This window comes from Tropicimonas sp. (genome assembly GCF_047971885.1).
Classification (GTDB): Bacteria; Pseudomonadota; Alphaproteobacteria; order Rhodobacterales; family Rhodobacteraceae; genus Tropicimonas.
In genome coordinates, this window is record NZ_JBKEAE010000009.1 from 1 (window position 1) to 46,036 (window position 46,036).

Consider the following 46,036-nt stretch of genomic DNA (forward strand, 5'->3'; position numbering starts at 1 on the left):
GGCGGCGCCGGACGCGCCTCCAGTTCGGCAACGGTCCGCTCCAGGCGCGCCAGCTTCTCCTCGGCGACCTGCGCCCGTTCCTCGCAGGCGGCGGTACGGTCGGCCAGCATCAGCCCGGCCATCAGCAGCATCCGCTCGCCCGGCATGCGGCCGATCTGGCTGACCATGCCCTGCGCCTCGCGGTCCAGCATGGCGGCGGCAGAGCGCAGGTACTGCTCCTCGCCCTCCTGACAGGCGACGGCGAAGGTCTTGTTGCCGATCGTGATGCTCAGTTCAGGCATTGGACGCCTCCCTGACAAGCGGTTCGACAAGGGCAATCAGATCGTCAAGTTCGGTGCGGTCGGCCTTGCGTTGCGCCTCGCTGTCGCGAAGCTGCGCTTCAAGGTCGGCAATCCGCTGCTGCTGTTCGTCGCGGGCGGATTTCAGCCCGTCGAGGCGCTCGTGCAGCTTTTCGGACGCGGCCGCCTCGGCCTCCAGCGCCTGGGCGACCCTGGCAAGCTCGGCCTCGGCGCTTTCGGCCCGTGTCCGGGCGCCCACCGCGCGTTCCTCGGCCGCCTCGAAGGCGGCGCGGGCCTGTTCCAGATCCTCCGGCGAAACGCCGCCCGTCCCCTCGAACTGCTGAACGGATCGCCCGATCCGCTCCATCGCCGATATGATCCGGCCTTCCAGTTCGGTTATTTCTTCCATCCTGCTTTCCCCGTTTTGACCGCCCGATGTGCAGGGCGCGGCACGACCCGCCCGCGAATCAGCGCCGCCGTCACATGTATCCAGCATACCCAAGAGAAATGCGGAATGCGCCCCACTTTCGCCGCCGGACGGCGAAACCCCGCTTCGAACGCGCCTTTTCACCTCACCCGTGCATCCTTGACCGCCGCTGGCGCCCCACCTACACCGCCCTGAGCCGGATTCAACGCCGCACCATGCAGCGGCGACAGAAGGAAAGGACCCGACCTTGGAAATCGCTGCACTCCGAGAATTCCACACCGACCACTGGAACAAGGCCGCCGCCATCCGCGTGCTGACCCTCGATGCCGTGGCCGCCGCCAATTCCGGCCATTCCGGCATGCCGATGGGCATGGCCGACGTCGCGACGGTACTGTTCGAAAAGCACATGAAATTCGACGCCGCAAACCCCGAATGGCCGAACCGCGACCGGTTCATCCTGTCGGGCGGCCATGGCTCGATGCTGCTCTATTCGCTGCTCTATCTCACCGGCTCGCCCGACATGACGCTGGATCAGATCAGGAACTTCCGTCAGAAGGGCGCGATCACCGCCGGGCACCCCGAATACGGGCATGCGCGCGGTGTCGAGACCACAACCGGCCCGCTCGGGCAGGGTATCGCCACCTCGGTCGGTTTCGCCATGGCCGAGGAACATCTGCGCGCCGTCTGGGGCGCCGGGATCATCGACCATCACACCTACTGCTTCGCCGGTGACGGCGACCTGATGGAAGGCGTCAGCCAGGAAGCGATCGCGCTTGCCGGGCGGCAGAAACTGTCGCGGCTGATCGTCTTCTGGGACGACAACGGCATCACCATCGACGGCCCGGTCGGCATTTCCGACCGCACCGACCAGCAGGCGCGTTTCGCCGCGTCCGGCTGGCACGTCATCTCGATCGACGGGCACGACCCCGATGCCATCGACGCGGCAATCCATCAGGCCCGCGCCAGCGACCTGCCGACGATGATCGCCTGCAAGACCCATATCGCGCTCGGCTCGTCGGCGCAGGACACCTCCAAGGGACACGGCGCGCTGACCGATCCGAAGCTTATCGCCGACACCAAGGCCGCCTACGGCTGGTCCGGCGAGGCGTTCGAGGTGCCCGCCGACATCAAGTCGGCCTGGGAGGCCATCGGCGCGCGTGGTGCCGCCGACCGCGAAGCCTGGGACGGGCGGCTCAAGGCGCTGCCCAGGGACCGGCGCGCCGCGTTCAGCCGCGCCTGGAAAGGCGAGATTCCCGCGGCGCTTGCCAGGGCCATCGACACCCACAAGGCCGAAATCAGCGCCGGCAAGCCCAAGGTCGCGACCCGCAAGGCCAGCGAAATGGCGCTTGCGGTAATCAACCCGATCCTTACCGAAACGGTTGGTGGATCGGCGGATCTGACCGGCTCGAACAACACGCTCACCGCCGACATGGGGACCTTCAAGGTCGAGAACCGCGCCGGGCGCTACGTCTATTACGGCATCCGCGAACACGGCATGAGCGCGGCGATGAACGGGCTGTTCCTGCATGGCGGCGTGCGGCCCTATGGCGGCACCTTCATGTGCTTTACCGATTACGCACGGCCGGCAATGCGCCTGTCGGCGCTGATGAAGGTCCCGGTCATCTATGTCATGACCCACGATTCGATCGGCCTGGGCGAAGACGGCCCGACCCACCAGCCGGTCGAACATCTGGCCATGCTGCGCGCAACACCCAACACGCTGGTCTTCCGCCCCGCCGATGCGGTCGAGACCGCCGAGGCATGGGAACTGGCGCTCGCCCAGAAGTCAGGCCCGTCGGTGCTGGCGCTGTCGCGCCAGAACCTGCCGACGGTGCGCACCGAACATACCAGCGAGAACCTCGTTGCCCGGGGAGCCTATATCCTCGCCGAATCCGGCGCCAGGCGTCAGGCCATCCTGATCGCCACCGGCTCCGAGGTCGAGATCGCGCTTGCCGCGCGCGAATTGCTCGAGAAGGAAGGCATCGGAACGCGCGTCGTCTCGATGCCCTGCATGGAACTGTTCGCCGCCCAGCCCGAGGATTACCGCAAGAAGGTCCTGCCGGGCACCGGCGTGCGCGTCGCCATCGAGGCCGGCGTGCGCCAGTGCTGGGACCAGTGGCTGACCGGCGAACGCGGCCGTTCCGCCAAGGCGGATTTCGTCGGCATGGACGATTTCGGCGCCTCGGCGCCGGCCGAAACGCTCTACAAGCAGTTCGGCATCACGCCCAGGGCAACGGTCGCCAAGGTCAAGGCACTGCTCTGAAAGACGGATCGCACCGCGGGCATCAATGCCCGCGGTGCAGTCGCAATCTGGTATTGTCCTTACACACGGTCAGTGCGTCCAGGGGGCCTTGCGGTTGGTGGCGAAATTCTCGCCGTAGCCGCGCGGGCGGATGACCGGTTTGCGCTTGTTGGATTCCAGAAGCGTATAGGCGATGCCATGCTCCCTGGCATAATCCATCGCGGCTTCTCTGGTCTCGAAACGCATCCTGATCTGACTTGCGGTATCGGCGCTGCCGACCCAGCCGGTGAGCGGGTCGATCTCGCGCGGCTCGGACGGGGCGATCTCCAGCAACCAGAGCTTCGTTTTTCCCATGCCCGATTGCATGGCGTTTCTGGCGGGCTGGTAGATTCGCGCGCGCATGGTGCCTCACTCCTAAGACTTTGCCGGGTTTATCGCGGGAAAGGGCTCGCGCTGCAAGTAGCCAATCTGTCTCGGAAAGAGGCTGCCGGCCGGGTTCGAGGGAGCGGGTGGGTGAGGTACTGCCGGCCGGCAGCCGACTTGCTGCGTGGATTAACCTTAGGTCAACATTATCGGCTTGAAAATAGTATTGTTGCGCATTTAGCCAAAATAGTTCGGTGTTTAGCCGGAAAACCCAACCAGGTAGTCCGTAATTTCACACCCAGCCGGCGACAGGCGCCGGGCGGAACGCTCCCCGCGCCACCCGCTCAATACGCCGCGTAGATTTCGGCCACCCGCCCGACCGCCAGTTCAGGCGAAAGCTCCTCGCTCTCGCCGGTCCGGCGGCAGGTCAGTTCGACGACGCCGTTCTTCAGCCCGCGCGGCCCGACCGTGATCCGCCATGGCAGGCCGATCAGATCCATGGTGGCGAACTTGCCCCCGGCCCGTTCCTCGCGGTCGTCATAGAGCGGTTCCAGCCCGCGCGCCATCAGCGCCGAATAGAGGCGCTCGCAGGCCGAGTCGGCCTCGGCGTCACCCTGCTTGAGGTTGACGATCCCGACCGGGAACGGCGTCACGCCTTCGGGCCAGATGATACCGGCCTCGTCGTGGCTGGCCTCGATGATCGCGCCTGCCAGACGCGATACGCCGATGCCGTGCGACCCCATGTGAACCGGCACCCGATTGCCCTCGCCATCGGTGACGAACGCCCCCATCGGCTCGGAATATTTGGTGCCGAAATAGAAGATCTGGCCCACCTCGATACCACGGGCAACACGGCGGCGCTCCTCGGGTACGGTCCGGTGAAAGACCGTCTCGTCATGGGTCTCGTCGGTGCGGGCGTAGCGCGAGGTGAATTCCTCGAGCACGGCACGGCACTCTCCGTGGCTGTCGTAATCGATCACGCGCTCGCCAAAGCGCAGATCGGTGATCTCGCTGTCGTAGAACACCTCCGACTCGCCGGTCTCGGCCAGCACCAGGAATTCATGCGTGTCGTCGCCGCCGATCGGGCCGCTGTCGGCGCGCATCGGGATCGCCTGAAGCCCCATCCGCTCATAGGTGCGCAGATAGCTCACCAGATGGCGGTTGTAGGCATGCAGCGCGTCCTCTCTGGTCAGGTCGAAATTGTAGCCGTCCTTCATCAGGAACTCGCGCCCGCGCATGACGCCGAAACGGGGGCGGATCTCGTCCCGGAACTTCCACTGGATATGATAGAGCGTCAGCGGCAGGTCCTTGTAGCTGGTCACATGGGAGCGGAAGATGTCGGTGATCATCTCCTCGTTGGTGGGGCCATAGAGCATGTCGCGGTCGTGCCGGTCGCGGATGCGCAGCATCTCCGGGCCATAGGCGTCGTATCGTCCGCTTTCGCGCCACAATTCGGCCGATTGCAACGTCGGCATCAGCAGCGGGATATGGCCGGCGCGCTGCTGTTCCTCATGCACGATCTGCTCGATCCGGCGCAACACCCGGTAGCCGAGCGGCAGCCAGGAATAGATGCCGGCGGCCTGCTGACGGATCATGCCGGCGCGCAGCATCAGGCGATGGCTGACGATCTGTGCCTCCGAAGGGGTCTCCTTGAGGACGGGCAGGAAGTAACGGCTCAGGCGCATGTCTCGAATCTCTCCCGGATGCTCCGCATCCCGTTACGCAAAGGGCAGCCCTTTTTCCACCCCCCCCCGCGTGACCGGCCGAACCGCCGCCTGCTGGCCTGGCAGGCCGAAAACCGGCATCCGCTTCGCCCGCCGCGTTCGCTGCACTTGCAAATTGGCGACCGCTGGGCGACATCGGAAAGAAAGAGGAACATACATGGCCCTGTCTACCCGGTCGCAGATCAGGATCTGGACCATTGTCGCGGTGGCGATAATGGCCATGCTTTGGCTTCTGGGCAACGTCATCCTGCCCTTCGTTCTGGGGGCGGCGGTTGCCTATCTGCTCGACCCGATCGCCGACTGGCTGGAGGCGCGCGGCCTGTCGCGAACCTCCTCGGTCATCGTCATCACGCTGTTCAACCTGCTGATATTCGCCCTTGCGATCCTGCTGGTGATCCCGACGCTGTTGCAGGAGGCCGGGTCGCTTTTCGCCTCGATCCCGCAATTCGCGCAAAAGCTGCAGGGCCTGCTGACCGATCGCTTCCCCTCGCTGGTCGACGCCGAATCGACGATCCGCAAATCGCTTGCCTCGCTCGGGCAGTTCATTTCCTCGCGCGGGGGCGAACTGCTCAAGGGTGCGGTGCTGTCGGTCGGCAGCTTCGTCAACGTGATCGTGCTGCTGGTGATCGTGCCGGTCGTGGCCTTCTACCTGCTGCTCGACTGGGACAGGCTGGTCAGTCGTATCGACGACCTTCTGCCGCGCGACCATGCCCCGACGGTCCGCCGGCTGGCGCATGAAATCGACCTGTCGCTTTCCGGCTTCATCCGCGGGCAGGGAACCGTCTGCTTCCTGCTCGGTCTCTATTATTCGATCGCGCTGATGCTGGTCGGGCTCGATTTCGGGCTGGTGGTGGGCGCCATCGCCGGGCTGCTGACCTTCATTCCCTACATCGGCTCGCTGGTCGGCGGCACACTGGCCATCGGGCTGGCACTGTTCCAGTTCTGGGGCGACTGGACGATGGTCCTGATCGTCGCCGCGATCTTCGTGTCGGGGCAGATGGTCGAGGGCAACGTGTTGACACCGAAACTGGTCGGAAGCTCGGTCGGGCTGCACCCGGTGTGGCTGATGTTCGCGCTTTCGGTCTTTGGCTCGCTGTTCGGTTTCGTCGGCATGCTGGTCGCCGTTCCGGCCGCCGCGGCGCTTGGTGTGCTGGTCCGCTTCACCATCGGGGAATACCAGCAGAGCCCGCTCTATTGGGGAAGGTCGAAGAGCGCGCCGGGCGAGGAAAATTCCGTCTCCGACCGCTCTGGAGAGGCCTGATGCCCCGGCAACTGAAGCTGAACCTGCCGGTACGTTCCGCAACCGGCAGGGAGGATTTCTTTCTCTCCCCGTCGAACGCGCTGGCGGTGGCCGAGATCGACCGCTGGCGCGACTGGCCGGCGGAAAAGCTGGCGCTCATCGGCCCCGAGGGGGCGGGCAAGACCCATCTCGTCCATGTCTGGGCGGCCGGCGCCGGCGCCCGCATCCTTTCGGCCCGGGATCTGGCGGCGCACGATCCGCTGCCCGGAAACACCGCCATCGAGGACATCCCCGAAATCGCCGGCAACGCCGAGGCCGAGGAGGCGCTGTTTCACTGGCACAATCTGGTGCTCGCCGAAGGCGGGCGGCTGCTGGTGACGGGCACGACCCCGCCGGCGCTGTGGCCGATCGAATTGCCCGACCTCGCCAGCCGGATGCGCGGAACGCCGATCGCCCGGCTCGACCCGCCCGACGACATTCTGCTGCAGGCGGTGCTGCTGAAGCTGTTCGCCGACCGTCAGATCACCCCGCAGCCCAGCCTGCTGCCCTGGCTTCTCAGGCGCATGGAGCGGTCTTTTGCCGCTGCCGGGCGGATCGTCGAGGCGCTTGACGCGACGGCGCTCGGCACCGGGCGGCCCATCGGGCCAAAACTCGCCGCCGAGGTGCTTGACGCCGCCGCGCGCGACGACAACAGTAAGGCGCCCCCCGACCCTTCTGCGAAGACAGAACCATGACTCACGCCGACTTCCTGAAAACCGCCCTCCCCGCGCCGGTCGAAATTCCGGCCGCCCATGTGAGCGGCCCCAAGCGCTTCTTCAACCGCGAACTGAGCTGGCTCGCCTTCAACTGGCGCGTGCTCGAAGAGGCGACCAATCCGCGCGTGCCGCTGCTCGAACGGGTCCGCTTCGTCTCGATTTCGGCGACCAACCTGGACGAATTCTACACCGTCCGCGTCGCCGGCCTCAGGGAGCTTGCCCGCGAGGGCCATGTGACACCGGCCGCCGACGGGCTGACCCCGGCCGAGCAACTGGGGTACATCAAGGAGAATGCGCGCGAGCTTCTGCTGGAGGAACAGGCCACCTGGAACCGGCTCAAGACCGAGATGGAGGCCGAGGGCATCCATATCCTGACGCTGGACCGGCTGACGGACGCAGACAGGGTGCATCTGGAAGAGCATTTCCTGATGCAGGTCTTTCCGATCCTGTCGCCGCTGGCGATCGACCCCGCCCATCCGTTTCCGTTCATTCCCAACACCGGCTTCTGTCTGGCGCTGCAACTGACGCGCGAGGCCGACCGGGTGACACGCCAGGCACTGCTGCCGATCCCGGCCCAGATCGCCCGGTTCGTTCCCCTGCCCTCCGAACCGCACCAGCGGCGCTTCCTGCCGCTCGAAGACCTTCTCATCCTGCATCTCGGCTCGCTTTTCCCCGGCTACCGGCTCGACGGGCACTGCGCCTTCCGGGTGTTGCGCGACAGCGATCTCGAGGTCGAGGAGGAGGCCGAGGATCTGGTGCGCGAGTTCGAGGTCGCCCTCAAGCGCCGCCGGCGGGGCGAGGTGATCCGCATGAAGCTGACCGCCGGCGCCCCGGCGCGGTTGCGCCGGACAATCATGGAAGAGCTTGCCATCGGCGAGGACGAGGTTGTCGAGGTCGAGGGGCTGATCGGCATTTCCGACCTGAAGGAACTGGTGCTCGACGACCGGCCCGACCTGCTGTGGCCGCCCTTTACCTCCCGGGTGCCGGAACGGGTGCAGGACCACGACGGCAACATGTTCGAGGCGATCCGCCAGAAGGACATGCTGCTGCACCATCCCTACGAGAGCTTCGACATGGTGATCCGCTTCCTGCAGCAGGCGGCACGCGATCCGAACGTGCTTGCCATCAAGCAGACGCTCTACCGGACATCGAAGGATTCGCCCATCGTCAGCGCGCTCTGCGAGGCGGCCGAGGACGGCAAGTCCGTCACGGCGCTGGTCGAACTCAAGGCGCGGTTCGACGAGGCCGCCAACATCCGCCAGTCGCGCAAGCTCGAACGGGCCGGCGCCCATGTGGTCTATGGCTTCACCAACTACAAGACCCACGCCAAGATCAGCACCGTGGTCCGCCGCGAGGGCGGCAGGCTGGTGACCTATACCCACTACGGCACCGGCAACTACCACCCTATCACGGCGAGGATTTACACCGACCTCAGCTTCTTCACCTGCGACGACGCGCTTGGGCGCGATGCGACCAAGGTCTTCAACTATCTGTCGGGTTACGCCCAGCCCGAGAGCCTGGAAAACCTCGCAATCTCGCCGCACACGTTGAAACCCCGGCTGCTCGAGATGATCCTGCGCGAGGCGGAACTGGCGCGGGCCGGCAAGCCGGCGGTGATCTGGGCCAAGATGAACTCGCTGATCGACGCCGAGGTGATCGACGCGCTGTATCACGCCAGCCGCGAGGGGGTGAAGATCGACCTTGTGATTCGCGGCATCTGCGGGCTCAGGCCCGGCATCAGGGACCTGTCCGAGAACATCCGCGTCAAGTCCATCGTCGGCAGGTTCCTGGAGCATTCGCGCATCGTCTGCTTCGGCAACGGCGCGCCGCTGCCCTCGCGGCGGGCGCGGGTCTTCATCTCGTCGGCGGACTGGATGGGGCGCAACCTGAACCGCCGCGTCGAAACGCTGGTCGAAACCCGGAACCCCACCGTCAAGGCCCAGATCGTCAGCCAGATCATGGCCGCCAACATGGCCGACGAGGCGCAATCGTGGGTGCTCCGGCCCGACGGCAGCTACGAACGCTACCCGATCGGCGAAGGGGACAGCGGCTTCAGCTGCCATCGGTTCTTCATGGAATACCCATCGCTCTCGGGCCGGGGCTCGGCGGGGGCGGCGGATGTTCCCGAACTGACCCATTCGCAGGATTGACCTTCGGGCGCAGCCTGCGCACTCTCCGCTCGCGTGACTCGCGCGGGCAATGGGAGACCGAGATGGACGACGGTAGACCCGACACGCACGGCGAATGGGAATTGTTCGGGCGTCCGATCTTCGAGGACCCCGCCGCCCGGGCCCTGTCGCGCGTCGGGGTGATCGATGTCGGATCGAACTCGGTTCGTCTGGTCGTCTTCGACGGCGCGGCGCGCAGCCCGGCCTATTTCTTCAATGAAAAGGTGATGGCCGGGCTTGGCGCCGGCATGGACCGCACCGGAAAGCTCAACCCCGAGGGGCGCACGCGCGCCCTGGCCGCCATCAACCGTTTCGTGGCGCTCGCCCGCGGCATGGGTATCCTGCCGCTGACCGCGGTGGCGACCGCGGCGGTGCGCATGGCCGGGGACGGTCCGGAATTCTGCGCCGAGGTCGAAAGCGCGACCGGCCTGAAGCTGCATGTGATCGACGGCGACGAGGAGGCGCGGCTCTCGGCACAGGGGGTGCTGCTCGGCTGGCCACGGGGCGCGGGGCTCGTCTGCGATATCGGCGGCTCGTCGATGGAACTGGCGCGCATCGCCGACGGGCGGGTATGGGAACGCGCGACCACGCCGCTTGGCCCCCTCAGGCTGCAGACCATGCCGGGCGGCCGCAAGACCCGGCACCGCGAGATAAAGGCGCTTGTCGGCGATTTGCACACGAAAATCGAGCGCCACGACAGGCTTTACCTTGTCGGAGGATCGTGGCGGGCGATCGCGCGGCTCGACATGGTGCGCCGGGACTATCCGCTGTCGGTCCTGCATGCCTATCAGATGACACCGAAATCGGCGCGCGCGACGCTAGACTGGATCGAAAAGCAGGATCTGGAGGCGCTGCGGCCGCGCGCCGGATTGTCGGCGGCGCGGATCGGGCTGGTGCCGATCGCCGGCGAGGTCCTGCGGCGGCTCCTGTCGACCTTCGGCATCCGGGCGATCACGACCTCGGGTTTCGGCATCCGCGAGGGGCTGCTCTACGAGAAGATGCCGCACCGCATCCGGTCGCGCGATCCGCTGATCGAGGTCGCCCGCTATGCCGAGGTGACATCGGCCCGCCTGCCCGGTTCCGGGCGCCTGCTTTACGATTTCGTCGAACCGCTGTTCCGGCATCCCCATGCCGACAAGCGCTGGATCAAGGCGGCCTGCCTGATGCACGACGTGAACTGGCGCGCTCACCCCGAATACCGGGCGGATGTCTGTTTCGACAGTTCGACGCGCGGCAACCTCAGCGGCATCGACCATCCCGGACGGGTGTTCCTCGGGCTCGCGCTGGCCTATCGCTATCGCAACGCCGGGCCCGACCCGTATCTGGCACCCTTGCTGACACTGCTGGACGACCGGCTGATCCGCGAAGCCGAGGTGCTGGGCAAGGCGATGCGCTTCGGTGCCATGTTCTCGTTCGCCAACCCCGACGGCATGGGAAAACTGCGCTATCGCCCCAAGAAAAGGACGCTGGAGTTATGCCTGCCCGCCGATTCGGCGCCGCTCTACGGAGAGGTGGCCGCGGCACGGTTCGATTCGCTCGCCCGCGCACTGGGAGTATCGACAACCGTCACCACCGCCAGCAGACGACGAGCATCCGCTACGCTGGAATAGCCCCGGCTCCGGCAGGTCTCAAAGCTCGATTTCGCCCGTGCTTTCCGCCGGCGCCATGCCCGGTTCCGCCGGTCCTTCTTCAGGTGGCACCTCCGGGTCGACCGGTTTCTTGCGGCGCAGGATGATGTCGCCGTTGGGCAGCCTTTCGGGCGCTTCGTAATTGTCGAGATCCCCGACCAGTTCCGAGAAGTTCTGCATCAGCGGCATCAGTTGCTCGGCAAAGGCGCGCAACTGCGGCTCCATCTCGGTCGCCATTTCCTCCATCATCGGCTGCACCTGCTGCTGCAACCCGCGCAGCAGCAGCTTGGCCCCCTGATCTATCAGGCTGAAGCCATCCTGCATGTCGCTTGGCGCGCCCTCGTCCTGCGCGGTGGCGGAGAACGGTGCGATGGCCAGCGCAGCGGCGAGCGATAGGGGCACGATCCTGATCATGGGCGCATCATACGCCTTCTGCCGTCGCGCGCCTACCTCAAAGGTCGATATCAAGTGTCACAGGGAAATGGTCGGAGGCGGCAAGCAATGCCTCGCGCAGTTCCGGCACGCGATAGATCGCGGCATCCTCGAACGGGTGCCAGATCCGCCAGCGCGGATCGCGGCGGCAAAGATCGGGCGAGACCATCACATAATCGAGCAGTGCCGAGACATAGCGTTTTGTCCGGTCGTTGTAGAAGCGCGCCGAGGACGGGCGCGCCACGGTCGGCCCCGACAGCACGCTGCGCGCATTGGGGTCGAACAGTTGTTCGGGGCTGGACCGCCCTTCGCCCAGCACGATCTCCAGCCCCGAGCGGCCAAACAGCTTCTCGTATTCGTCCAGCCCCGGCCCGTCGTTGAAATCTCCCAGCACGATCAGCGGATCGTGCACCAGCAGATGTTCGTCGATCCGCTGGCGCAGCCATATGCATTGTGCCAGTTGCTTGCGGCGGTTGGCGATCGACTGGCGCATGATCTCGTCCGGGCTGCGCGCACCGTGCGGCGCCTTGGATTTCACATGCACCCCGATCATGCCGAGGGCCGCCCCCGCCGCCGTCTCGAGCGCCAGTTCGAGCGGCGGCTTGGAAAACTGCACCACAGCCAGCGTGGCGTCGATATCCAGCTCGATCTGGAACGAACCGTCGAAGCGGGGCGCATCGGCCGACCCCTTCTTGCCGGCGAAGGCGCCCAGCGGTCGGTGAACGGCAGAAAGCCGGTCCGGATCGTAGAGCAGCGCGATTTCCTGCTCGGTCTGGTTCGGAAAGCCGATCACCGCGCGCCGCTGGCGCAGCCCGAACAGGGCGGCGAAGCTCTCCAGCGCGCCGACCGTGCTGCGCCGCCGGCTCTCGGCCGGCGCCTCGACGATCATCACCGCGTCGGCATCGATAGCGGTAAAGACGATTCCCAGCGCTTCGAACTGCTGAGCCCGCGTCACCTTCCAGCGCGCCGACCACTGCCCGTCCTGCAATGGGCGGCCGTCGTCGTCGAAAAGCGCATTCATCCATTCCACGTTGTAGGTGGCGATTCGCATTCCCGTCCCTTCGGGCTTCTCCGGCATGGCCCCGATTGCTGACCGCTTTTCGGCCCCGGAGCAATCGGAAAGTGGCGGGGCCGGTTGCAGCAACATACTTGCTCGCCGATTCGCGAAACGGCGACCTCGGACGCTAACATGCACGCGGCATTGCGTCCGGCGCAGCACTTGCGCTGTTTTGGATCATTGTTCGCGCTGATCGCGCGAATTAGCCTGAACCATCATGATCGAGTATCGCATCCATGGTCGCGGTGGCCAGGGAAGTGTGGCGGCAGCCTATCTCCTAGCATCCGCGGCGTTCGAGGCCGGATACACCTGCCAGGCGTTCCCGTCCTTTGGCGCGGAGAGACGGGGGGCGCCTGTCACCTCGTTTGTCCGCATTGACAGTCAACCCATACATCTGAGGAGCCAGGTCCGTACGCCGGATTTCCTGATCGTCCAGGACGACACGCTTCTGATGGATCGCGGTATCACCAACGGGCTGAAACCCGGTGGCGCGATGATCGTCAATTCCAGGCGCTCCGACGAGGATGTCGCCGAAGCGTTCGGGTGCAAGGCAAAATGCATCCCGGCGACCGAACTGGCGCTGGAATATATCGGCAAGCCGATCCCGAACACCGCGCTGCTGGGCGCGTTCCTGGCGATGACCGGCCACCTGCCGGTCGAGGCGCTTGCCGCCGCGCTCAAGGGGCGTTTCAGCGGGCCGGTGCTGGAAAAAAACCTCAGGCTGATCGAGCACGTCGGCGGCCTCGTGCCGGCCGGCGCATGGAAGGAGGCCGAACATGCGTGAAGCGCTCGAAGGCAGCCAGGCGATTGCCCGCGCCGTCGCCCTGTGTGAACCCGATGTGGTTGCCGCCTACCCGATCACCCCGCAGACCCATATCGTCGAGAATCTGTCGGTGCTGGTCGCCGATGGCGATCTGAAGACCGAATTCGTCAGCGTGGAAAGCGAGTTCTCGGCCGCCTCGGTGGTGCTCGGCGCCGCCGCATCGGGCGCGCGCGCCTATACGGCCTCGTCGAGCCAGGGCGTGCTGCTGATGGGCGAGGTGCTGTTCAACATCGCCGGCATGCGCATCCCCATGGTGATGACGGTGGCCAACCGCGCCGTTTCCGCCCCGCTCAACATCTGGAACGACCACGCCGATTCGATGGCGGTGCGCGATTCGGGCTGGATCCAGCTTCACTGCGCCGACAACCAGGAGGCGGTGGACACCACCATCCAGGCCTTCAAGATCAGCCAGGAGACCGACCTTCCGGTCATGGTGTGCATGGACGGTTTCGTTCTGACCCACACGATGGAAGTGATCGACATCCCGACGCTGGCGCAGGTCCGCAAATGGCTGCCCCCGCTCAATTTCAAGCGGGCGCTCGATCCGTCCGATCCCAAGTCGCTCGGCGCGCTTGTCGGGCCGGATTTCTTCCCCGAAGTGCGCCATTCGCACCATTCGGCGGTGATGAAATCACTGCCGGTGATCGAGAAGGTCGACGCCTCCTTTGCCAGGGCGTTCAAGCGCAGTTGCGGCGGGCTTCTGACCGTCGAGGGGCCGGACGATGCCAGGATCGGTATCATCGCCATGGGCTCGACCGTGGGCACGTTGCGCGCCGGGCTGGCCAACAACGCCGGCGCCCCGGCCAGGCTGATCAAGCTGCGCGCCTTCCGCCCCTTCCCCGACGCGGCGATCCGCGAGGCGGTCCGGGGGCTCGACCATCTGATCGTCATCGACCGGGCGATCTCGCCGGGTCTTGGCGGCATCCTCGGCGCCGAGATCAAATCGGTGCTCTACGGCGTTCCCGACGCGCCGCGCATCTACAACTACGCGCTCGGCCTCGGTGGCCGTGACATTCCCGAAAGCATCGCAGCCGACCTGCTTGCGACGATCGCCGATCCGGACGCCCCGGCCTTCTCGGTCTTCGACGCCGATCTGTCGATGCTGCCGGCGGAGGACAGGTGATGACCCCAGCGGATATCGAAGAACGCAAGATCGCGCGCCTTGCGGAACTGCGCGAGAAGTTCGGCCGCAACCCGATCGAGCCGCCCGCGCCCTTCCATCAGGGCGCCAGCAAGCGCGACCGCCAGCCCCGCTTCTGCGGACTGGAAAGCGGGCACCGCGCCTGCCAGGGCTGTGGCGAGGCACTGGCCGCCCGTCTGGTGATGGAATGCGCCGGCCCCGACGTGATGGTCGCCAACGCCACCGGCTGCCTCGAGGTCTTCTCGACCCCGTGGCCGCAGACCGCCTGGCAGGTGCCGTGGATCCACTCGCTGTTCGAGAACTCGGCGGCGGTTGCCTCCGGCATGGAAGCGGCGATGCGCGCCAAGGGCAAGAACACCAAGATCCTCGCCTTCGGCGGTGACGGCGGCACCTATGACATCGGCTTTCAGGCCCTGTCGGGCATGCTGGAGCGGTATCACAACATCCTCTATGTCTGCTACGACAACGAGGCCTACATGAACACCGGCATCCAGCGGTCGTCCTCGACGCCGCACGCGGCATCGACCACAACCTCGCCGGCCGGCCCCGAACGCATGGGCAAACGGCACCTGAAGAAGGACCTGCTCGGCATCATCGCCGCGCATCACATACCCTATTCCGCCTCTGCCTCGGTCGCCTATCCGGCCGACCTGCAACGCAAGGTCCGCTATGCGATGGGGATCGAGGGGCCGACCTTCCTCGTCGTCCACTCTCCCTGCCCACTGGGCTGGAAGCACGACAGCCACGTGACGATCAAGGTCGCGCGCCGCGCGGTCGAATGCGGGCTCTACCCGGTGGTCGAGATGGAGCGTGGCGCGCTGTCGAACGTCATGCCGATCCGCAAGGTACGACCGGTCCGGGATTACCTCGAACTGCAGGGCCGTTTCGGCCATCTGATGAAGCCAAACGATCCGCGCGCGATCGAGGAACTCGCCCACCTGCAGGCGCTCGCCGATTACAACATTGCCCATTACAACCTGCGCGGTGAAGGCGACGATCCGGCGGATACCGCCGGTATCACCCTTGTCGCCCGCGACCGCGCAGCAGGGGAGGCCTGAGATGGTTGTCATCAACAGGGGGGCGCATGCCGAACCCGGCACGTCGCTGGAATTCAGGACCGGAAGCTGGCGGTCGAACGAATGCCCGACCCATATTCACGCCAAGGCACCGTGCCACGCCGCCTGCCCCGCCGGCGAAGACCAGCAGGCCTGGTTCGCCTGGCTTCAGGAGGGTCATGTCGAGGAGGCCTGGCGCGAACTGGTCAGGGCCAACCCGCTGCCCTCGGTCACCGGCCGGGTCTGCCCGCATCCGTGCGAGACCGCCTGCAACCGTGCGGCCGTCGACAGGCCGCTGGCAATCCATAATGTCGAACGCTGGCTGGGCGACGAGGCGGTCAAGCGCGGCTGGGCCTATCCGGTCGAGCCACCTGCCGCCGACGCACCGGTGGTGGCGATCGTTGGTGCCGGTCCCGGCGGTCTTTCGGCGGCCTATCACTGCGTGCGCCACGGCCTGCGCGCCGAGATTTTCGAGGCACTGCCCGAGGCCGGCGGGCTTCTGCGCTCGGCCATCCCGCCGACGCGCCTGCCGCGCCCGGCGCTCGACGCCGAACTTGAACGGTTGCTTGCCCTGCCCGGCATCACGCTCAACCTGCGCTGCAAGCTGGGCCGCGACGTGATGCTCGACGAGTTGCGCAACCGGTTCGACGCGGTTGTGCTTTCCCCCGGCTGCCAGGCCAGCAAGGAATGGCACGTGGACGGCGCCGTGCCCACCGACCTGCACGAGGGCCTGCACCTGCTGCGCGAATTCATGGACCACGGCGAGTTTCCCCAGGCCCGCCGCGTCGCGGTGCACGGTGGCGGCAATACCGCCATCGACCTGTGCCGGCTGATGAAGCGCTACGGGGTGGACCAGGTGACGCTGATCACCGCCTCGGCCCTGCCCGGCCCCGATACCGACCCGTCCGATCTGATCAACGTGGTTCCGCGCGAACTGGAAGAGGCGCTGGAAGAAGGGATCGAAATCGTCGAGCACGCCACGGTCAAGCGGCTCATCATGAAGGGCAGCCGGGTCACCGGGGTCGAGATCGTGTCGCTCAGGAAACTCGACGGCACCGACGGGCGCAAGCACCGGGTCCAGTTCGAGGGAACCGAACGCGTGGTGCCGGTGGACATGGTGATCCCCTGCATCGGCGAGCGGGTCGATTCGGACGGGCTGCACAGCCTGCTGAACCGCTGGAACTACCTCGACGCGCGCGACCGCTGGAGCCGTACCCCGCAGGAAGGCGTCTATGCGCTCGGCGATGCGCGCGGTGACCGTGGAACGGTAGCCGAGGCCATCGGCGACGGCCGGCTTGCCGTCGAGGCGATCGCCGCCCGGGTCAGGGGCCTGCCCGATCCCGAATGGGACGATCGGCCCGAAATGCCCGCCAGCGGGCTCAACCAGGTCTATTTCGGCCCGATCGAACGCACCCTTCCCCCCAAGCTCCCGGTGCCCGAACGCACCTTCGAGGCGGAGATCGAGGGTGACATCGGAAGGCTCGAAGCGCTGCGCGAGGCGACGCGATGCCTGTCCTGCGGCAACTGCCTGGCCTGCGACAACTGCTGGATCATGTGCCCCGATAACGCGGTGATCAAGACGGCGGAACTGGCGGAAGACGGGTCGCACTATCTGTTCGACCTCGAATACTGCAAGGGTTGCGGCATCTGCGCCGCCGAATGCCCGACCGGCTTTATCCAGATGGCCGACGACACCTGGGTCGCGGCATCCTGAACGGCTTGCCCGGGAGGAAGACAAAGGCGCCCGGCAATCCGGCCGGGCGCCTTTTTCCTGCCGCCTATTCGTTCCGGCGTCGCGCTTTTCAGCCTCGTCCGCTGTTGGCGGAGCCATCGCCTTTCACCGGCATACGCTCCAGAACCACCAGCCGGACAATCAGCATCGCCAGAAAGCTGATCGTCAGCGCAACGCCCTGTCCCGCATGCGATGCGAGCAGCACATAAAGCCCGCCGCCGGCGAGCGAGATCGTGGCATAGAGATCCTCTTTCAGCACCGCCGGTGTGACGTTGCTGAGCAGATCGCGGATCATCCCGCCGACCGTTCCGGTGATGCAGCCGATGATGACCGCGATCACGGCGGGGGTTTCGTATTGCAGCGCCACACGCACCCCGATCAGGGTGAAAAGCGCCAGCCCCAGCGCATCGAGCCTGAGCAGCCAGCGGAGCCGGACCCCGTTTCCGGCCTCCATCCGCGTCGCGAGGTAATAGAACAGCAACGCCACCGGAACCACGGTCGCCACATAGGTCAGATCCGATATCCAGAACACCGGCACCCGGCCGATGAGCAGATCGCGCACCGTACCGCCGCCCAGTGCGGTGGCAAAGGCAAGCACGGTCGCGCCGAACATGTCCATGTTGTGCCGCGCCGCCTGAATTGCGGCCGAGGCGGCCATGACCGCCGTGGCAAGGATCGTCAGACCCATGCCGAAGAACGAAAGCGTCATCTGGTTCCGGCCCTTCCAGCCCCGTCAGCGATGCGACGAGATTTCCTCCCACGCGCGGTTGATTGCAATCAGCCTCTGCTCCGACATGCGGATCGCCTCTTCGGGAACGCCGCGCGCGATCATCACATCGGGGTGGCTGTCGCGAACCGCGCGGCGCCAGGCGCGGCGAATCTGCGGCATCGGCGTTTCCGGCGTGACGCCCAGAACCTCGTAGGGGTCGGGCGGCGCACCGGGCACGCAGCGCGCCCGAAGCGCGCGGAACTCGCGCGCGCTGAGGCCGAAGATCGACGCGACCTCCTCCAGAAGCCGGTCCTCGCGCGCATGATATTCGCCATCCGCCATGGCGACGTGAAACAGCCCCTCCAGCAGGTCACGCAGAACGGCCTTGCCCCTGCCGCGAAACAGGGTGGCGATACGCCGCGCGTAGGCATCGAAACCGGCAACGTCCTGCCGCGCGAGGTTGAAGATGCGCGCGGCGTTATCCTCTTCGCCGGGCGCGATGACGAACACCTCGCGAAAAGCGCGCACCTCGTCGCGCGTTACCGCACCGTCGGCCTTGGCCAGCTTGGCGCCGAGCGCAATCACCGCGATGGTGAAGGCAACGCTGCGTTCGGGCGGGGTGCGCAGGCGATCGAAGACCTCGGACAAGGGTTGTCCCGAGGCAAGCGACGACAGCGCGGCGGATATGCGGGTCCAGATCGACATGGGCGCACCCTAGCCGCGAAGCCGCCGGTCCGACAGGAATTTCAGCATCGGCGCAATATCCTGGCAACCGCCGGTCATCCGAGAACCCGGAGCCCGGATGGCGTGGCGATGATCGCCTGCAGGCCGGGGGTGCCGGTCTCGAACGCGATACGGGGGTCGTCGAGCGCCAGCAGGCGCTTCATCCGTTCGGCCTCGGGGTGGCGGACAACCAGCGCCGAAAGCGCACATCCGCTCGACGGCAGCGCAGGCGCGGGATGCGGCCCGTCCCATTCGATCAGCGCCGGGTGCAGGTTGTCGAAGGGCAGGATTCCGGTCGGGGGAACCGCCATGCGCCAGCGGTAGGGTCCGCGCGCCAGCGCGACGGGCCTTCCGGCCGCCACACCGAGCCGCGCCAGCTCCGCATCGAGATTCCCGGTGCGCAATACCCAGTTGCCCGGGCGCGGCGGGCCGGCGAAACGATCCAGATCGAACCAGCGCGGGATATCCGGCGCGGGCGCTTCGGGGTCGATCGCAATCACCTCAAGGTATTCCGACCCGCCAAGCGACAGCAGCCTGTTGTGCGTGCCGAAATGCGGATGGTACCCGACCGGCCCGGGTGCGACGCCAAGCATATCCTCGACATATCGGGTGCCGGCATCGAGCGTTTCGCAGGCAATGGCGATGTGATCGAACTTCATATCCGAACGGGCCCCATCTGGCAGGCATTTGTGCAAAACGGCGGCAAAGAAATGGCGGCGGGCGCCCGGCCCGCCGCCAGTAGGTGTCTCTTGCGGTCAGGCGGCCTTGTCGTTCTTGCCTCCGATCAGATCCATGATCTTTGCGGCCGCCGCCGGGATATTGGTGCCGGGGCCAAAGATCGCCCTGACGCCGGAGTTGTACAGGAAATCGTAATCCTGATGCGGGATCACCCCGCCACAGATCACCACGATATCCTCGGCGCCCTGGTCCTTCAGCGCCTGTATCAGCCGGGGCGCAAGTGTCTTGTGGCCGGCCGCCTGCGACGAGATGCCGACGATATGCACATCGTTGTCGATGGCGTCCTGCGCTGCCTCCTCGGGGGTCTGGAACAGGGGCCCGACATCGACGTCGAAGCCGATATCGGCGAAAGCCGTGGCGATGACCTTGGCACCGCGGTCGTGGCCGTCCTGTCCCATCTTGACCACCAGCATCCGCGGCCGGCGGCCTTCGCGCTCGGCGAAATCCTCGACCGATTTCTGGATTCTGGCGAAATCGTCGTCCCCTTCGTAGGCGGCACCGTAGACACCGGCCAGTGTCTTCACCTCGGCCCGGTGACGGCCGAACACCTTTTCCATCGCCATGCTGATCTCTCCGACCGAAGCACGCGCCCGGGCGGCCTCGACCGCGGCTTCCAGCAGGGTGCCGCCTTCACCGGCGCGGCGGGTAACCTCGGCCAGCGCCGCCTGGCAGGCGGCCTCATCACGCTCGGCACGCAGCTTTTCGAGCCGTTTCACCTGCGACTCGCGCACGGCGATATTGTCGACATCGAGGATGTCGATCTCCTCTTCCTTCGGCAGCCGGTACTTGTTGGTGCCGACGATCACCTCCTCGCCGCGGTCGATCATCGCCTGACGTTTGGCCGCCGATTCCTCAATCCTGAGCTTGGGCATGCCGGAGTTCACCGCAGCGGTCATGCCGCCCAGTTCCTCGACCTCCTCCATCAGTTCCCAGGCCTTTTCGACCAGTTCCGCCGTCAGCGCCTCGACATAATAGGAGCCGGCCAGCGGGTCGACGACCCGGGTGATGCCCGTTTCCTCCTGCAGGATGAGCTGGGTGTTGCGCGCGATCCGGGCCGAGAAGTCGGTCGGCAGGGCGATCGCCTCGTCCAGCGCGTTGGTGTGCAGCGACTGGGTACCGCCGAGCGCGGCCGACATCGCCTCGTAGGCGGTACGCACGACATTGTTGTAGGGATCCTGCTCCTGCAGGCTGACGCCCGAGGTCTGGCAATGGGTGCGCAGCATTTTCGAACGCGGGTTTTTGGCACCGAATTCGGTCATCACCCGGTCCCACAGCGTCCGTGCCGCGCGCAGCTTGGCCACCTCCATGAAGAAGTTCATGCCGATGGCGAAAAAGAACGACAGGCGGCCGGCGAACTTGTCCACGTCCATCCCGGCCCTGATCGCGGTGCGCACGTATTCGCGCCCGTCGGCCAGGGTATAGGCAAGCTCCTGCACCAGATTGGCGCCGGCTTCCTGCATGTGGTAGCCCGAGATCGAGATCGAGTTGAACCTGGGCATCTCGTTGGCGGTGTATTCGATGATGTCGGCGATGATGCGGATCGAGGGCTCGGGCGGATAGATATAGGTGTTGCGAACCATGAACTCCTTGAGGATGTCGTTCTGGATCGTGCCCGAAAGCTGCTCGCGCGGAACGCCCTGCTCTTCGCCGGTGACGATGAAGTTCGCCATCACCGGGATCACCGCGCCGTTCATCGTCATCGACACCGAAACCTTGTCGAGCGGGATGCCGTTGAACAGTACCTTCATGTCCTCGACGCTGTCGATGGCCACGCCGGCCTTGCCGACATCGCCCTCGACGCGGGGATGATCGCTGTCATAGCCGCGGTGGGTGGCAAGATCGAAGGCGACCGAGACCCCCTGCTGGCCGGCGGCCAGCGCGCGGCGGTAGAAGGCGTTCGATTCCTCGGCGGTCGAAAAACCCGCATATTGCCGGATCGTCCACGGCCGGCCCGCATACATCGTCGCCTTCACCCCGCGGGTGAAGGGCTCGAAGCCGGGCAGGCTGCCGATGGTGGGCAGGCCCTCGGTATCGGCCGGAGTATAGAGCGGCTTGACGGTGATGCCTTCCAGCGTATGCCAGTCGAGGCTATCGAGCGGACGTCCTCGCAATTCCTTGGTCGCCAGCTCCGCCCAGTCCTGAGTTGTCTTCCTTTCGGTCATCGCGAAGCAGTCTCCTTGTTCTAGCCGCCACGGGCGGCACTGCAAAATCGTGAAACGTGTCGCGCGTCGTCACTTTCGCATACCACGGTTCCGCACGGGAACGGATGCGATTTGCCCTTAGCTTTCTTGGGACACTTGCCTATATCTTGCAAGAGACGAGGAGAGGTCATGAGTATCCCGAAAGCCCTGAGTCTGTTGATTTTGGCCCTGTTTTCGACAGTTTTGGCCGTGTCGCAGGCGCAAATGGCGGCTGCGCAGCAAACTGCCGAGGCAGGTGTGGCAGAACCGCGCGGACTGCAGATTTTCAACGCCGACGGCTTCGATATCGACCGGTATCTGTGGGTGAGCCGGGTTCTTGTCGTCTTTGCCGACACGCCTACCGATCCGCGTTTCGTCAAGCAGATGGAAATGATCGGCGAGCGGCCGACCGACCTGATCGAACGCGGGGTGATCGTGGTGACCGACAGCGACCCGGCGGCACGGTCGGCCATTCGCCAGAAGCTTCGTCCGCGCGGCTTCGCGCTGGTCCTCGTCGACAAGGACGGGGATGTGAAACTGCGCAAGCCGTCGCCCTGGCACACGCGCGAGATCGGCCGCTCGATCGACAAGACACCGCTGCGCCAGGAGGAAATCCGCGAGAGGAGCAGTTCGTCGGGATAACCCGCCAACAGCGGACAGGCGCGCGACCGACACCCCCCCGACAGGCCGGGCGCTGACAGGACGCGGCGGTTCGCGGCCCTGCCGGTCACTCGAACTCCATTATCACCTCGTCCACCGCAAGACCGTCGCCCGGAACTGCATTGATCTTGGTCACGGTCGCATGCCGCTCGGCACGCAGGATGTTCTCCATCTTCATCGCCTCGATGGTGCACAGGGCCTGCCCTTCCTCGACCACCTCTCCGACCCCGACAGCGAGCTTCACCAGAAGCCCCGGCATCGGGCACAGAAGCATCTTCGAGGTATCGGGCGGCAGCTTCTTCGGCATCAGGCGCGCCAGTTCCGCCTGTCGCGGCAGATAGATCCGCACCTTCAGATCGGCGCCCCGGTAGCGGATGCGATAGCCCGAGGTGATCTTGCCCACCTTGAACGACAGCATCTCGCCATCGACCTGTACGTGCGCCATGCTGTCGCCCGGCGTCCAGGTACTGGCCAGGTGCACCGATGCCGCACCGTCGCCGAACCTGACGATGGCGCCGGCACGGGTCGCCTCGACGATGACGGGAAACTCCCTTCCGTCGATCGAAACCACCCATTCCTTGCCGACCCGGCGCTTGTGGTTGTCCATGGTGCCCGAGATCCGCGTGCGCCGCACCTCGTAGACGCGGTACATCGCCGAAGCCACCGCCGCGACCACGTGCATATGGTGGTCTGACAGCGCAACGCCCTGAAACCCCTCGGGAAATTCCTCGGCAATGAAGGCGGTGGTGATTTTTCCGTCGATGAAGCGCCGGTGGTCCATCACCGCCGACAGGAAGGGGATGTTGTGCGCGATCCCCTCGACCTCGAAACTGTCGAGGGCGTTGCGCATGTTTTCCAGCGCCGTCGGACGGTCCGGGCCCCACGTGCAGAGCTTGGCGATCATCGGGTCGTAGTACATCGAGATCTCGCCGCCCTCGTAGACCCCGGTATCGTTGCGGACGATGTGCTCCGGCGTCCGGATCTCCGCCGGCGGGCGATAGGTCGAGAGCCGGCCGATCGATGGCAGGAAGTTGCGATAGGGATCCTCGGCATAGAGCCGGCTTTCGATCGCCCAGCCGTTGATGCGCACGTCCTGCTGCCTCAGGGCAAGCCGCTCGCCCGCCGCGACCCGGATCATCTGCTCGACAAGATCGACCCCGGTGATCAGTTCGGTCACCGGATGTTCGACCTGAAGGCGGGTGTTCATTTCAAGGAAATAGAAATTCCTGTCGCCATCGACGATGAACTCCACCGTCCCGGCCGAGGCATAGCCAACCGCATTGGCCAGCGCGACGGACTGCTCGCCCATCGCCTCGCGGGTCTCGGGGTCGAGAAACGGGCTCGGGGCCTCTTCGATGACCTTCTGGTTGCGGCGCTGGATCGAACACTCTCGTTCGTTCAGGTATATGCAGTTGCCGTGCGTGTCGGCCAGCACCTGAATCTCGATATGGCGCGGCTGGGTGACGAACTTCTCGATGAAAATCCGGTCGTCGCCGAACGAACTCGCCGCCTCGTTCTTCGAGGCCTGGAAACCCTCGCGCGCCTCCTGATCGTTCCAGGCGATGCGCATCCCCTTGCCCCCGCCGCCGGCCGAGGCCTTGATCATCACCGGATAGCCGATCTCGCGGCTGATCTTCACCGCTTCGTCCGCATCCGCGATCAGGCCCATGTAGCCCGGCACGGTCGAGACCCCGGCCTCCTGTGCCAGTCGTTTCGAGGTGATCTTGTCGCCCATCGCCACGATCGCCGAGGCCGGCGGGCCAACGAAGGCCACGCCCTCGGCTTCCAGCAGTTCGGCAAAGCGCGGGTTTTCGGACAGGAAGCCGTAGCCGGGGTGAACCGCGTCGGCGCCGGTCAGGCGGATCGCCTCCATCACCCTTTCCATGTCGATATAGGACTGCCCCGCCGGCGGCGGACCGATGCGGACGGCCTCGTCGGCCATCTGGACATGCAGCGCATTGCGGTCGGCATCCGAGTAGATGGCGACCGTCGCAATCCCCATCTTGCGCGCGGTCTTGATGATGCGGCAGGCGATCTCGCCCCGGTTGGCGATCAGCAGCTTCTTGAACATCGTCTGTTCCTTCTCGGATTTCGTCCGGGCCGGAGGCTGGCCGGTTGCGATTGGCTGACAACAAGAAAGGCCACCGGAGCGCCCGCCCCGGTGGCCAGAAACACATTCGCGCCGGACCAGCAGGTCCGGACAGGATCAGAAGGACGTGCCGGTAACGCGCGCAGCGTCGTCCGACAGCGCACCGGCCGCCGCGCCGACAAGCGCACCGGTCGCGAGGTCGTTGTCGGTCGCGCCGGCGACGACGGCACCTGCGGCCGCGCCCATGCCCGCGCGCTGAAGATCGCTGCCGCTTTCGCAGGCGGCAAGCAGACCAACGGCGGCGATGAGCGGAAGGATCTTGAGGGTACGCACCATGATGGTTCTCCGTTTCTTGGATGCTCGATGCTGCGCACTATGGCGCCGGAAGCGGGTGGTGTGAATTGCAAATACGCGATGTCGCGTTCAATTTTCCGCCCGCCATGGCAAAAAAAGAAAAACGGCAGCCGTGCCACGCAAGCACAAGACCGCCGCCAGTAGGAAAGAGTACCGCACGGGCACCCGGAAACGGCTTGAAAAGTGGGATGCGCCGCCTCCGCAGCGGTTCTGGGGCAAAACCGGCCCGACGCCAAGCGGCGGTTTCGTCCGCCGCCGCGATGGGCCGGAAATTGCCGCCGGGGCGGGCGGATCGGCGGGTTCATGCTCATCTGGCCGGCCCGATATCTTCGTCCCGATCATCCTCCGGCGCCCCGATCTCCTCGAAACCGTCAAGGACATCGGGAAAGGACCGCCGCGCCGCAGCTATATCCACCCGCAGCAGCGCATCGTAGGAAGCGGGATCGAACGGGTCCATGGCAGGCACCACCTCGCGCCCGAGAAGCCAGTTGAGCCGCCCGGCATCGAGGTTGCCGCGCTCGAAGGGCGCATCGCCGAAATGCCCGATCAGCGCTTCGAGAAAGGCGGCATCGGCGCGGCGGTCGGCCGGCCGGCGATCGGCATAGCGCTCGCGGGCCTTCAGCGGGGTTGCCCCGTCCTTGCTGGCCCGCCGGATTGTGAACTGATGGTCCGTGCCGGCCAGACGGCCGGGAAAGCCGCGGTGTTTCAGCATGGCCGCCTCCCTGCTCTCCGGATCGGAAAAAAAGTGCTTAACCGGCGGATCATTCCCAGACACAGCCTCCCTCGGCGGGCAGATATGCGCCGATGTACATCGTCGCCTCCGGGTCCATCACCCCGCGCTCCACGATCCGGTCCATCAGCGTGATGATGATCTGATCGACACCGCCCGCCTCGGCCGCCGCAGGCATACCCTCGGCATCGCACAGGTGGTCGAGATCGCCGACAACCCGATCATACCCGGCCTCGCCCTCGCCGGCCCCGATCTGCGGCGCAAGAAACCGCAGCGTCAGCCAGATCTGTCCGTCGGCCTGCTCTTCGACGATCCGGTCATGATAACTGACCTCGATCCCCGACGGCACCTGGGGATGCGGATTCGCTGCGCCGGAGGCCTGCGCACAAAGCGCCAGCGCGATACCGGCCCCGCACCGCAGCAGCGCCCGCCCGTTCGGGCCCCTTCCTTCCATCCGGTCCACAATCATGACGATCTCAGCCACCTGTCGCGATGCGAAGGATCGTCAAGAAGCGCGGCGATGCGTGCCTCGATCCTCTCGCGGTTGAACTGTGCGCCCGTGATCCGCCCGCCCGCGCGGACAGTGAGCCCGCCTCCGGCGCGAACGACCTCGACCACGGGCGAGAACCCGCGCTGCGACCGTATCGCCCGCCACAGATCCTGCCGGATCTGGCTGGCGATCCGCAGCCGCCGCGCCGCTGGCAGGGTGGTGCGCGCCTCGACGTCGAAGCGGGCCGGCAGATGTCGGGCCAGTGTCAGGCGCGCCCCGTCGCGCAGGATATGCCAGCGCTCTGCCATCGTGCCCTACAACGGGATGTTGTTGTGCTTCTTCCACGGCGTCTCGGTCCGCTTGTGCCTGAGGCTGGCAAAGGCGCGGGCGACGCGGCTGCGCGTGGAATGGGGCTGGATCACCTCGTCGATGAACCCCCGCTCGGCGGCAACGAAGGGGTTGGCGAAACGCGCCTCGTAATCGGCCGTCCGGCGGGCGATCTTCTCGGCATCGCCCAGTTCCGAACGATAGAGGATCTCGGTCGCCCCCTTGGCCCCCATCACGGCAATTTCGGCCGTCGGCCAGGCATAGTTGATATCGCCGCGCAGGTGCTTGGAACTCATCACGTCGTAGGCCCCGCCATAGGCCTTGCGGGTGATTACCGTCACCTTGGGCACCGTCGCCTCGCCAAAGGCGAAGAGCAGCTTGGCGCCATGCTTGATGACCCCGCCGTATTCCTGCGCCGTACCCGGCAGGAAGCCCGGAACGTCGACAAAGGTCAGGATCGGAATTTCGAACGCGTCGCAGAAACGGACGAACCGCGCCGCCTTCTTGGAACTGTCGATGTCGAGACAGCCGGCCAGCACCAACGGCTGGTTGGCGACCACCCCGGTCGTCTGCCCTTCGATGCGGATGAAACCGGTGATGATGTTTCCGGCATAATCGGCCTGGATCTCGTAGAAATCCGCCTCGTCCGCGACCTTCAGGATCAGTTCCTTCATGTCATAGGGCGTCTGGGCATTGTCGGGGACAAGGGTATCGAGGCTTTCCTCGAACCGGTCCGGCGTGTCGAAGAACGGCCGTACCGGCGCCTTCTGGCGGTTGTTGAGCGGCAGGAAATCGACCAGCCGGCGAATCTCGGCCAGCGCCTGAACGTCGTTGTCGAAGGCCCCGTCCGCCACGCCCGATTTTCTGGTGTGGGTGGCCGCACCGCCCAGTTCCTCGGCGGTGACCACTTCGTTGGTCACCGTCTTCACCACGTCGGGGCCGGTGACGAACATGTAGGAGGTGTCGCGGACCATGAAGATGAAATCCGTCATCGCCGGCGAATAGACCGCCCCGCCGGCACACGGCCCCATGATCACCGAGATCTGCGGGATCACGCCCGAGGCCTCGATATTGCGCTGGAACACTTCGGCATAGCCCGCCAGACTGTCGACCCCTTCCTGGATGCGCGCGCCGCCCGAATCGTTCAGCCCGATCACCGGGGCGCCGTTCTGCACCGCCATGTCCATGATCTTGCATATCTTGCGCGCATGGGTCGCCGAAAGAGAGCCGCCGAACACGGTGAAATCCTGGCTGAAGACATAGATCAGCCGCCCGCTGATCGTGCCCCAGCCGGTCACCACGCCATCGCCGGCCGGCTTTTCGGCATCCATGCCGAAATCGGTGCAGCGATGGGTCACGAACATGTCGAACTCCTCGAACGACCCCTCGTCCAGAAGAAGTTCGATCCGCTCGCGCGCCGTCAGCTTGCCCTTTTCGTGCTGGGCATCGATCCGGCGCTCGCCGCCACCCAGGCGGGCCGAGGCACGGCGCCTTTCAAGTTCCTCGAGAATGTCCTTCATGTCTCCATCCCCATATTTTCCAACGTGGATACCAAAGCATACCCAAACAGTGAAAGCGTCATCTTTGAAAATTTGCAAAATATTGGCAGAGGCAAACAAGCTAATTGAATAATTGCAAATCGAACCAGACCGCCGCCGCCGATGGACAGCCACCGGCGGACGCATTACACGCGCGGAATGTCAGCGCCAGCACCGGTCCGCATTCTCGACCGTACAACACCGCCGCATATCCTGACGCTGGTCCTGCTTGCCGGCCTGTCGGCGATGAACATGAGCATGTTCCTGCCCTCGCTACCGGCGATGACCGTGTATTTCGCCACCGACTACGCGACAATGCAGCTTGCCGTATCGCTGTATCTGGCCGCGACGGCGGCGCTGCAACTTGTCATCGGCCCGCTTTCCGACAGGTTCGGGCGGCGTCCGGTCGTGCTGGCCTCGCTGGGAATATTCATCGCCGCGACGCTGGGCTGCCTGCTGGCCCCGACCGCGCTGGTCTTCCTGGCCTTTCGCATCGCGCAATCGACCGCCGTCGTCGGCATCGTGCTGTCGCGTGCCATCGTGCGCGATATCTATCCGCAGAGCGAGGCCGCCTCGCGGATCGGCTACGTGACCATGGGCATGGCGCTGATTCCGATGATCGCCCCGATCCTCGGCGGCGCGCTGGAGCAGATCTCCGGCTGGCGCGCCACCTTCGTCTTCCTGCTTGCGGCGGGCGTGCTGGTCTGGTGGCTCTGCCGCGCCGATCTCGGCGAGACGGCGCGCAACACGCGTGTCACCTTTGGCCAGCAATTGCGCGACTATCCCGAACTTCTGCGTTCACGCCGGTTCTGGGGCTATGCACTGGCCTGCGCCTTTGCGTCGGCGGCTTTTTTTGCCTTTCTCGGCGGGGCACCCAATGTCGCCGGCGAGATCTTCGGCCTGACGCCGCTCTGGACCGGGGTCAGTTTCGGCGCCCCGGCCGCGGGCTACCTGTTCGGCAATTACCTGACCGGCCGGTTTTCGGCCCGCGTCGGCATCAACCCGATGATCCTGGCCGGCGCGCTTGCCGCGACCGGCGGGCTGGGGCTTTCGCTGGCGCTGGGATTTCTCGGCATCTCCGGGCCCGTCCTCTTCTTTTCCCTCATCACGACACTCGGGCTCGGCAACGGGCTGGTGATGCCCAATGCGACGGCGGGCATGCTGTCGGTCAGACCCGAGCTTGCCGGGACCGCCAGCGGACTGGGCGGTGCGATCATGATCGGTGGCGGCGCCGCGCTGTCGGTGCTGGCGGGGCATCTGCAGCAGGGCAGCGCCACGCCCGTTCCGCTGCAATGGCTGATGTTCCTTGCCTCGGCAATGTCGCTGGTCTGCACGCTTTACGTGCTGCGCGTGGAACGCGACGCCCGGCTTGCCTCCTGATCTTTGCAAAGACTAGGATACGACAGCCGCAAAACTGCAAAGTGCCATGACGCAGAAGAAACTCTATGCAGGCGTCAAGCTGAACGAAATCCGCACCCGGCTCGGGCTGACGCAGAAGGTCTTTGCCGCCAAGCTGGGCGTGTCGCTGCCCTATCTCAACCAGATGGAAAACAACCACCGGCCGATCTCGACCACGGTTGTACTGGCACTGGCGCAGGAGTTCGGGCAGGACGTGACCGAACTGAGCGCCGGCGATACCGAGCGCATCGTCGGCGACATGCGCGAGGCGCTGTCCGATCCGGTGTTTTCCGACATGCCGCCGCTGGCCGACCTGCGGCTTGCCGCCTCGAACGCGCCGGCCCTGACCCGCGCCTTTCTGGAGCTGCACAGCGCTTACCGGCGCAGCCAGGAACGGCTCGTCACCCTGGACGCGGCGCTGGGGCAGGCGAGCGGGCGCGTCACAGTCTCGCCATGGGAGGAGGTGCGCGATTTCTTCCATTACATGGACAATTACATCGACGCGGTGGACCGCACCGCCGAGCATTTCGGCGGCGACAACCCGATGGCGGCGGCGATGAAGACGCTCGAAAGCCGCCGGGTGACGGTTGCCATCACCGAAGAGGGCGACCTGCGTTCCTTCGATCCCGAACGGCGCGAGCTGACGCTTTCGGCGCGGTCGAGCCCGGCGACGCGCAACTTCCAGATCCTGCACCAGATCGCGCTGCTGACGCAGAACGACCTGCTCGACGCGACGCTCGATCTCGCCCGGTTCCAGAGCGCCGAGGCGCGCGCCATCGCCAGAATCGGGCTGGCGAATTACTTTGCCGGTGCGGCGCTGCTGCCCTATGGCCGGTTTCGCGCCGCCGCGCGCGAAACGCGGCACGATCTGGAACGGCTGGCGCACCGCTTCGGGGCGTCGATCGAACAGGTTGCGCATCGGCTCTCAACACTCCAGCGTGCCGGCGAAAAGGGCGTGCCGTTCTTTTTCGTCCGCGTCGATCAGGCAGGGAACATCACCAAGCGGCATTCGGCCACCCGGCTGCAGTTCGCCCGTTTCGGCGGCGCCTGCCCGCTGTGGAACGTGCACCGCGCCTTTGAAACGCCAAGCCACTTCCTGCGGCAACTGGCCGAAACGCCCGATGGCGAGCGGTACCTGCTGCTGGCGCGCGACGTGTCGAAATACGGCGGTGCCTGGGGCGCACCCGACCGGCGCAATTCGATCGCGCTCGGCTGCGAGGTCGGGTATGCGGCGCAGCTTGTCTATGCCGACGGGCTGGATACGGCGAACCCCGCCGCCTACGAGCCCATCGGCACCTCGTGCCGGATTTGCGAGCGCCGCAACTGCCAGCAGCGGTCCTTTCCGCCGCTGGAACGTACGCTGCGCTTTTCGCCCGACCGGCGCCGGGTGCTGCCCTACGAGATCGGCGACTGACCGGCGGTCCGCCGCAAGCATCGCACCCGCCCGTTTGCGCCAACGCCGCCCTTGCGTCCGGGCGGCCCTTCCCCTATCCCGCCACCGGACAACACGAAGGGACGGGCAGGTATCATGCCGCTTCTGGTGATGAAATTCGGCGGCACATCGGTCGCCACGCTGGACCGGATCCGCCGGGCGGCAAAACGTGTCGGCCGCGAAGTCGCCAACGGCTACGAGGTGATCGTCATCGTCTCGGCGATGGCCGGAAAGACCAACGAACTGGTCGGCTGGGTCGAGGCGACCTCGCCGCTGTTCGACGCCCGCGAATACGATGCGGTTGTCAGTTCGGGCGAGAACGTCACCGCCGGGCTGATGGCGCTGACGCTTCAGGAAATGGACGTGCCGGCGCGGTCGTGGCAGGGCTGGCAGGTACCGCTCAGGACGACGGACGTGCATGCCGCCGCCCGGATCGAGGAAATCCCCACCGCCAATATCAACGCCAAGTTCGCCGAGGGGATGAAGGTGGCGGTTGTCGCCGGGTTTCAGGGCATCGCGCCCGACGGCCGCATCACCACGCTGGGGCGTGGCGGATCGGACACCACGGCCGTGGCCTTTGCCGCCGCCTTCGGGGCCGAGCGCTGCGATATCTACACCGATGTCGACGGCGTCTACACCACCGACCCGCGCATCTCGTCCAGGGCCCGCAAGCTCGACAGGATCGCCTTCGAGGAAATGCTCGAACTGGCCAGCCTCGGCGCCAAGGTGCTCCAGACCCGTTCGGTCGAGCTTGCCATGCGCTACAAGGTGCCGCTGCGCGTGTTGTCGAGCTTCGAGGAATATGACCCCACAGCAGGCACGATCGTCTGCGACGAGGAGGAAATCATGGAAAGCAATGTCGTCTCGGGCGTGGCTTACAGCCGCGACGAAGCCAAGGTCACGCTGATGTCGGTCGCCGACCGGCCGGGCGTCGCCGCGGCGATCTTCGGCGCGCTGTCGGATGCCGGCGTGAATGTCGACATGATCGTCCAGAACATCTCGGAGGAAGGTCGCACCGACATGACCTTCTCCTGCCCGACCAATCAGGTCGCCCGGGCCGACCGGGCGCTTCAGGAAGCGCGCGACGCGGGGCTGCTCAACTATCACGGCCTGGTCGCCGACAACGACGTCTGCAAGGTATCGGTGGTGGGAATCGGGATGCGCTCGCACACCGGCGTCGCCGCCACAATGTTCAAGGCACTTTCCGCCGAAGGAATAAACATCAAGGTCATCACGACATCGGAAATCAAGATCTCGGTGCTGGTGGGCAGAAAATATCTGGAATTGGCCGTTCAGGCCCTCCATGATGCCTTCGGGTTGGAAAAGGCGGGCTGAAACCGCACCGCCGCCCGCAGGGGAACCGACAGGTGAGCGAGACACAAAGCAGCAGCAGACGGTTGCTGGGCCGGCTGAAGCAGGTGCTGGCCAAACCTGCCGAGGGGCAGGAGCGGCTGGATCGCATCACGCGCCTCATCGCGGGCGAGATGGGGTCCGAAGTCTGCTCGATCTACCTCTTCCGCGACGACGAGACGCTTGAGCTTTGCGCCACCGAAGGTCTCAAACCCGAGGCAGTGCACAAGACGCGCATGCGGCTGGGCGAAGGTCTGGTCGGCCGGGTAGCGCTCAGCACCAAGCCGGTCAACACCGGAAACGCCCCCTCCGAAGCCGGTTTCCGCTACATGCCCGAGACCGGAGAAGAGATCTTCTCGGCTTTTCTGGGCGTGCCGATCCAGCGGCTGGGCGAGCGGATGGGCGTGCTGGTTGTCCAGTCCCGGGAAAAGACCCCCTACGACGAGGACGAGGTCTATGCCCTCGAAGTCGTGGCGATGGTGCTGGCCGAGATGACCGAACTGGGCGCCTTTGTCGGCGAAGGTGCCGCCATGGCGGCGCCGCACCAGCATCCGGTGATGCTGCGCGGCAGTATCGGCCAGGAGGGCGGCGCCGAGGGCCGCGTCCTGCTGCACGAACCCCGCGTCGTGGTGACCAACCCCTTCGCCGACGATGCCGATGCCGAACTGCACCGGTTACGCGACGCGGTGAGCAGGCTGCGCGTATCGGTCGACGAGATGCTGACCGGCACCGACCTGTCGGACAAGGACCAGCGCGAGGTGCTGGAAGCCTATCGCATGTTCGCCAATTCCAAGGGCTGGCTGCGGCGCATGGAGGCCGACATCAACCGCGGCCTGTCGGCCGAATCGGCGGTCGAGAAAGAACAGACCTCGGCCCGGGCCCGGCTCGAACAGGTACCCGATCCCTATATGCGCGAACGGCTGCACGACCTCGACGATCTGTCGAACCGGCTGCTGCGCCTGCTGACCGGACAGGGCGCAAACACCGGCGTCGATACACCGGATGACCCGGTTCTGGTGGCGCGCAACATCGGCCCCGGCGAGCTTCTCGCCTATGGGCGCGGGCTCAGGGCCATTGTGCTGGAGGAAGGGTCGGTCGGCAGCCATGCCGCCGTGGTGGCCCGGGCGCTGGCGATTCCGCTGGTCATCAACTGCGAGCGCATCACCGCCGAGGCGCTGAACGGCGACCGGATCATGGTCGATGGCGATCAGGGGATCGTCCACCTGCGCCCCGAGGATACCGTCGCCGCCGCGTTCCGCGACAAGATGGCGATGCAGGCCAAGGCGCAGGAACGCTACGCCTCGATCCGGCGCGTTCCGGCGACCACGGTCTACGGCCCGACGATCCGCCTCGACATGAACGCCGGCCTGATGGCCGATCTTCCGTCGCTGAAATCTTCCGGCGCCGAGGGTGTCGGCCTGTTCCGGACCGAGCTTCAGTTCCTTGTCCGCAACAAGTTTCCGACGCGCGGTGAACTTGCGGCGCTCTACTCGCGCGTGCTCGACGCGGCGAACGGCAGGCGTGTCGCCTTCCGGACGCTGGACATAGGCTCCGACAAGGTGCTGCCCTACATGAAGCCGCAGGACGAGCCCAACCCGGCTCTTGGCTGGCGGGCAATCCGGGTCGGGCTCGACAAGCCAGGCGTCATGCGCATGCAGTTGCAGGCCCTGATTCGCGGCGCCAAGGGCCGGCCGCTGACCGTGATGTTCCCCTTTATCGCCCAGTTCGAGGAATTCAGGATTGCCCGCCAGCAATTTCTTGACGAACTTGCGCGCGAGGAACGTCTCGGCCATCCGCTGCCACAAAAGGTCGAGATCGGCGCGATGCTGGAGACCCCCAGCCTCGCCTTCGCGCCCAAGCACCTGTTCGACATAACCGATTTCATTTCGGTCGGCGGCAACGACCTGAAACAGTTCTTCTTCGCCGCCGACCGCGAGAACGAACGGGTGCGCCGCCGCTACGACACACTCAGCGTTTCCTATCTGACATTTCTCGAATGGATCGTCATGCGTTGCCGCGAGACGCGCACCCCGCTCAGCTTCTGCGGCGAGGACGCCGGCCGGCCGGTGGAGGCACTGTGCTTCGCCGCCATGGGGTTTCGCGCCCTGTCGATGCGGCCCGCCTCGATCGGCCCGGTCAAGCATCTTCTGCGGCGCTCCAACCTCGCCGAGGTACGCGAGGTGATTGATGCCGCGCGCGCAAGCGGCGCCCCCACCGTTCGCCCCGCCGTCATGGACTGGCTGCGTCAGCAGGGCTGATCGCCGCAACCTGTCTGAAAAGACAGGATGATTCATGCCATCAATGGCTTGAGGTCACGCTTCCCAGCGCCTAGCGTTGCGGAAGGAACAGGAATACCGGCCACCATCGGTCGAATTCGCGGCCCCGATCCCAGCCTGCTCCGCAACGCAGTGAACCGCCCGGATACCCGGCGCGGGGTAAGTATATAGTGTCGCAGCGACGGCGCGCAGCCCCCGGGAGCGCATACAGGTGACAGACGTGTTGAGGGTGGCAATCTCACGCAGCCGCAGCGAGGTGGCGCGGCTGGTTCTGGAAAGGATCGCCTGGCGCGGTTACATCCCGCCCGAAGCCGGAGATGCGGAAGAGGTGGTCTGGCACCTCCCCGCCGATCAGGTCGACCTGATCCGCTCCGTCCTGCGCCGGAACCGCCGCCTGGCGGGCGACGCACCCGCCGATCGAAGCGCCATCGACGATGTCTGCGACAGCATTGCCGCAGAATCGCACCGCACCGGTATCCGCCCCGATTACGGCCCCAACACTTTCGGCGCGTGACCCGCAGCGCACGGATCACCCGCTACCAGCCGAATACCCTGCCGCAGGGCGCGTACGACCTGCCCGCGACGCAAGCTGCGGTATCGGGTCAGTACATCCTGCCCCCGAGAGGAACATCCCGCGACGGGGCGAGCAGCACCACCTCTCCGTCTTCGTCCGGCACACCCAGTACCAGAACCTCGGACATGAACCTGCCGATCTGGCGCGGTGGAAAATTGACCACCGCAAGCACCTGACGACCGGGCAGGTCGTCGAGCGCGTAGTGCCGGGTAATCTGCGCCGAGGATTTCCTTTCGCCGATTTCCGGCCCGAAATCGACACGCAGCTTGTAGGCGGGCTTGCGGGCTTCGGGAAAAGGCTCCGCCGCCACGATCCGGCCGACGCGGATGTCGACCCTGAGAAAATCGTCGAACGCTATCTGCATCATCGTCCCAGTTCCCGGCTGCGGTCAGCGGCAGCACCCACGGCCTTCGACATCAGCACGGGCAGCCCGTCCTCCTCGCTCATCAGCAGTTCAAGCGCGGCGGCGGTGGTACCGTTGGGCGAGGTCACGTTGATCCGAAGCTGCTCGGCGCTTTCCTCGGAGCGGTGCAGAAGCTCGCCGGCGCCAATCACCGTCTGCCGTGCCAGTTCCATCGCAAGCTCGGGCGGCAGGCCCTGCAACTCGCCGGCAAGTGCCATCGCCTCGACCAGGTGGAAGACATAGGCTGGCCCGGAACCGGAAACCCCGGTAACGGCATCGATCTGGTTTTCGGAATCGAGCCGGACTACCCGCCCGACCACGCCGAGAAGTGACTCGGCAAGCGCCATCTGGTCTTCGCTCGCATGCGCATTGCCGATAATCGCCGTGATGCCGCGCCCGACGGCGGCGGGCGTGTTCGGCATGGCGCGGACGATCGGCGTTTCCGCTCCGAGAATGCTCTCCAGCCTTTCGATCGTCGTGCCGGCGGCAACGCTCAGAAACAGCGTGTCGCCGTTGCCGAAACGCGCCATCGCCGGCAGCGCCTCGTCCATCGTCTGCGGCTTTACGGCTATCAGCACGATTGCCGGATTGTCGGGAAGTTCGGCATTCACCCCGACACCCTGACCGGCCAGCCACTCTGCCGGTTGCGGGTCGATCACCGTGATCGCCGCTGGCGGAAACCCGTCGGCCAGCCAGCCCCGCAGCATCGCCGACCCCATCTTTCCGCAGCCCAGCAGCACCAGCCCGCGGCGCCGCAGATCGTCCATATCCATGAGAGTTGTCCCCCTGTCGTTCGGGGGCGGAGGTTATGCGCGCCCGTAAGCCTCTGCAATGGCAACCTGCATTGCGGCCTCGGGCTCCTGATCGGCCCACACGACAAGCTGGAAGGCGGGATAATAGCGTTCGGCCGCAGTAACGGCTGTCGCGATCAGCCGGTCGATCTGATCGGGGCTCGCCACCTGCCCCCCCGACAGCAGCAGACCGTAGCGATAGGTCATGAGTTGCTGTTCGCTCCAGTAGGTGAAGGCCCCGGCCCAGCAATTGTCATTGACCCGGTTCAGCGCCTCGTAGAGCTTGGGCAGCTTCGCCTCGGGCGGCTCCATCTCGAAGGTGCAGATCAGCCGCAACGTCTCGTCGAAGGCAGACCAGGCCAGCGTGATCGAATAGGTCCGCCACTGCCCGGCAACCGCCATGGCGATCTGGTCGTCGGCAATCCGGTCGAAATCCCAGGAATGGTGCTCCGCCAGCGTCTCGACGATATCGATGGGATGAAGATCGTCGGTCAGGAACTCTTCTGAAAGTGACATGCCGGGCCTCGCTGTGTTAGCCTCAGTCCATTCGCTCGCGACTAGGGCTTGGTGCCTGCTCAAATTCCGGCGGTGTTATAACACCGTCCATACCATATATGGTGGGAGCAAAATGACGGCGCTGTAAAGCTGTATTTTTGTAAAAGTCGACTCGTCATGCCCGACCTGTTGCCCCGGCCGACCGCACGGCGCAACAGTCGCACGCATCCGACAAGCGAAATTCCCGATCTGCCTGCGAAAACTCCGGGCAGCCACGCAAAAGGCCGGCGCCCGTGCGGATTACCTGTCCGGTGTGCCGACGGGCGTTTCGAGCGCGTCGAGACGCGCTTTCAGCACCTCGTTCTCCTCGCGCGCTTTCTGGGCCATGGCGCGCACGACCTCGAATTCCTCGCGGGTGACAAAATCGCGATTGGCCAGCCAGCGGTCGATCATCGAGTTGAAGGCCGTCTCGGCTTCGTCCTTTGCGCCCTGGGCCACACCCATCGCATTGGTCATCAACTGCGACAGGTCGTCGAAAAATCTGTTTCGGGTTTGCATGGGCCATCCGTCGGTTACATTCGCTTCCTATATGGTCCGCGCGCCGCCGGGCTACAAGGTTGACTTCGCCGCAGACTGCTTCACATGTGCACCCGATGAAAGCCCTGATCCCGTTTCCCGAACTGAACCCGGAGCTGTTCTCCTTCTCGATCTTCGGGATGGATTTCGCGCTGCGCTGGTATGCGCTGGCCTATATCGCCGGGCTGTTGCTGGGCTGGTGGATGCTGGTGCGGCTGCTGAAGCGCCCGGCGCTCTGGCCTGCCAATCGTCCGCCGATGCGCCCGGGGCAGGTCGAGGATCTGCTGACATGGATCATCCTCGGGGTGGTGATCGGCGGCAGGCTGGGTTTCGTCCTGTTCTACATGCCCGGATATTACCTGACCCGCCCGCTGCAGATTTTCGCCGTCTGGGAAGGCGGGATGTCGTTTCACGGCGGTTTGCTCGGCGTGGTCATCGCAACGTGGCTATATGCCGGGCGGCACGATATTCCGCGGCTCAGCATGGCCGACGCGCTGGCGATCGCCACGCCGCCGGGCCTGTTTTTCGGCCGGCTGGCGAATTTCGTCAACAGCGAGCTCTGGGGCCGCGCCAGCGATGCGCCGTGGGCGATGAAATTCCCCACGATGTGCAGGGATCCGCTGGTTCAGGGATGCGCGCAGGTGGGCGAGTGGTTCTATCTGGGCGACGAGGTGCCCCGCCACCCCAGCCAGCTTTACGAGGCGACCCTGGAAGGGCTGCTGCTGGGCGCGGCGCTGCTGTGGCTGGCCTTGCGCGGGGGCGGACTGAAGAAGCCGGGGCTGATCGCCGGGGTTTTCTTTGCCGGATACGGGCTGTCGCGATTTGTGGTGGAGTATTTCCGCCAGCCCGACAGCCAGTTCGCCTCGCCCGACAATCCGGTCGGATTTGTCATCCACGGCGGGCCGGTCGGCCTGACGATGGGGCAAATGCTGTCGCTTCCGATGATCGCGCTCGGTCTGGCACTGATCTGGCGGGCATTTCGAAGAGCCGCTGCGGCATCATGAGCGAACTGCGCACCGTCCTGATCCGGAGAATCCTGGCGACCGGTCCGCTGACCCTTGCCGATTACATGGCGGAATGTCTGTTTCACCCCAGCCTTGGCTACTATACCGGCGCCGAGGTTTTCGGAGCGGCAGGCGATTTCACCACCGCGCCGGAAATCAGCCAGGTGTTCGGCGAGATACTGGGGCTGGCGCTTGCCCAGGGCTGGATCGATCAGGGCCGCCCCGAAACCGTGGCGCTTGCCGAACTCGGCCCCGGGCGCGGCACACTCATCGCCGACATGCTGCGGGCCGCGACGGCGGTGGCGGGCTGGCGGAGCGCGCTGCGGGTGCATCTGGTCGAGGCGAGCCCGAAACTGCGCGAGGTACAGCGCCGCGCGCTCGGCGAGGCGCCGGCGAAATGGCACCACACGGTGCAGGATTTGCCCGAGGCGCCGCTCTACCTGGTCGCCAACGAATTTTTCGACGCGCTTCCGATACGCCAGTTTGTCCGCGACGGCGGCGCGTGGCGCGAGCGGATAATCGTGGTGCGCGATGGCGCGCTGTCGTTCGCGCTGAGCGAACCGGTGCCGGTCGCCGCGCTGGCGCACCGGCTCGCCGATACGCGCGACGGGGATGTGGTGGAACACTGCCCGGCGCTTGCCGGCATCGTGGGCGAAATCGCCCGCCGGATCGTAACCTGCGGAGGGATGGCGCTGATCGTCGATTATGGCGGATGGCGATCGCTGGGAGACACCTTTCAGGCCCTCCGCAACCATCGCGGAACCGATCCGCTGGCGGCGCCGGGTCATGCCGATCTGACCGCCCATGTCGATTTCGAACGGATCGCCGCCGCCGCGCTGGACGCGGGCGCAGCCATAACGCCGCTGACCGGACAGGGCGCGTTTCTGGAGCTGCTGGGAATCACCGCGCGCGCGCAGGCACTTGCCGCCCGGATAGCGCCGGGGCCGGCGCTCGAAAACCATATTGCCGCGCATCGGCGCTTGACCCACCCGCAGGAAATGGGTTCGCTCTTCAAAACGCTCGCCATCTATCCGCCCGATACCCCGCAGCCGCCCGGATTCGCCCGATGACCCTGGAAATCCTGACATCCGATTCGCTCTCGCCGCTGCGCCATGGCTTTTTCACCCGGCATGGCGGGGCGTCATCGGGCGTGTTCGAGGGGCTGAATTGCGGAACCGGATCCTCGGATCAGGCGGATATCGTGGCGATCAACCGCAAGCGCGTCGCTCAGGCGATGGGGGTCGATACCGGTCGCCTGATATCCATGCGCCAGGTTCACTCGGCATCGGTTCACACCCTGACCGGCGTGCCGGCCGCCCCCCCCGAGGCGGACGGGCTGGTTACCGACCTGCCCGGCCATGCCCTGACCGTGCTGACGGCAGATTGCCAGCCGGTATTGTTCGCCGATCACGACGCGCGGGTGATCGGCGCCGCGCATGCGGGCTGGAAAGGCGCCATGAACGGGGTTCTCGAAGCGACACTCGATGCGATGGAGGCGCTTGGGGCCGAGCGGGGCAATACGGTGGCGGTGATCGGCCCGACGATCAGCCAGCGCGCCTATGAGGTCGGCTGGGACTTTTACGACGATTTCATCGCCGAGGACCCGGACAACCAGCGGTTCTTTTCCGGTGGCGGTGCGCAGAAGCCGCATTTCGACCTGCCCGCCTATGGGCTTCACCGGCTCCGGAGCGCCGGTATCGGGCATGCGTCATGGACACGCCACTGCACCTATTCCGACGAGGCGCGCTTCTATTCCTACCGTCGCTCGGTACACCGGGGCGAGGCCGATTACGGCCGGCTGATCGCCGCGATCCGGCTTTCGCCCGTATGACATACGGTCAGCCGCGTCCGACATAGGGCATTTCATTCGCCATCAGCGTCATGAACAGGACATTGGCATGGGCGGGCAGTGTCGCCATCTGCCAGACGGCATCGGCGACAAGGTCCACCTCGATGGTTGGCGGTGGCTGCACTCCCTCGGCGCGCGCCTTCTGCTCGATCGCTTCGAGCAACCCGGTCCGGGCATTGCCGACATCGATCTGTCCGCAGGCGATCCCGAGCGCCCGCCCGTCGAGCGATATCTGGCGTGTCAGCCCGGTGACCGCATGTTTGGTGGCGGAATAGGGGGCGGCGCCCTCGCGCGGGACATGGGCCGAGATGGAACCGTTGTTGACGATACGCCCGCCCCGGGGCACCTGCCGCCGCATCTGGCCGAATGCCGCGCGCGCCGCCAGGAACATCCCGGTCAGGTTCACTTCCACCGAGCGCCGCCAGTCCTCGACCGACACCCGGTCAATGGGCGCGGGTTCAGTGAACAGACCCGCGTTGTTGAACAGCACATCCAGCCGGCCGGTGGTGGACACAAGCGATTCGATGGCCCGGGCGACCGAGCTTTCGCTCGTCACGTCGCCGGGCAGCACATGCGCGCCGGCTTGGCCGCCGGCGATCCGCTCAAGGGCGTCGCGACGCCGGGCGAACAGGCCGACCTGCCAGCCCTCGCGCAGGAATTTCCCGGCGGTGGCGGCGCCGATGCCGCTCGATGCGCCGGTGATCAGGATGGTTCCGGTCATGGCTCCATGCTCTCCAGTTTCAGCGACGGAACCGGCGGCGCCAGATCGTCGGTGCCCAGAACGGATTGCGGCCGCCCCAGACGATAGCGCGTCACCCAGATCAGCCTTTCCTGGGCGCGGGTGATGGCGACATAGGCAAGCCGCTTCCACAACGGCTGGCCCGCCTCGATCCGGCCGGTTCGGGCCGCCGCATAGAGATCGGGCGCGAAAACCTGCACCGTCGGCCATTGCGAGCCCTGCGCCTTGTGGATGGTCACCGCAGCACCGTGCAGGAACGCCGCCCCCATTTTCGCTGCGAAGGGGATGAACGGCTCGTCCTCATCAGGCGTTTCGATCTTGATGATCGAGGCGGCGGACAGGCGCGGGTCTTCCGCCCCGATGATGTGGAGAAGCGAGAAGCCGGCCTTGCGCCCCGGTCCGAGATAGACGACCTGCGCGCCCTTGATCAGCCCGCGCGCCTCGAGATCGATACGCTTGCGCCGGTGCTTTACCGGAAGCTCCAGCCCGTCGCAGATCAGCGGCTCGCCCGGCAGCAGAGCATCCGCCGGCGCGCCGTGCACCGCCCGGAAGGCATGGATGAGGCGTATTCTGGTCGCGTTCCGCCACACGAGCACCGGCGAGCGCGCCATCAGATCGGCATCGACCCGCCCGGAGACGGCGACCCTCGCATCCTCGTTGGCGGCGGTTTCGATCATTCGCTCGAACTGCTCGAACCCGAGATCGGGGTCCGACAGCGCATGCGCCAGATCGAGGATCGGGTTGTCGCCCGCCTGCCGGTGCACCCGGTGCAGAACCAGCTTGCGGCTGTCGGGCAGCGTATCGAACACCATCTCGCCCGAGTTGTTGACCGGCGCCAGCTGCGCGGGATCGCCGAACAGGATCAGGGTGGGAAAGATCTCTTTCAGGTCATCGAACTGCCGCCTGTCGAGCATCGAGCTTTCATCGACGAGCCCGATGTCCAGCGGCTCCTCGCGCCGTTTCCAGCCGGTGATGAAATCGGAGCCGCGCAGGCCGGCAGCGGCCAGCGCACCCGGTATCGACCTGTGCGCCTGAAAAAAGGCAAAGGCGCGTTCAAGCGCCGCCTCGGTCAGCCCTTCGATTTCGGGCTTCTCCCCCTGCCCGGCCAGCCATTCCGCGATACGCTCGTATTCGGGGTCGTAGACGGGCGTATACAGGATACGGTGGATGGTCGTGGCCGGCACGCCGCGGGAACGCAGCACACTTGCCGCCTTGTTGGTCGGCGCCAGTATCGCCACCGTCCGCCGGTCCTTGCGCGGTCGCCCCTCCCAGTCGCCCGAAACGTAATCGACGCCGATCCCGGCCAGTTCGCGTGCCAGGCGCGCCAGAAGCAGGGTCTTGCCCGAACCGGCCTTGCCGATCACCGCAACCGTGCCGCTGTCGTGCCGGGGCGGCGGGGCCAGACGTTCGCCCACAAGATCGACCCCCGCGGCGACGAGCACCTCCGTCGCGGTGTCCCAGGCCTGCGCCTGATCGTCAGAGAACTGTACCGCAGCCGTGCCCATGGGCGGACCCTAGCGCTCCCGCTCCCGGGACGCCAGAGTCCGCATGGCAACCCTCACCCTTCCCGCGGGACGCGGCCACGGTTTCAGGCGATTCGCCTGATCTCGTCGTGATCGGGCATCAGCGGCGCGCGATTGAACGAATGATCGAACCAGGTGAGCGAAGTCTCGCGGTCGATCCCCAGCCGCGCCAGGGTTGGCTTCCAGGCTTCCGGCTTCATCTCCCACAGGCCGACACCGATCCGGTCCTTGCCTTCGCCCGCCGCGCCGATGACATCGGGATCGACGTGATAGAGACGATAGATCCGCTCCATCCGGGGGTCGAACACGCCGCAGAAATGCGAGAGCTTGAAATTGTCCATCAACTCGCCGGCACCGAGAACCAGCGCGGCGGCGGCGCGGCGGTCGGCGCGCGGCGAGATGCAGAAGCGCGTGCATTCCCAGATGAAGGGTGATTCGATCTTCACGCCGTCGGTCAGATGCGAGAAATGCTCGTTGATCATCGTCCGGCCGGTGGTCGGCAGAAAACGCATGGACCCGCCATGCGAGCCGTCCTCAAGCTCCCAGATCACGTAGAGCGGATTGAGCAGATCGTATTGATCATGCTCCTCTCCCTGGGAATCGACGTTGACTTCCCAGCCGAGACGACGGTGAAACTGCTCGGCCCGGTCGTGAAACATCGAGGCGCGCAGGCGGGGAAAACGATTGAGTTTGGTTCCGTAAATATAACGCAGCATGACGAGAGGCTCCTTTCCGTCAGATGAGAAAAGGATTGTAGTAGGTTGGTTAACAACACCCTACAACAACCTGAGGTTGACGCCGCAGAAAGTGTACAATTTGTGCCCGACGGGCTCGATCACACAACGATCAGACCGCGACTTAACGCGCGCGCAACCGCATGGGTCGTATTTACGGCGCCCAGCTTGTGCCGGGCGGCCTCGATGTAGACTCGAAGCGTATGTTCGGAAATGTCCATTTCCACCGCCGCCTGAGCCCGGTTCATACCCTTCGCAAGATAGGTCATGGCCGCAAGCTCGCGCGGCGAAAGCGCAGGTGCCGGTGCCGAATCTCCTCCCTGTTCGAATTCCAGAGCCTTTTTATTGAATTCATGCGCAATTATCATCAGATCGCGCATGTTTTCGTCGACGAACCCGGCCCATGTGTAATCGTCGCAATGGTCCGAGGCGGTAAAAAGTGCAAACTGACCCGAGGGGCCGCGTATCGGTATGCTCAGCCCCTGATTCCCGACACCGAATCTGGTCGCCTCCGCCAGAAAGGCCCGCGCGGTGCGCGACGACCAGTCCAGTTCCTTCCAATCGACGGGATTGAAGCGTTGCAGGCAGCCGAGGATGACCGGATCCATCCGCAGGTAATCCTTCTCGACGTAGCGGTCCACCCACTCCTGGCTGTAGGTGCCGGCGCCGAAACGTTCGCCAACGCTGTTCACCCAGTGATAGACGATGTGCGCCACGCCGTAGTGATCCCGCAACTGCTCGGTCGCGGTCTGAAGGTCGCCGACATCCGCAGCATCCTGGACGAACTCACATAGGGCTTCGAGGCTTTCCTTCATGTCCGGCCGTTTCCGGCAGCCCTCCAGTTTATCGGGCGCGCTTTCTGCCCGCCTGCACCGCGCACCAGCCGGACACTCCGGCCGTACGCATGAAATTGACGTCCGAGACCCGGGACACACGACCGAAGAACCGCGCCCCGCGACCGGTCCGATCCCGCGCGCATGCCATGCCGTTCTGAAAGCCTCGTCGGGAACGTTAACAAAATCTCGGCCGAGTCCTAGCACGAACGTTGAGCGCAATCAAAAAAAACTGCCCCGAACCTCCCCATATATGGGGAGGCGAAAAATACCAAGCCGTTGATTCCACGTGGACAGAAAACCGAAGACCGCCACCCGGGTCGGGCGGCGGCCTGATTTCACAGCAAAACAGCTTGCGCTAACGACGCGCCTCCAGCGCATCCTCCAGGGTACGCAGGCCGGTTGTCGGGGCCTGAACCAGAACCGCCATGTTCCCGGGCTTGTGTTCGTTGCGCAACATCTTCATGTGCGCCGTCGGAATTTCGGACCAGGGAAACACTTCGGACATGCAGGGATCGATACGGCGCTCCAGCATCAGGCGGTTGGCCGCCGCTGCTTGTTTGAGATGAGCGAAATGGCTTCCCTGCAGGCGTTTCTGATGCATCCACATGTAGCGCACGTCGAAGGTGCAGTTGAAGCCCGAGGTTCCGGCGCAGATCACCACCATGCCGCCCTTCTTGACCACGAAGGTCGAGACCGGGAAGGTCGCCTCGCCCGGATGCTCGAAGACCATGTCGACGTTGATGCCCTTGCCGGTGATCTCCCAGATCGCCTTGCCGAACTTGCGCACCTCGGTGAACCAGGCGGCGTATTCCGGCGTGTTCACCCTGGGCAATTGTCCCCAGCAGTTGAAATCCTTGCGGTTGATCACTCCCTTGGCGCCCAGCCCCATGACGAAACCGCGCTTGTCCTCGTCCGAGATGACGCCGATCGCATTGCCGCCCGCCGCGTTGATCAACTGGATCGCGAACGAGCCGAGCCCGCCCGACGCGCCCCAGACCAGAACGTTCTGCCCCGGTTTCAGTTCGTGCGGATGGTGGCCGAACAGCATCCGGTAGGCGGTTGCCAGCGTCAGCGTGTAGCAGGCGCTTTCCTCCCATGTCAGGTGCTGCGGACGTCGCAGAAGCTGCTGGGCCTGCACGCGGGTGAACTGGGCGAAAGAGCCGTCCGGGGTCTCGTAGCCCCAGATACGCTGCGACGGAGAGAACATCGGATCGCCACCGTTGCATTCCTCGTCATCGCCGTCGTCCTGATTGCAGTGAATCACGACCTCGTCGCCGACCTTCCAGTTCCGGACCCCCGCCCCGACGGCCCAGACGATGCCCGATGCGTCCGAGCCCGCGATGTGATATTCCGCCCCGTGCCCGTCGAAGGGCGAGACGGGTACCCCAAGGCCGGCCCAGACACCGTTGTAGTTCACCCCCGCCGCCATGACGAGAACCAGCACCTCGTGCGTGTCGATCGCCGGCGTATCGACCACCTCGACCTGGAACGACTTGTCGGGCTCGCCGTGGCGCTCGCGGCGGATCGCCCATGCGTACATCCTGGGCGGCACATATCCCATCGGGGGCATTTCACCGATCTCGTAGAGATCCTTTTCCGGGGCCGCATAGGTTGCGTGGGTCATGTCGTCCAGTGCCATCCGTGCCTCCTGACCAGGGGTCGCCGCGCCGCAGAATCGGCGCCGGGCTTCCAGCCGTGATAAAATCCGACACGCAATATTGCAATTGACTATTGCCGTTTCTTTGAAATTTTATGTCTCGCACATCCATCGAGCATGGGCATTCCGCGAAAAACCATGCCTTCCGTGCGTCGTCGCGGTGCGCCGGTCGCTGCCGCGTTGCAGCGAATTGACAGCGCCACTTTGTTTCGAATACTTCGATCCGAACGGAATAATCTTGCCCTGACGCGAAACGAGGTTCCCAGATGTCCGAATCGCCCAAAGACCGCCCCTGGCTGTTCCGCACCTATGCCGGCCACTCGACCGCGCAGGCGTCCAATACGCTCTACCGGAGCAATCTGGCAAAGGGTCAGACCGGTCTTTCCGTCGCCTTCGACCTGCCGACCCAGACCGGCTATGACAGCGATCACGCGCTGGCGCGTGGCGAGGTGGGCAAGGTCGGCGTGCCGGTATCGCATCTGGGCGACATGCGGACACTGTTCGAGGGGATCCCGCTCGAACAGATGAACACGTCGATGACGATCAATGCCACGGCGCCATGGCTTCTGGCGCTCTATATCGCCGTGGCCGGGGACCAGGGCGCCGATATCGCAAGGCTTCAGGGCACGGTCCAGAACGACATCATCAAGGAATACCTGAGCCGCGGCACCTATCTCTGCCCGCCGCGCCCGTCGCTGCGGCTGATCACCGATGTTGCCGAATACTGCTATCGCGCGGTTCCCAGATGGAACCCGATGAACGTGTGCTCCTACCACCTGCAGGAGGCCGGCGCGAC

General features: G+C 65.4%; 44 protein-coding genes. 19 read left to right on the plus strand and 25 right to left on the minus strand.

Annotation, left to right across the window (positions count from 1 at the left end; genetic code table 11):
* Both ACK5IR_RS00765 and ACK5IR_RS00770 read right to left on the minus strand, forming a co-directional pair.
* Positions 1-281, minus strand: a 281-nt coding sequence (locus ACK5IR_RS00765) for a cell division protein ZapA (protein ID WP_416924914.1), incomplete at its 3' end; no start/stop codon positions are given.
* A complete protein-coding gene (locus tag ACK5IR_RS00770) occupies positions 274-687 on the minus strand; it encodes a hypothetical protein (protein ID WP_416924916.1) in 414 nt (137 codons plus the stop codon). The genes ACK5IR_RS00770 and ACK5IR_RS00765, both read right to left, overlap by 8 nt.
* Before the next feature lie 265 nt (positions 688-952).
* Between ACK5IR_RS00770 and tkt the strand changes: the two genes are divergently transcribed.
* Entirely contained in the window at positions 953-2,968 is a 2,016-nt protein-coding gene (gene tkt / locus ACK5IR_RS00775) for a transketolase (RefSeq protein ID WP_416924918.1), read from the plus strand.
* Between the two features lie 69 nt (positions 2,969-3,037).
* Here the strand turns inward: tkt and ACK5IR_RS00780 are convergent, their stop codons facing one another.
* A complete protein-coding gene (locus ACK5IR_RS00780) occupies positions 3,038-3,349 on the minus strand; it encodes an ETC complex I subunit (RefSeq protein ID WP_416924920.1) in 312 nt (103 codons plus the stop codon).
* Between the two features lie 305 nt (positions 3,350-3,654).
* The gene (proS, locus tag ACK5IR_RS00785) at positions 3,655-4,995 is read right to left on the minus strand and encodes a proline--tRNA ligase (RefSeq protein ID WP_416924922.1); all 1,341 of its coding nucleotides are present in this window, start codon (positions 4,993-4,995) and stop codon (positions 3,655-3,657) included.
* 196 nt (positions 4,996-5,191) lie between these two features.
* Here proS and ACK5IR_RS00790 point away from each other — a divergent pair, with 196 nt between their 5' ends.
* From ACK5IR_RS00790 to ACK5IR_RS00805, 4 genes are all read left to right on the plus strand, one after another.
* The gene (locus ACK5IR_RS00790) at positions 5,192-6,295 is read left to right on the plus strand and encodes an AI-2E family transporter (RefSeq protein WP_416924924.1); all 1,104 of its coding nucleotides are present in this window, start codon (positions 5,192-5,194) and stop codon (positions 6,293-6,295) included.
* Positions 6,295-7,008: a chromosomal replication initiator DnaA gene (locus tag ACK5IR_RS00795; RefSeq protein WP_416924926.1), complete on the plus strand. Its 714-nt coding sequence runs from the start codon at positions 6,295-6,297 to the stop codon at positions 7,006-7,008. Before ACK5IR_RS00790 ends, ACK5IR_RS00795 begins: the two co-directional genes overlap by 1 nt.
* On the plus strand, positions 7,005-9,179 hold the full coding sequence (locus tag ACK5IR_RS00800) for an RNA degradosome polyphosphate kinase (protein ID WP_416924928.1): 2,175 nt from the start codon (positions 7,005-7,007) through the stop codon (positions 9,177-9,179). Before ACK5IR_RS00795 ends, ACK5IR_RS00800 begins: the two co-directional genes overlap by 4 nt.
* 62 nt (positions 9,180-9,241) lie before the next feature.
* A complete protein-coding gene (locus tag ACK5IR_RS00805; protein WP_416924930.1) occupies positions 9,242-10,807 on the plus strand; it encodes a Ppx/GppA family phosphatase in 1,566 nt (521 codons plus the stop codon).
* A gap of 18 nt (positions 10,808-10,825) precedes the next feature.
* Here the strand turns inward: ACK5IR_RS00805 and ACK5IR_RS00810 are convergent, their stop codons facing one another.
* Both ACK5IR_RS00810 and ACK5IR_RS00815 read right to left on the minus strand, forming a co-directional pair.
* Complete coding sequence (locus tag ACK5IR_RS00810; protein WP_416924932.1) at positions 10,826-11,239, minus strand: AAA+ family ATPase; 414 nt, start codon at positions 11,237-11,239, stop codon at positions 10,826-10,828.
* Positions 11,240-11,276: 37 nt separating this feature from the next.
* Positions 11,277-12,308 (minus strand): endonuclease/exonuclease/phosphatase family protein, encoded by a 1,032-nt coding sequence (locus ACK5IR_RS00815; protein ID WP_416924934.1) that lies wholly within the window; start codon positions 12,306-12,308, stop codon positions 11,277-11,279.
* Between the two features lie 223 nt (positions 12,309-12,531).
* Here ACK5IR_RS00815 and ACK5IR_RS00820 point away from each other — a divergent pair, with 223 nt between their 5' ends.
* The 4 genes from ACK5IR_RS00820 to ACK5IR_RS00835 are packed head-to-tail and all read left to right on the plus strand — an operon-like array spanning position 12,532 to position 17,047.
* Positions 12,532-13,098, plus strand: a complete 567-nt coding sequence (locus tag ACK5IR_RS00820; RefSeq protein WP_416924936.1) for a 2-oxoacid:acceptor oxidoreductase family protein — start codon at positions 12,532-12,534, stop codon at positions 13,096-13,098.
* On the plus strand, positions 13,091-14,260 hold the full coding sequence (porA, locus tag ACK5IR_RS00825; RefSeq protein WP_416924938.1) for a pyruvate ferredoxin oxidoreductase: 1,170 nt from the start codon (positions 13,091-13,093) through the stop codon (positions 14,258-14,260). Before ACK5IR_RS00820 ends, porA begins: the two co-directional genes overlap by 8 nt.
* Positions 14,260-15,336 carry a thiamine pyrophosphate-dependent enzyme gene (locus tag ACK5IR_RS00830; protein WP_416924940.1) on the plus strand — a complete coding sequence of 359 codons (1,077 nt, stop codon included), beginning with the start codon at positions 14,260-14,262 and terminating at the stop codon, positions 15,334-15,336. The genes porA and ACK5IR_RS00830 overlap by 1 nt, the downstream gene beginning before the upstream one ends.
* Before the next feature lies 1 nt (position 15,337).
* Positions 15,338-17,047 carry an FAD-dependent oxidoreductase gene (locus ACK5IR_RS00835; RefSeq protein WP_416924942.1) on the plus strand — a complete coding sequence of 570 codons (1,710 nt, stop codon included), beginning with the start codon at positions 15,338-15,340 and terminating at the stop codon, positions 17,045-17,047.
* Positions 17,048-17,135: 88 nt separating this feature from the next.
* On the opposite strand, the gene ACK5IR_RS00840 is transcribed toward ACK5IR_RS00835, so the two are convergent.
* The 4 genes from ACK5IR_RS00840 to scpA form a co-directional block, all read right to left on the minus strand.
* Positions 17,136-17,774: a trimeric intracellular cation channel family protein gene (locus ACK5IR_RS00840; RefSeq protein WP_416924944.1), complete on the minus strand. Its 639-nt coding sequence runs from the start codon at positions 17,772-17,774 to the stop codon at positions 17,136-17,138.
* 24 nt (positions 17,775-17,798) lie between these two features.
* Positions 17,799-18,479, minus strand: coding sequence for a TerB family tellurite resistance protein (locus tag ACK5IR_RS00845; protein ID WP_416924946.1), 681 nt, complete (start codon positions 18,477-18,479; stop codon positions 17,799-17,801).
* 74 nt (positions 18,480-18,553) lie between these two features.
* A complete protein-coding gene (locus tag ACK5IR_RS00850) occupies positions 18,554-19,156 on the minus strand; it encodes a VOC family protein (RefSeq protein ID WP_416924948.1) in 603 nt (200 codons plus the stop codon).
* A gap of 96 nt (positions 19,157-19,252) precedes the next feature.
* Positions 19,253-21,397 (minus strand): methylmalonyl-CoA mutase, encoded by a 2,145-nt coding sequence (gene scpA / locus ACK5IR_RS00855; RefSeq protein ID WP_416924950.1) that lies wholly within the window; start codon positions 21,395-21,397, stop codon positions 19,253-19,255.
* A gap of 276 nt (positions 21,398-21,673) precedes the next feature.
* On the opposite strand from scpA, the gene ACK5IR_RS00860 reads away from it, so the two are divergent.
* Positions 21,674-22,057 (plus strand): DUF4174 domain-containing protein, encoded by a 384-nt coding sequence (locus ACK5IR_RS00860; RefSeq protein WP_416924952.1) that lies wholly within the window; start codon positions 21,674-21,676, stop codon positions 22,055-22,057.
* 85 nt (positions 22,058-22,142) lie between these two features.
* Here the strand turns inward: ACK5IR_RS00860 and ACK5IR_RS00865 are convergent, their stop codons facing one another.
* From ACK5IR_RS00865 to ACK5IR_RS00890, 6 genes are all read right to left on the minus strand, one after another.
* Entirely contained in the window at positions 22,143-24,146 is a 2,004-nt protein-coding gene (locus tag ACK5IR_RS00865) for an acetyl-CoA carboxylase biotin carboxylase subunit (protein WP_416924954.1), read from the minus strand.
* Between the two features lie 135 nt (positions 24,147-24,281).
* Positions 24,282-24,500, minus strand: a complete 219-nt coding sequence (locus ACK5IR_RS00870) for a hypothetical protein (protein WP_416924956.1) — start codon at positions 24,498-24,500, stop codon at positions 24,282-24,284.
* 325 nt (positions 24,501-24,825) lie between these two features.
* Complete coding sequence (locus tag ACK5IR_RS00875; RefSeq protein ID WP_416924958.1) at positions 24,826-25,230, minus strand: hypothetical protein; 405 nt, start codon at positions 25,228-25,230, stop codon at positions 24,826-24,828.
* 49 nt (positions 25,231-25,279) lie between these two features.
* The gene (locus ACK5IR_RS00880) at positions 25,280-25,732 is read right to left on the minus strand and encodes a DUF6497 family protein (RefSeq protein ID WP_416924960.1); all 453 of its coding nucleotides are present in this window, start codon (positions 25,730-25,732) and stop codon (positions 25,280-25,282) included.
* Complete coding sequence (locus tag ACK5IR_RS00885) at positions 25,714-26,046, minus strand: hypothetical protein (protein ID WP_416924962.1); 333 nt, start codon at positions 26,044-26,046, stop codon at positions 25,714-25,716. Before ACK5IR_RS00885 ends, ACK5IR_RS00880 begins: the two co-directional genes overlap by 19 nt.
* Before the next feature lie 6 nt (positions 26,047-26,052).
* On the minus strand, positions 26,053-27,585 hold the full coding sequence (locus tag ACK5IR_RS00890; RefSeq protein ID WP_416924964.1) for an acyl-CoA carboxylase subunit beta: 1,533 nt from the start codon (positions 27,583-27,585) through the stop codon (positions 26,053-26,055).
* A 177-nt stretch (positions 27,586-27,762) separates the two neighbouring features.
* On the opposite strand from ACK5IR_RS00890, the gene ACK5IR_RS00895 reads away from it, so the two are divergent.
* The 5 genes from ACK5IR_RS00895 (at position 27,763) to ACK5IR_RS00915 (ending at position 34,573) form a co-directional block, all read left to right on the plus strand.
* A complete protein-coding gene (locus ACK5IR_RS00895) occupies positions 27,763-28,983 on the plus strand; it encodes a multidrug effflux MFS transporter (RefSeq protein ID WP_416924966.1) in 1,221 nt (406 codons plus the stop codon).
* Between the two features lie 46 nt (positions 28,984-29,029).
* Positions 29,030-30,415: a helix-turn-helix domain-containing protein gene (locus tag ACK5IR_RS00900; RefSeq protein WP_416924968.1), complete on the plus strand. Its 1,386-nt coding sequence runs from the start codon at positions 29,030-29,032 to the stop codon at positions 30,413-30,415.
* A 114-nt stretch (positions 30,416-30,529) separates the two neighbouring features.
* On the plus strand, positions 30,530-31,768 hold the full coding sequence (locus ACK5IR_RS00905) for an aspartate kinase (protein ID WP_416924970.1): 1,239 nt from the start codon (positions 30,530-30,532) through the stop codon (positions 31,766-31,768).
* Between the two features lie 32 nt (positions 31,769-31,800).
* Positions 31,801-34,041: a putative PEP-binding protein gene (locus ACK5IR_RS00910; protein ID WP_416924972.1), complete on the plus strand. Its 2,241-nt coding sequence runs from the start codon at positions 31,801-31,803 to the stop codon at positions 34,039-34,041.
* A gap of 229 nt (positions 34,042-34,270) precedes the next feature.
* Positions 34,271-34,573, plus strand: a complete 303-nt coding sequence (locus ACK5IR_RS00915) for a hypothetical protein (protein ID WP_416924974.1) — start codon at positions 34,271-34,273, stop codon at positions 34,571-34,573.
* Between the two features lie 88 nt (positions 34,574-34,661).
* Here ACK5IR_RS00915 and ACK5IR_RS00920 read toward each other — a convergent pair whose 3' ends face one another.
* From ACK5IR_RS00920 to ACK5IR_RS00935, 4 genes are all read right to left on the minus strand, one after another.
* Complete coding sequence (locus tag ACK5IR_RS00920; RefSeq protein ID WP_416924976.1) at positions 34,662-35,000, minus strand: tRNA-binding protein; 339 nt, start codon at positions 34,998-35,000, stop codon at positions 34,662-34,664.
* On the minus strand, positions 34,997-35,809 hold the full coding sequence (proC, locus tag ACK5IR_RS00925) for a pyrroline-5-carboxylate reductase (RefSeq protein ID WP_416924978.1): 813 nt from the start codon (positions 35,807-35,809) through the stop codon (positions 34,997-34,999). The genes ACK5IR_RS00920 and proC overlap by 4 nt, the downstream gene beginning before the upstream one ends.
* A 33-nt stretch (positions 35,810-35,842) precedes the next feature.
* Positions 35,843-36,343: a YbjN domain-containing protein gene (locus ACK5IR_RS00930; protein WP_416924980.1), complete on the minus strand. Its 501-nt coding sequence runs from the start codon at positions 36,341-36,343 to the stop codon at positions 35,843-35,845.
* A 279-nt stretch (positions 36,344-36,622) separates the two neighbouring features.
* A complete protein-coding gene (locus ACK5IR_RS00935; RefSeq protein ID WP_416924982.1) occupies positions 36,623-36,880 on the minus strand; it encodes an accessory factor UbiK family protein in 258 nt (85 codons plus the stop codon).
* 95 nt (positions 36,881-36,975) lie between these two features.
* On the opposite strand from ACK5IR_RS00935, the gene lgt reads away from it, so the two are divergent.
* Genes lgt through pgeF form a run of 3 tightly spaced genes read left to right on the plus strand, consistent with a single transcriptional unit; the run spans position 36,976 to position 39,733 of the window.
* Positions 36,976-37,902: a prolipoprotein diacylglyceryl transferase gene (gene lgt, locus ACK5IR_RS00940; RefSeq protein WP_416924984.1), complete on the plus strand. Its 927-nt coding sequence runs from the start codon at positions 36,976-36,978 to the stop codon at positions 37,900-37,902.
* Positions 37,899-38,972, plus strand: coding sequence for a class I SAM-dependent methyltransferase (locus ACK5IR_RS00945; RefSeq protein WP_416924986.1), 1,074 nt, complete (start codon positions 37,899-37,901; stop codon positions 38,970-38,972). Before lgt ends, ACK5IR_RS00945 begins: the two co-directional genes overlap by 4 nt.
* A complete protein-coding gene (pgeF, locus tag ACK5IR_RS00950; protein ID WP_416924988.1) occupies positions 38,969-39,733 on the plus strand; it encodes a peptidoglycan editing factor PgeF in 765 nt (254 codons plus the stop codon). Before ACK5IR_RS00945 ends, pgeF begins: the two co-directional genes overlap by 4 nt.
* 7 nt (positions 39,734-39,740) lie before the next feature.
* Here the strand turns inward: pgeF and ACK5IR_RS00955 are convergent, their stop codons facing one another.
* The 5 genes from ACK5IR_RS00955 to ccrA all read right to left on the minus strand — a co-directional run bounded on the left by ACK5IR_RS00955 (position 39,741) and on the right by ccrA (position 45,222).
* Entirely contained in the window at positions 39,741-40,472 is a 732-nt protein-coding gene (locus ACK5IR_RS00955) for an SDR family oxidoreductase (protein ID WP_416924990.1), read from the minus strand.
* Entirely contained in the window at positions 40,469-41,995 is a 1,527-nt protein-coding gene (locus tag ACK5IR_RS00960; protein WP_416924992.1) for an AAA family ATPase, read from the minus strand. Before ACK5IR_RS00960 ends, ACK5IR_RS00955 begins: the two co-directional genes overlap by 4 nt.
* Positions 41,996-42,078: 83 nt before the next feature.
* Positions 42,079-42,729 carry an acyl-homoserine-lactone synthase gene (locus ACK5IR_RS00965; RefSeq protein ID WP_416924994.1) on the minus strand — a complete coding sequence of 217 codons (651 nt, stop codon included), beginning with the start codon at positions 42,727-42,729 and terminating at the stop codon, positions 42,079-42,081.
* A gap of 119 nt (positions 42,730-42,848) precedes the next feature.
* Positions 42,849-43,562 carry a helix-turn-helix transcriptional regulator gene (locus ACK5IR_RS00970; RefSeq protein WP_416924996.1) on the minus strand — a complete coding sequence of 238 codons (714 nt, stop codon included), beginning with the start codon at positions 43,560-43,562 and terminating at the stop codon, positions 42,849-42,851.
* A 376-nt stretch (positions 43,563-43,938) separates the two neighbouring features.
* The gene (ccrA, locus tag ACK5IR_RS00975; protein WP_416924998.1) at positions 43,939-45,222 is read right to left on the minus strand and encodes a crotonyl-CoA carboxylase/reductase; all 1,284 of its coding nucleotides are present in this window, start codon (positions 45,220-45,222) and stop codon (positions 43,939-43,941) included.
* Positions 45,223-45,506: 284 nt separating this feature from the next.
* Between ccrA and ACK5IR_RS00980 the strand changes: the two genes are divergently transcribed.
* Positions 45,507-46,036 (plus strand): methylmalonyl-CoA mutase family protein (locus ACK5IR_RS00980; RefSeq protein ID WP_416925000.1); only part of this gene is annotated, 530 nt, incomplete at its 3' end.

Excerpts from the sequence above, each read along its gene's own strand:
- ACK5IR_RS00770 (WP_416924916.1), bottom strand. The coding sequence starts at position 687 with ATGGAAGAAATAACCGAACTGGAAGGCCGGATCATATCGGCGATGGAG.
- ACK5IR_RS00780 (WP_416924920.1), bottom strand. The coding sequence starts at position 3,349 with ATGCGCGCGCGAATCTACCAGCCCGCCAGAAACGCCATGCAATCGGGC.
- proS (WP_416924922.1), bottom strand. The coding sequence starts at position 4,995 with ATGCGCCTGAGCCGTTACTTCCTGCCCGTCCTCAAGGAGACCCCTTCG.
- ACK5IR_RS00790 (WP_416924924.1), top strand. The coding sequence starts at position 5,192 with ATGGCCCTGTCTACCCGGTCGCAGATCAGGATCTGGACCATTGTCGCG.
- ACK5IR_RS00795 (WP_416924926.1), top strand. The coding sequence starts at position 6,295 with ATGCCCCGGCAACTGAAGCTGAACCTGCCGGTACGTTCCGCAACCGGC.
- ACK5IR_RS00800 (WP_416924928.1), top strand. The coding sequence starts at position 7,005 with ATGACTCACGCCGACTTCCTGAAAACCGCCCTCCCCGCGCCGGTCGAA.
- ACK5IR_RS00805 (WP_416924930.1), top strand. The coding sequence starts at position 9,242 with ATGGACGACGGTAGACCCGACACGCACGGCGAATGGGAATTGTTCGGG.
- ACK5IR_RS00810 (WP_416924932.1), bottom strand. The coding sequence starts at position 11,239 with ATGATCAGGATCGTGCCCCTATCGCTCGCCGCTGCGCTGGCCATCGCA.
- ACK5IR_RS00815 (WP_416924934.1), bottom strand. The coding sequence starts at position 12,308 with ATGCGAATCGCCACCTACAACGTGGAATGGATGAATGCGCTTTTCGAC.
- ACK5IR_RS00820 (WP_416924936.1), top strand. The coding sequence starts at position 12,532 with ATGATCGAGTATCGCATCCATGGTCGCGGTGGCCAGGGAAGTGTGGCG.
- porA (WP_416924938.1), top strand. The coding sequence starts at position 13,091 with ATGCGTGAAGCGCTCGAAGGCAGCCAGGCGATTGCCCGCGCCGTCGCC.
- ACK5IR_RS00830 (WP_416924940.1), top strand. The coding sequence starts at position 14,260 with ATGACCCCAGCGGATATCGAAGAACGCAAGATCGCGCGCCTTGCGGAA.
- ACK5IR_RS00835 (WP_416924942.1), top strand. The coding sequence starts at position 15,338 with ATGGTTGTCATCAACAGGGGGGCGCATGCCGAACCCGGCACGTCGCTG.
- ACK5IR_RS00840 (WP_416924944.1), bottom strand. The coding sequence starts at position 17,774 with ATGACGCTTTCGTTCTTCGGCATGGGTCTGACGATCCTTGCCACGGCG.
- ACK5IR_RS00845 (WP_416924946.1), bottom strand. The coding sequence starts at position 18,479 with ATGTCGATCTGGACCCGCATATCCGCCGCGCTGTCGTCGCTTGCCTCG.
- ACK5IR_RS00850 (WP_416924948.1), bottom strand. The coding sequence starts at position 19,156 with ATGAAGTTCGATCACATCGCCATTGCCTGCGAAACGCTCGATGCCGGC.
- scpA (WP_416924950.1), bottom strand. The coding sequence starts at position 21,397 with ATGACCGAAAGGAAGACAACTCAGGACTGGGCGGAGCTGGCGACCAAG.
- ACK5IR_RS00865 (WP_416924954.1), bottom strand. The coding sequence starts at position 24,146 with ATGTTCAAGAAGCTGCTGATCGCCAACCGGGGCGAGATCGCCTGCCGC.
- ACK5IR_RS00870 (WP_416924956.1), bottom strand. The coding sequence starts at position 24,500 with ATGGTGCGTACCCTCAAGATCCTTCCGCTCATCGCCGCCGTTGGTCTG.
- ACK5IR_RS00875 (WP_416924958.1), bottom strand. The coding sequence starts at position 25,230 with ATGCTGAAACACCGCGGCTTTCCCGGCCGTCTGGCCGGCACGGACCAT.
- ACK5IR_RS00885 (WP_416924962.1), bottom strand. The coding sequence starts at position 26,046 with ATGGCAGAGCGCTGGCATATCCTGCGCGACGGGGCGCGCCTGACACTG.
- ACK5IR_RS00890 (WP_416924964.1), bottom strand. The coding sequence starts at position 27,585 with ATGAAGGACATTCTCGAGGAACTTGAAAGGCGCCGTGCCTCGGCCCGC.
- ACK5IR_RS00895 (WP_416924966.1), top strand. The coding sequence starts at position 27,763 with ATGTCAGCGCCAGCACCGGTCCGCATTCTCGACCGTACAACACCGCCG.
- ACK5IR_RS00900 (WP_416924968.1), top strand. The coding sequence starts at position 29,030 with ATGACGCAGAAGAAACTCTATGCAGGCGTCAAGCTGAACGAAATCCGC.
- ACK5IR_RS00905 (WP_416924970.1), top strand. The coding sequence starts at position 30,530 with ATGCCGCTTCTGGTGATGAAATTCGGCGGCACATCGGTCGCCACGCTG.
- ACK5IR_RS00920 (WP_416924976.1), bottom strand. The coding sequence starts at position 35,000 with ATGATGCAGATAGCGTTCGACGATTTTCTCAGGGTCGACATCCGCGTC.
- proC (WP_416924978.1), bottom strand. The coding sequence starts at position 35,809 with ATGGATATGGACGATCTGCGGCGCCGCGGGCTGGTGCTGCTGGGCTGC.
- ACK5IR_RS00930 (WP_416924980.1), bottom strand. The coding sequence starts at position 36,343 with ATGTCACTTTCAGAAGAGTTCCTGACCGACGATCTTCATCCCATCGAT.
- ACK5IR_RS00935 (WP_416924982.1), bottom strand. The coding sequence starts at position 36,880 with ATGCAAACCCGAAACAGATTTTTCGACGACCTGTCGCAGTTGATGACC.
- lgt (WP_416924984.1), top strand. The coding sequence starts at position 36,976 with ATGAAAGCCCTGATCCCGTTTCCCGAACTGAACCCGGAGCTGTTCTCC.
- ACK5IR_RS00945 (WP_416924986.1), top strand. The coding sequence starts at position 37,899 with ATGAGCGAACTGCGCACCGTCCTGATCCGGAGAATCCTGGCGACCGGT.
- pgeF (WP_416924988.1), top strand. The coding sequence starts at position 38,969 with ATGACCCTGGAAATCCTGACATCCGATTCGCTCTCGCCGCTGCGCCAT.
- ACK5IR_RS00955 (WP_416924990.1), bottom strand. The coding sequence starts at position 40,472 with ATGACCGGAACCATCCTGATCACCGGCGCATCGAGCGGCATCGGCGCC.
- ACK5IR_RS00960 (WP_416924992.1), bottom strand. The coding sequence starts at position 41,995 with ATGGGCACGGCTGCGGTACAGTTCTCTGACGATCAGGCGCAGGCCTGG.
- ACK5IR_RS00965 (WP_416924994.1), bottom strand. The coding sequence starts at position 42,729 with ATGCTGCGTTATATTTACGGAACCAAACTCAATCGTTTTCCCCGCCTG.
- ACK5IR_RS00970 (WP_416924996.1), bottom strand. The coding sequence starts at position 43,562 with ATGAAGGAAAGCCTCGAAGCCCTATGTGAGTTCGTCCAGGATGCTGCG.
- ccrA (WP_416924998.1), bottom strand. The coding sequence starts at position 45,222 with ATGGCACTGGACGACATGACCCACGCAACCTATGCGGCCCCGGAAAAG.